The 41,311-nt window shown below is 47.0% G+C and carries 35 protein-coding genes (1 of these 35 cut by a window edge); 22 read left to right on the forward strand and 13 right to left on the reverse strand.

The genetic code is table 11. The annotated features are described in order from the left end of the window. Together HYX48_01755 and HYX48_01760 are read left to right on the forward strand one after the other, a co-directional pair. Positions 1 to 1,702 carry the 3' portion of an SEL1-like repeat protein gene (locus HYX48_01755; protein MBI2742624.1) on the forward strand. The gene continues 1,082 nt to the left of window position 1, outside the view, so the window shows 1,702 of its 2,784 coding nt (coding positions 1,083–2,784); its start codon lies beyond the left edge, outside the window; it ends in the stop codon at positions 1,700 to 1,702. A 114-nt stretch (positions 1,703 to 1,816) separates the two neighbouring features. Next, positions 1,817 to 3,862 (forward strand): FkbM family methyltransferase, encoded by a 2,046-nt coding sequence (locus HYX48_01760; GenBank protein MBI2742625.1) that lies wholly within the window; start codon positions 1,817 to 1,819, stop codon positions 3,860 to 3,862. A gap of 7 nt (positions 3,863 to 3,869) precedes the next feature. Here the strand turns inward: HYX48_01760 and HYX48_01765 are convergent, their stop codons facing one another. After that, entirely contained in the window at positions 3,870 to 5,069 is a 1,200-nt protein-coding gene (locus HYX48_01765; GenBank protein MBI2742626.1) for a hypothetical protein, read from the reverse strand. Positions 5,070 to 5,574: 505 nt separating this feature from the next. Then, entirely contained in the window at positions 5,575 to 5,931 is a 357-nt protein-coding gene (locus HYX48_01770) for a hypothetical protein (GenBank protein ID MBI2742627.1), read from the reverse strand. Here HYX48_01770 and HYX48_01775 point away from each other — a divergent pair. Next, entirely contained in the window at positions 5,930 to 6,808 is an 879-nt protein-coding gene (locus HYX48_01775; protein ID MBI2742628.1) for a hypothetical protein, read from the forward strand. The two genes, HYX48_01770 and HYX48_01775, sit on opposite strands and share 2 nt — an antisense overlap. Positions 6,809 to 6,824: 16 nt before the next feature. Here the strand turns inward: HYX48_01775 and HYX48_01780 are convergent, their stop codons facing one another. The 3 genes from HYX48_01780 to HYX48_01790 all read right to left on the reverse strand — a co-directional run bounded on the left by HYX48_01780 (position 6,825) and on the right by HYX48_01790 (position 8,466). Continuing rightward, positions 6,825 to 7,430 (reverse strand): hypothetical protein, encoded by a 606-nt coding sequence (locus HYX48_01780; GenBank protein ID MBI2742629.1) that lies wholly within the window; start codon positions 7,428 to 7,430, stop codon positions 6,825 to 6,827. A 174-nt stretch (positions 7,431 to 7,604) separates the two neighbouring features. Next, complete coding sequence (locus tag HYX48_01785) at positions 7,605 to 8,012, reverse strand: hypothetical protein (protein MBI2742630.1); 408 nt, start codon at positions 8,010 to 8,012, stop codon at positions 7,605 to 7,607. A 37-nt stretch (positions 8,013 to 8,049) separates the two neighbouring features. Then, positions 8,050 to 8,466, reverse strand: a complete 417-nt coding sequence (locus HYX48_01790; GenBank protein MBI2742631.1) for a hypothetical protein — start codon at positions 8,464 to 8,466, stop codon at positions 8,050 to 8,052. A 120-nt stretch (positions 8,467 to 8,586) separates the two neighbouring features. Between HYX48_01790 and HYX48_01795 the strand changes: the two genes are divergently transcribed. From HYX48_01795 to HYX48_01810, 4 genes are all read left to right on the forward strand, one after another. Next, on the forward strand, positions 8,587 to 10,533 hold the full coding sequence (locus HYX48_01795; GenBank protein MBI2742632.1) for a DUF3857 and transglutaminase domain-containing protein: 1,947 nt from the start codon (positions 8,587 to 8,589) through the stop codon (positions 10,531 to 10,533). 5 nt (positions 10,534 to 10,538) lie between these two features. Next, a complete protein-coding gene (locus tag HYX48_01800) occupies positions 10,539 to 11,915 on the forward strand; it encodes a DUF4258 domain-containing protein (protein ID MBI2742633.1) in 1,377 nt (458 codons plus the stop codon). A gap of 5 nt (positions 11,916 to 11,920) precedes the next feature. Beyond that, a complete protein-coding gene (locus HYX48_01805) occupies positions 11,921 to 12,181 on the forward strand; it encodes a hypothetical protein (protein MBI2742634.1) in 261 nt (86 codons plus the stop codon). 76 nt (positions 12,182 to 12,257) lie between these two features. After that, positions 12,258 to 12,464, forward strand: a complete 207-nt coding sequence (locus tag HYX48_01810) for a hypothetical protein (GenBank protein ID MBI2742635.1) — start codon at positions 12,258 to 12,260, stop codon at positions 12,462 to 12,464. A 37-nt stretch (positions 12,465 to 12,501) separates the two neighbouring features. On the opposite strand, the gene HYX48_01815 is transcribed toward HYX48_01810, so the two are convergent. After that, positions 12,502 to 12,969 (reverse strand): hypothetical protein, encoded by a 468-nt coding sequence (locus HYX48_01815; GenBank protein ID MBI2742636.1) that lies wholly within the window; start codon positions 12,967 to 12,969, stop codon positions 12,502 to 12,504. 219 nt (positions 12,970 to 13,188) lie between these two features. Between HYX48_01815 and HYX48_01820 the strand changes: the two genes are divergently transcribed. Genes HYX48_01820 through HYX48_01830 form a run of 3 tightly spaced genes read left to right on the forward strand, consistent with a single transcriptional unit; the run spans position 13,189 to position 15,159 of the window. After that, complete coding sequence (locus HYX48_01820) at positions 13,189 to 13,722, forward strand: hypothetical protein (GenBank protein MBI2742637.1); 534 nt, start codon at positions 13,189 to 13,191, stop codon at positions 13,720 to 13,722. Between the two features lie 24 nt (positions 13,723 to 13,746). Next, on the forward strand, positions 13,747 to 13,959 hold the full coding sequence (yidD, locus tag HYX48_01825; GenBank protein ID MBI2742638.1) for a membrane protein insertion efficiency factor YidD: 213 nt from the start codon (positions 13,747 to 13,749) through the stop codon (positions 13,957 to 13,959). Between the two features lie 21 nt (positions 13,960 to 13,980). Then, positions 13,981 to 15,159, forward strand: coding sequence for a hypothetical protein (locus tag HYX48_01830; protein MBI2742639.1), 1,179 nt, complete (start codon positions 13,981 to 13,983; stop codon positions 15,157 to 15,159). Here HYX48_01830 and HYX48_01835 read toward each other — a convergent pair. Continuing rightward, positions 15,156 to 16,457, reverse strand: a complete 1,302-nt coding sequence (locus HYX48_01835) for a LysM peptidoglycan-binding domain-containing protein (GenBank protein MBI2742640.1) — start codon at positions 16,455 to 16,457, stop codon at positions 15,156 to 15,158. The two genes, HYX48_01830 and HYX48_01835, sit on opposite strands and share 4 nt — an antisense overlap. A 55-nt stretch (positions 16,458 to 16,512) precedes the next feature. Here HYX48_01835 and HYX48_01840 point away from each other — a divergent pair, with 55 nt between their 5' ends. From HYX48_01840 to HYX48_01850, 3 genes are all read left to right on the forward strand, one after another. Continuing rightward, a complete protein-coding gene (locus HYX48_01840; protein ID MBI2742641.1) occupies positions 16,513 to 18,567 on the forward strand; it encodes a phenylalanine--tRNA ligase subunit beta in 2,055 nt (684 codons plus the stop codon). A gap of 208 nt (positions 18,568 to 18,775) precedes the next feature. Then, on the forward strand, positions 18,776 to 19,771 hold the full coding sequence (locus HYX48_01845) for a toxin-antitoxin system YwqK family antitoxin (protein MBI2742642.1): 996 nt from the start codon (positions 18,776 to 18,778) through the stop codon (positions 19,769 to 19,771). Then, positions 19,768 to 20,259, forward strand: coding sequence for a methylated-DNA--[protein]-cysteine S-methyltransferase (locus tag HYX48_01850; GenBank protein ID MBI2742643.1), 492 nt, complete (start codon positions 19,768 to 19,770; stop codon positions 20,257 to 20,259). The genes HYX48_01845 and HYX48_01850 overlap by 4 nt, the downstream gene beginning before the upstream one ends. A 144-nt stretch (positions 20,260 to 20,403) precedes the next feature. Here the strand turns inward: HYX48_01850 and HYX48_01855 are convergent, their stop codons facing one another. Continuing rightward, complete coding sequence (locus HYX48_01855; GenBank protein ID MBI2742644.1) at positions 20,404 to 20,619, reverse strand: hypothetical protein; 216 nt, start codon at positions 20,617 to 20,619, stop codon at positions 20,404 to 20,406. Between the two features lie 80 nt (positions 20,620 to 20,699). Between HYX48_01855 and HYX48_01860 the strand changes: the two genes are divergently transcribed. Then, on the forward strand, positions 20,700 to 20,879 hold the full coding sequence (locus HYX48_01860) for a hypothetical protein (GenBank protein ID MBI2742645.1): 180 nt from the start codon (positions 20,700 to 20,702) through the stop codon (positions 20,877 to 20,879). Here HYX48_01860 and HYX48_01865 read toward each other — a convergent pair. Together HYX48_01865 and HYX48_01870 are read right to left on the reverse strand one after the other, a co-directional pair. Then, positions 20,852 to 23,479 carry a DEAD/DEAH box helicase gene (locus HYX48_01865; protein MBI2742646.1) on the reverse strand — a complete coding sequence of 876 codons (2,628 nt, stop codon included), beginning with the start codon at positions 23,477 to 23,479 and terminating at the stop codon, positions 20,852 to 20,854. The two genes, HYX48_01860 and HYX48_01865, sit on opposite strands and share 28 nt — an antisense overlap. 6 nt (positions 23,480 to 23,485) lie before the next feature. After that, positions 23,486 to 24,463, reverse strand: a complete 978-nt coding sequence (locus tag HYX48_01870) for a rhodanese-related sulfurtransferase (GenBank protein MBI2742647.1) — start codon at positions 24,461 to 24,463, stop codon at positions 23,486 to 23,488. A gap of 223 nt (positions 24,464 to 24,686) precedes the next feature. Here HYX48_01870 and HYX48_01875 point away from each other — a divergent pair, with 223 nt between their 5' ends. The 5 genes from HYX48_01875 (at position 24,687) to HYX48_01895 (ending at position 30,699) form a co-directional block, all read left to right on the forward strand. Continuing rightward, the gene (locus HYX48_01875; GenBank protein ID MBI2742648.1) at positions 24,687 to 25,625 is read left to right on the forward strand and encodes a hypothetical protein; all 939 of its coding nucleotides are present in this window, start codon (positions 24,687 to 24,689) and stop codon (positions 25,623 to 25,625) included. Positions 25,626 to 25,695: 70 nt separating this feature from the next. Further along, the gene (locus tag HYX48_01880; protein ID MBI2742649.1) at positions 25,696 to 26,100 is read left to right on the forward strand and encodes a hypothetical protein; all 405 of its coding nucleotides are present in this window, start codon (positions 25,696 to 25,698) and stop codon (positions 26,098 to 26,100) included. 131 nt (positions 26,101 to 26,231) lie between these two features. Then, positions 26,232 to 26,852 (forward strand): 30S ribosomal protein S4, encoded by a 621-nt coding sequence (gene rpsD, locus HYX48_01885; protein MBI2742650.1) that lies wholly within the window; start codon positions 26,232 to 26,234, stop codon positions 26,850 to 26,852. Positions 26,853 to 27,020: 168 nt separating this feature from the next. Continuing rightward, complete coding sequence (locus HYX48_01890; protein MBI2742651.1) at positions 27,021 to 28,421, forward strand: polysaccharide biosynthesis C-terminal domain-containing protein; 1,401 nt, start codon at positions 27,021 to 27,023, stop codon at positions 28,419 to 28,421. An 82-nt stretch (positions 28,422 to 28,503) separates the two neighbouring features. Then, positions 28,504 to 30,699, forward strand: a complete 2,196-nt coding sequence (locus tag HYX48_01895) for an inverse autotransporter beta domain-containing protein (GenBank protein ID MBI2742652.1) — start codon at positions 28,504 to 28,506, stop codon at positions 30,697 to 30,699. Positions 30,700 to 31,024: 325 nt separating this feature from the next. Here the strand turns inward: HYX48_01895 and HYX48_01900 are convergent, their stop codons facing one another. Together HYX48_01900 and HYX48_01905 are read right to left on the reverse strand one after the other, a co-directional pair. After that, entirely contained in the window at positions 31,025 to 31,417 is a 393-nt protein-coding gene (locus HYX48_01900; protein ID MBI2742653.1) for a hypothetical protein, read from the reverse strand. Positions 31,418 to 31,599: 182 nt separating this feature from the next. After that, the gene (locus HYX48_01905) at positions 31,600 to 35,118 is read right to left on the reverse strand and encodes a peptide ABC transporter substrate-binding protein (GenBank protein MBI2742654.1); all 3,519 of its coding nucleotides are present in this window, start codon (positions 35,116 to 35,118) and stop codon (positions 31,600 to 31,602) included. A gap of 120 nt (positions 35,119 to 35,238) precedes the next feature. On the opposite strand from HYX48_01905, the gene HYX48_01910 reads away from it, so the two are divergent. Further along, complete coding sequence (locus HYX48_01910; protein MBI2742655.1) at positions 35,239 to 36,849, forward strand: peptide ABC transporter substrate-binding protein; 1,611 nt, start codon at positions 35,239 to 35,241, stop codon at positions 36,847 to 36,849. 8 nt (positions 36,850 to 36,857) lie between these two features. Here HYX48_01910 and murJ read toward each other — a convergent pair whose 3' ends face one another. Continuing rightward, complete coding sequence (gene murJ / locus HYX48_01915) at positions 36,858 to 38,468, reverse strand: murein biosynthesis integral membrane protein MurJ (protein MBI2742656.1); 1,611 nt, start codon at positions 38,466 to 38,468, stop codon at positions 36,858 to 36,860. A gap of 58 nt (positions 38,469 to 38,526) precedes the next feature. On the opposite strand from murJ, the gene HYX48_01920 reads away from it, so the two are divergent. Then, positions 38,527 to 39,390: a deoxyribonuclease IV gene (locus tag HYX48_01920; protein MBI2742657.1), complete on the forward strand. Its 864-nt coding sequence runs from the start codon at positions 38,527 to 38,529 to the stop codon at positions 39,388 to 39,390. A 159-nt stretch (positions 39,391 to 39,549) separates the two neighbouring features. Then, entirely contained in the window at positions 39,550 to 40,938 is a 1,389-nt protein-coding gene (gene asnS / locus HYX48_01925; protein ID MBI2742658.1) for an asparagine--tRNA ligase, read from the forward strand. Positions 40,939 to 41,311: the final 373 nt, after the last annotated feature.

The following is a 41,311-nucleotide window of genomic DNA, read 5'->3' on the forward strand; positions in this document are numbered from 1 at the left end:
AAAAAAGGATTATACAATTGCACGCGACCGCTTTGTAAATGCAGCTACACAAGACCAGCAAGGCATGGCTATCTACGCTTTGGCACTTATCTGGGAGCATGGTCTGGGTGTACAGAGAAATTATAAGGTTGCATATAGATTATATAGAGATGCTGCGGCATCCACAGCCATCATCTCTTCCGATGCCCTATTCAAGATAGGAAGAATGCATGAGCAGGGGCTTGGTGTAGAGCAGAGCGATGCCGAAGCTCGTAAATGGTTTCAAAGAGCCGCTAACGAAGGAGACTGTTACGCGCGAGATGCCTTAGCGAGGCTTGCTCCAGAAAATCATTTAGAAACCTCAGATAGTGAAGACGATCTCTCCGCACCCGTTTCTCTAAAGGGTTTGGTGGATGAGGAAGAGCCCTATGCTGAAGCAGTTGATAGTTCCAATCCTCAAGCTCTACTTGTTGCGCAACAGAAAGTTCTGACTGACAAGCTCCTCGGCCTGGAATTCTCCCTTGAAGAAGGTAGCAGAGTAATTGCGGCTCATAAAAAAGATCATGCTGCACTCAAGGCCCAAATCGAGCAATCCAAAGACAAAGATTTAACTTCTTTGCATGGCAGGGAAAGAGAGCTTGAATCCCTTATCCAGCGCGAGACTTTAAATCAGCAAGCAGCAGAAGAGAGAGCGAAGATTTTTGCAGATGACAACCTATCTAGCTTCTACTGCTGCATTCAAACCATTTTTAACGGAACATTTATCGCCTCTCAGTCCCTGATGAGTGGAATGCTCGGAAAAGCCCAAGCCACAAAAGCCACCAAGGGAGTCGATTCCGCCACAAGCGCAATTGGCTTTATCAAAGATGAAATCGTTGACTCCATACCCGTTGTAGGCGGACTTCTCAGACGGATTTTCACCCTCCTTAGCAGTCCGTTGAAGGCTTACGGAGATTTTGAACGAGGAAAGGCAGTAATGTACATGGCCAGCATTGTAAACGGCCCTGCGACCTTTGAACTATGTGCAGAGGTCTTAGCAAGACAGCTCGCCTTAGCTATGCATGAAGAGATTCGAAAGATAGCAACCGACCAACCCGTCGGATTTTTCCGCAAACAGCTTCAGAAAGCTAAAGATCTGAAAGAGCAGCTTCTTGCACAGAATACCCCCGCACAAATTCGTGAATTTGCGGAAAAGCAGTGCGAAGTTCTCCTCATCGCCATCATGACCAATAAAGTCAAACCCAGCCGCGACCCCATTCAAGTGATCACTCAGCTCATACACATCGCGCTTGGACCCACTTTTGAACCAACAGTTACCATACTTCTGCAGCGCCCAGAGGAGATCCCCACAGCTGTAACTAGAGTAAAATCCAAACCATCTACCGACGTCACAAAACTTCTACAAGAGCACGAAGTAAGACTCAAACAACAAGAAGAGAGCCGAAAAAAACAGGAAGAAGAGCTACAAAAACTAAAAGAAAGCCAACCAAAGTCCTCAACCGACCTCGTTCTTCCAGGCGCTGGAGACCAGTGTCTCGAACTAGCCTTGCCCGAATCCCAAACCCCCGGCGCTGGGCTCTCCTCCGGCCTCGTCAAGCTCGTCCACCAAACTGACCAGAGAGTCATCCAACTAGGAGAACTCGTAGCACTTCTCGCCGAACGCTTCGGAATCCTTGAAGACAAAGTTGAAAGAAAAGCGGACAAACAGAATAGTAAACGATAAAAAAACTACCATACGAAGTCCTTGAGAATGCTATTGAGAAAAACTCTGGACTTAACATTCGGCATTTTCGATAGATAAAAAGCCCTCGAAAGTCACCGAAAACAGAAGGACTTTATGAATTCAAAAACTAGAAAATTTCTCCACGCTTTTAGATCTATTAAGCGCCCCTTCGCAGATTTCGTAAATTATTCAAGGAATCATAAAATTCTTGTACAAGCAGAAAATAGAATAGATGGAATTTTATACACACTCGTAGGCTGGGGGCTTATATCACTTGCTACCATAGCTTTTCAAAATACAGAAGAATCGATGCCGAGTAGAGTAAATTTTCTTATCCAATTTTTGTCAGGAGGGTTGTTTTTATTTTTCCTCGGTATATTTAAAGGATTTTCGTTTTTTAAAGTCAGAGAACTAGCTGAAACGCAAAAAATGCGTGGAGAAGTCCCATACTTATCCGCAAAGGAAAGAGTAGGCTTAATTGTAGTAAGAAGCGTTATCGCGGTTTTAGGCTATGAGTTTTACTCTTTGGCGCGCGTGTTTACCACCACTGTTGATAATTCTGCAGTTTTTGGCGCAGATGCGCTTGCTTATGCCTGCCTAATTTTTTTAGTTCTAGGTGTTAAATTGAACCGAAAACAGTGGATTGGCGTCTGGATAACCACAATTGGCATTGTGGCAACTTATATAATTTCTTCCTTTGCTGTTGGGCCGGTTGCAGCTTTACCTGGTCTTCTTGAAGGATTGGGTTCATCTTTGGCACTCGCAACAATAATTCTAGTGAACAGCGTTTTAATCCAACATGATCCCCCTTTAAGAGTAGCATTTTATCAGTGTGTGATAGGCGCCATTATTTTTGCCTTTATTAGTCTTATTTTTTCACCTAATGATTTTTCCATCTTAAAACAATTGTTTTTTGATGAATCAGGCCTACGAATAGTTTCCTATCTAGCAATGTCGGGAATTTGCTATGCTATTGCACTCTTATTTTTCTTTCGTGCATTTCTTTTTACCGAGCCACTGGTTATTGCCTCATTAAGCTATTCGTTAGCTGTTTTTCTGTTCGCGTCAGATTTCTTAATTAATAAACAATACCCTAAAATGATCGATGTCCTTTTGAGCGCAATCGTTTCATGTGGTTGCTACATCTTGATCAAATGTGAATATTCTCACGATAAAATAAGAACAAAAATCAGCTCCTATGGAGCGCAATACATTCCGAATCTTTTAGAAAAGATGTTCACCGTGAGCGAGCTATTTAAAAGCAAAAGCATTGAATGGACAGAATACATGTCTAGAATGCATGAATACAACAAACTTTTATTTGGATTTTCGAAAAGAATAGAAAAAACAGAAATTAACAATATTGCGATCTCTTCAGATGCCGTGATATTTGCGTTTCAAAATCCGCCTCTTAAAATGATCACCGACGGCGCTTGTCGTTCCGCTCCTTTTGAAATACTTAATTTCGGAAAATATGAAATCGAGGAAGCTCTGATTTTTGATATTATTGCAGATGGTGATTGCATATTCGATATAGGCTCACATATTGGTTGGTTTTCACTTAATTTCGCCTACAAATTCCCAAACTCGACCGTTTATGCATTTGAACCAATCTCAGAAACCTTCGAAATCCTCGAGAAAAATATTAAAATAAACGACTTGAAAAACATAAAATATTTCAATTTCGGATTTTCTAGCAGCGAAAGAGAATCTGAGTTTTTTTATTTTAAAGGAGGCTCCGTCCTTTCTTCCGAAAAGAATTTAATAGATCACAAGAAGACTGAGACAAAAAAAGTACTGTTGAAAACCATAGATAAATTCACCGAAGATCACAAAATTCAAAGACTTGATTTTATAAAATGCGATGTAGAAGGGAATGAGTTTTCAGTATTAAAAGGAGCTCAGGCTGCCATAGCGTTATTCCTTCCTATAATTTATATCGAGATATATGAACCTTGGTGCAAAAAGTTCGACTACTCAGGTAATGACATTATTCGATACCTAGGTGAATACGGATATGAATGTTTTTTTGTTGAGAACGCCAGATTGGTTAAGACCAACATCGTTCTTGAGAATTCAGACAACTACAATTATTTTTTCCTGCATAGATTAAAACACGCAAACATAGTTTTGAAATTTGCAGCAACTGAAGGGCAATAAGGAATTGTTATTTCGCTAAATGCACGACCTGAGTCTGAAAAGTTTCCAAAAACCTCGCCAGCAACTTTTTTTGGTGCTTTTTAGAAAGTTCTAAGAGGCCTTTTTTGTCGCCCATTTCAATGGCTTGTAAAATGCCTAACGCCAAAAGAGATCTAGTCAAAGAAAATTCCTCGATATCAACCAAATCGGACATACCTGTAAAGTTCACAGGAAAACCACAGTTAAGAACAGTGACCCCATCTTTTGTGAAATCATCATGGCAGGAAACGATCCCACGAGCTTCTTTTCTCAATTTAACTACATCAAATTCTCTGTCTGAAGAGGATAGGCTTGCTAAAGTTGTGCCTTTTTTTAAGCTTTTTAAAGCTTTAAAGTCCAAAATTTGAGTTCCGGTACATCCAATAATCAGATCATATTTATTGAGTTGCTGAAAGCATTTTTCATAGGGTATATCTGATTTTTCGTTATCTATATCAACAAGAGTAACGTAGACTTGACCTTCTAACCGACTTGCAAGAGCACTTCCTATTGCGCCATTCCCTACGATAAGAGCATTTTCGAAACGTTTTTTGGTTTGCGCGAGACGTGTAATAAGTGCGTCAACCGCCGTCTTTGCAACTATTCCTGATTCGACATTCAGTTTTACAAAAGATCGGGCTACATTTATTACACACAAATTTAGATTCAAGTTTTTTATTTTCTCAAAACCAGAGGTAGTTTGTTCCACCCCCACCATTTTAAAGCAATTCTGATCAACTTCTTGGTTTAATCTTGAAATCAAAACGCCGCCATCATCGAGTACAACTGTCAATCTGTTTTTTTCAATTCTATTATTTGAATGCAAGTAATCAACAAAGCCAGAGATGTTGTTGGCATAAAAATCATCAAAATTGGACGATTTTTGAAAGTCTAAACTTGACGGGCAAACATATACTCCTAATTCTCTTAACTTTTCGTATGTTTCAAAATCTGTGGAGTAGCATTTCCCTATAAGGAAAATGTTTTGTGGTAAGACACCTCTATCAAAAAAAGATTGGAGCATTGTTAAAGTGCTAGGAAGTATATGCTGCGCTCCAACAATAGAAATATTTTCCAAATCTCCGAATGGATACATCTGAAAAACCAGCTCTACTAGGTCTAGTCGTTCGATGTTCCCTATAAACGGAGGAGCACTTTCTGCAGCAGCGATTCGTGAGTAAGTATTCATACAAGCCTAAATTCTTCCCAATAGGCTATATCAAACGGATCTCAATTATCAAGAAAAAACCAGGTTCTGACATATTTTATATAAAAGTTAATTTTAATATATCATTAAAAAAATTCAATTTAATATAAAAATACAAATAATAAGCAAATATGCACATCACCAGTTTAATACCATAATACAAACAGCCTTGGACTGTTTGTTAACAAAAAATTTAACAAAAAAGCACAAGACTTTCGTTGGAAATTACGTCAACCTCAGTATGCTTGTTGCAGGGATTGCAGTGGTAACTTTTTGCTTAGCTTATCTTTGTGTCTTGCCATTCACAGCTTGAAGCGAGAGGAACTTAAGAAACAGGTATGTTTTACGACACCATTAGGTTTTTTCACATTTGGCATTTTTACTTGGGCTGTCTTGCACGCGGCATTTTTAGAAAGATACTCAACATTTATACGCTTTCGCAGAAAGCGTATAAATTGAAAGAAAGCACGCTAGCCAACTTTACTTGTTATTGCTTGCCTGGGCAGTCTGGATTTTTGCATCTGATGAAATATGACTTATTGCACCATGGGCAGCGATTCAGGATCTCGACTTTTTCAGGGATATAGCAACCTTCTGCGTCGGAGTTAAGAGTTGGTAGCAAGACGAAGTCACGGTTGTTTAAATTTAGAAGAACTCCTGCACGTGTTGCTAAAATTCTGTCGGGATTCAGATAAATTTTCCCATCCTCAATACGCTGTATGCAATCGTTTTCATTTGCAGCAATCTCCATTATTACTTCATCATTCAATACGGGAGTTGAAATATCTGCGAAGCAGATGTTAACCACCAAGATCGCCATTAGAGACAGGATTCGTTTAAACATGAAAAACCTCCGTTACATTGTGAAAAAAATTGGAAAAGATCATTTAAAGCCGATATGGATTTTCTTGACAATCCTTTTGATTTTTTCTGCTTGCTCGACTTCTCAGACACCTACTAATGCGGAGTTAGCCCCGGAAGAACGAGTCTGGATGGAAAAGTTTTTCAAAGATGTGATGTTAGACAATACGGCGGTATACACCTTGTGGGGATCGAAACCCATGACGGATTTCGATATCCACTATCATTCTGAGGTAGAAGTTCGTGCATTCTTCGATGGGCTTTCAGAAGAGGAGAAAAAGAATACGGTAGTCGTCAAGGATTACGATCTGCCTGAAAATTGGGAAAAATGGGAGCAGATTCGCTCGAAATACCGCATAAGGAATTACCTCTTTTTTAAGACTGTTGACCTAGAAGACCCTAAGTTTGCCCGTATTTCTTTTGTAAACATTAAAGAGATGGCATTTCTCTTAGTAAACCACTACACCACCTTCAAGCGAGAAACTGGTATGGATTTTGATCCTCTTAAAGTAGTGTTTGAAATAGAGAGAGGTTCGGAATTTTGGAACAAGGCGTTAAACAACTCGGTGCTTGTCGGATTATTATATGGCTTTGGACTTGAGAACTCCTGCAGCTTTAAATGGAAGCATGGCAAACATCCTGCAATTTATGACGATTTTTGCAACTCGCTTAAATTTAGATTTAGCGATCACAACATGCACAATGCTAGCATCGCGCATTTTTCACTGCCTATTTTCGCATCTTTTTCTGAAGGAAAGGACGAAGTAATAGAGAAGTATAAAAACGAGCGTGAAATGATTAGACAATCCTACAGGGGAAAAGATTTTCTAAATCTTACCCTTGAAAAGCTCCAACAATGACAGAAGCATAGAATGATTATTTACTTCTGTTTTTTTCGCTTTGATACGAAGAGCCCTTCTTAATTTTTATCGCTTCTAAGCGCTCTTTCCACTGATCTAGTTCTTCCTTTTCCAAGGGTACAGGAAGCGTTTGTGCATAACTTATCGAATAGTAACCAAGATCTGAAATGAGGGATCTAACTATTCCAGAAGACTGAGGGGTATTATTCGGTGTGACATAGCTGAAAATCAGCTCACTGGGAGTGTTTTTCAGAGTAGTAAACACAACTTTTCCTGGCAGAATCTTTTTAATATGAGTTTTTTCAATTTTATCAATGCGATGTTTAGGCCAACTTGGATGAATACCTTTCACAACAATGATTCGAATACTTTCTGTTGAATCCGCGCTTTTTCTCGACGGAGGACAGGCAATAATCATTTGAGTTGCACTGTCTAAAACTTGAATATCCACAGTTCTCCAATCTTTAAAGTCGGGACCAAACTCAAAGACATCTTTCAAGGTATCTGCCATGAGAGGAGACTCTTCGAATTTCAATGAGTCCTTTTGGTTTGCACCAGAAGCGTAAGCTCCTACGCATAGCAGCACACAAATAGTCAGTAAGGAAAAGTTAAGAATTTTCATGTAACGATCTCTCATTTATTTTAAATCGATCGCGAGAGAGATACGAAATAAAACATTTAAGAGGAATATTAAATAATCATTATTAATTAAATTATATTTTTAATTAACAAGAAAATACCTAGCAACCGTTGCTTACAAAACGAATAAAAGCATCGTTGCGCGGGTACGGAGGAGTTAGGGATCGGGGGCGTAGCGGAGGGTGGGGAGGTGGGTGTTGATGGCTTGGAGTTCGGCGCGGGCGCGGGCGGCGGAGGTGGGGTCGTTGAGGTTGAGGTAGCAGAGTTGTTCGCCGAGGACGATGGTGCCGCGACGGATGTAGTTGCTGTAGGTGTAGACGGAAGGATCGTTGAGGGCTTTGGCGGTGAGGTAGTCTTGTAGGGAGTTCTGGTAGTCTTTGTATACAAGAAAGATGACTGCGCGGTAGGCGTAGGCCTCGCAGAGTTTTCTGGTATCGCTGGGGTCGATTTTGGAGATCTTCTCTGTTTGTGTGGCGATCGACTCTGCGAGTGTTGGCACCTCTACTTCTGCTTTGAGGCTGAGTGGTGCGAGGAGGCAGGTGAGGAGAAGTAGGAGTGATCTCATTGGGGACTCAAGGGTTTATTTGTTGGGGATAGTTTGCCTAGGGGTAACGCGGAAGTGTGATTTGGAGGAGGGAGTCGAGGTGGGCGTCGATGATTTGGAGCTCTTTGCTGGCGCGGGCGGCCTCTTTTTTGGCGTTGAGGTTGAGGTAGCAGATGCGTTCGCCGAGGACGATTGTATAGAGCCTGAAGTAGTTATCGAAGGTGTTAATGGTGGGGTTGTGGAGGGCTTTGGCGGTGAGGTAGTCCTCTAGGCTGTTCTGATAGTCTTTGTAGGCGAGAAAGATGATGGCGCGGTAGGCGTAGGCCTCGCAGAGTTTTCTGGTATCGCTGGGGTCGATTTTGGAGATCTTCTCTGTTTGTGTGGCGATCGACTCTGCGAGTGTTGGCACCTCTACTTCTGCTGTGAGGCTGAGTGGTGCGAGGAGGCAGGTGAAGAGAAGTAGGAGCGATCTCATTGGGGAGTTTTGGGTTGATTTAGTGGGGATAGCTTAATCTGGGCTGCAGTTCAAAGTCAAATAACTGGTTTAAAAAAAGTAGTTCTCGGTATGGTTTTTGCGACTTAACTGAGAGGGTCTATGCTTACACGCATTCTATTTCTGATCTGCTGTCCGATGGCGCTTCTGATGGGGGCGGGCGATTTTTCTGTTGAGCCGGCGGGTGGTTGGGTGAAGGAGACGGAGTGCAATCTGGGGCCAGCTGCTGTGAAGGCCTCTCAGGAGAATTTGCAATACTTTCTGATCGATGAGCAGAGGAACTTTGAAGAGAAGTCGACCTACTTTCGCTACGTGGTGAAGGCTGTAAGCCAGGCGGGCATTTCTGAGATCTCGCAGATAAAGATCGGTTTTGAGCCGTCATATCAGAGGGTTGCGCTGCATGAGATCCGGGTTCTTCGAAATGGGAGCTGGTCGGATCGTCTGCACACTTCTAGGCATCAGCTAATTCAGAAGGAGGAGGAGCTTGATCAGGGGATCTACAGCGGCTCGATGACGCTGGTCTACTTCTTGGACGACATCCGCGTGGATGATGTGATCGAGTACTCCTACTCGGTCATTGGGGAGAATCCGCTTTTAAACTCTCACTACACGGAGATGCTCTATCTTCAGCATGGCACGGTGGTGGAGAAGCTCTCCTACCGATTTGTAAGCCATCGAGATCACGCCTTTCAGGCTCATGCGATGCATACGAAGATCGCGCCTAAGATCCGCGATCTCTCCCCTTCTCAGCGCGAGTGGGTTTGGGAGGTGTCGCAGGCGGCTGCCTATGCGAAAGAAGCGGACCAGCCCGACTGGCACTCTGCGCGGGGTTTTGTTCAGATGAGCGACTACGGCTCTTGGGAGGAGGTAGCAGCGGAGGAGGCTCCTCTGTATGACCTACCGGAAGAACTTAGCGCCTATCCGGATGCGATGCTGCAGAAGGCGGGCGAGTGGATGGAGCGGACAAAAGACCCTCTTGAGCGTGCGCTGCTGGCGGTGAGATTTGTTCAGGACGAGGTGCGCTATCTTGGTTTTGAAGAGGGAGTCCACGGCCGGAAGCCGCACGATCCACGCGAGGTGTTTAAGAAGCGCTTTGGAGACTGCAAAGATAAGACGCTGCTTCTTCGAGCGCTGCTGAACATCATGGATATTCGCTCTACGCCAACGCTTGTGCACTCAAATAAGGGCAAGCGGCTTGAAAAGATGATTCCAAGTCCGGATCTTTTTAACCATGTGGTTCTGCGGATTGAGATCGACGGATCAAACTACTGGGTGGATTCTACGATTAATCTGCAGGGTGGCTCTCTGGAGAATAACTACTTTCCCGACTATAGCTACGGCCTTCTGCTGTGCAGGATGGCTCCTGGTCTGATCGAACTCCCCTCTTATCACGCCAAGAGGCCAACCGAGCTTCATACGACAATTTCTGTGGAGTCTACCGATGAAGTGACGATGAAAACGGTTGTGACTTTCTACGACGATGAGGCAGACTATGTGAGGCGCTATGTGGGCAGTGTAGGTCTTGAAGAGATCTCTCAAGATCATCTGAACGATGCTCAAGCCAAGTATGGAGATGCAGAACTTGTCTACCCCACCACCTCTGTGGATGATCGAGAGAAGAACATCTACAAGATCACACAGACCTTCTCGGTGCCAACGCAGGATTTTACGCAGGGTAAAATTTTTGAGCTCTACTCGAGCACAGTAGAAGATTTTCATGATGATCAGGTGAATCCCTCAAGAAGATCTCCCTACAGCTTGGCCTATCCGCTCTGGGTAAAAGAGCACATTCATGTGGACAACTCGTTCATGAAGTGGATTCCTAGATCTTCAAGCAAGATCTTCCAGAACGAGTCGATCTCGTTTCTCTACTCTCATAAAATTGAAAACCATACCGCTGATTTCCACTACGAACTCAAACACACGAAGGATCACATCCCCAAATCCGCGTTAAAGGAGTATTGGAATATCTCGAAAAACATCGAGAAGCTCACATCTTATGAACTTCCGATCATCCAGTGGGAGATCAAATCGGCTAATGAGAAGTAGTTAATATGCGTTACTATAAAGTACTGTTTCACTCTCTCCTGCTCTTAACGCTTCCCTCAATCGCTCTCTATCCTCAATCTAATGTCGCTTCGGCATCCGTTCCTATGCATGAGGTGTCGACAGAAGCTGCGTTGAACAACCAGTTTCTGTCATATGACGCTGCCCTAAGGCTGCTTGAGGCCATCGAAGCTGGGGAAGTAGAAAAAGAATCCGATGAACAAGAGTTAGAGAGAATTAATTACTTTCTTGTAAATCTAGCAAAACAGGGCCATATCCCCAGCGAACCAGAAAAGAAAATTATTCTAGAACAGGATATTCAAGAGCTTCTGCACGGAGAAGATGATTCTTACGAATACTCATTCTTCATTGATCGAGGTGGCGATTACGTAATCGCCCCAGCAATTTTGTCTGGTCATGGAGAGATCATTCTATGCAAAAGCTGGATGAAAAAGCAGTGGGCTAGAACCAAAAAATTCCTTAAAAAACACAAAAAAGCAATCATCATTGGCGCTGCAGTCGTTGTTGCTGCAACTGTTGTGGTTTGTGCAGTTGCTGCTGCCTCAGCAGCCGGCGCGGCGGCAGCTGGTGCAGCTGCCGGATCTGGTTCAGATAAAAAGAGAAAGGACGAGTCAGAGGAAAAAGAGCCCGATACTAGTGCACCAACTCCCAGGGATCCTTCTTCACCGTCTCTCTCTATCAACGAAGCGTCTATTTTGAAGGCTACTCTTGATGAACATATCTCTTCCTTCAAAGAGACTATCCCTTCTACAACACAATCAGATTCTACATTCAGCGAAAATGTAAGAGATCTTGGAGCGTTTTTTGCCCATGAAGCTCTAGAAGGCGTTTCCGAACTAGCTTCGGTTGTTCCTCAGCTTTTAGAGGAGATAAAAGAAATAGGTCAGAAAATTTTGCCTGAAAGCCTTCTTCAATCTCATCTTGAACCTGAGATTCAACCACAAGAAAACTATGAGAGATCGATTACAACCGGACATGAAAAAATCGATCAAGTTTTTTCGACCGATCAAGCAGGTCAGTACACTCCTGAAGCAAAAGAGTCTCGAAAAGACTTTGACATAGGAGTAATTCCCCCAAATGTTGGGTTTTCTGGGAAAAAAGGTTGGGAATTAAAAAACCCAAAATTTCAGCCCTCAAAAAATACCGTTACCACTATCAATGGGCGTACATATAGAGGGCATGCGCTAGATCAAATGCAGAATAGAGGCATTCCTCCATCAGCTGTTGAACACACCATTGAAAAGGGTGAAATTTTGAACAAAAAAAATCTTGGCACTACAGAATATTATGATCCTGTAAATAAGATAAAAGTAGTTTTGAATGATCAACAAGAAGTTGTGACAGCGATAACCATAGATGGATAATTCAAATGGATAAAACAGCCATCGGTAAAATCAACATACTATTGTTAGAAAAATGGGATCCTATCGGTATAAGCAATACCCCTGGCGCAGAAGATGAGTATCACCAATATGCAAATGATGTTTATGAGATTATAAAACACTCTGAAACCTACATCCCATTGTTTGATTATCTGTGGAAAATTGAGACTGAACATATGGGTTTACGAGGCAACAAACAGAAGACAGAAGCTTTCGCGCGGTTGCTATATGATGAAATCAAAAATTAGCATTTTGTGCTTTTTCTTCATCTGATCTAGAAAAGCCCAAGAAAAATCCTTTGAAAACTGATATTCACGCTCCTGGATTGGAGGGATCGCCAGCCTTCCACATAGAGAACATCTTGTGGCAGAGATATATTATAATAACATGTATTGGGTTCAAATCTCTCAAGAAACTGAGGTACTAGAAATACAATTCTACTCCCATCCAACTGCAAAATGCTGGGAGTTCTCTCTAGATGAGGCTTTAGAGATTCTTAAGCAGGCAAAAAGAAAGCTGATAGGCCTGTAACCTGCCCTTATCTTTTTGAGACAGACCTGTGCAGCGCTTAGGTGAGGAAGTAGACGCCAGGTGTGATTGTAAGAGGAAGTGCATCGAATGCATAGATGAGGCCTCCTACGCCAACTCCCATAATTCCAGCAGCAACCAGACTGATTGTAAAGATGCTATCCTCACTCCAGTTGTCAATAAGGTGGCAGCTGTTGAGAGCATTAAGTAGAAGCGTGGTTGCGTAGTAGGTTAAAAGAGCTGTTGCAATGGCAATGAGAGCGATCAGGGAGGTTTTCAAAGCTGTAACCGATTTAATGATCGCAACAGGGCCATCAAAAGCGACCGCTGTTCCCTGCAGGTGAATCTGGTTAGGATATTGCGCCATGAGTTTTGGCAGCTCTAACCATCCGTCGAGAAGACTTCTATCGATATTCGCGCGGACGAGTGCGACGATACTTCCAATGTCATAAGCTCCAGCAAAGAGCGGACGACCGATATCTACTGTAGCAGCAACTGTTAAACCCATGGAAAGACTCTCCTATCTAATTATGTTTTCAAATGAGTCAGTATTCTACATTTTATCCATACAAAAATCAATTCGTTAATTAATAAAACCGTATTAATTTTTTCATTAATAAAACAATCGCTTGTAGAGAAGGAAAAAAATTTATACGGCTCCTTTATGGGCTTGCGCGGATTCGCAAGCTCTTTGCATACTCGATGGCCAAACTGTTTTCGGAGGGGTATGGCTGGAAGAGTAGATGCAAAAACGGAGGTCAAGTATGAGGCTGCTTATCGAGTTTTAGAGGATGCGGATGTTGAACTTCTCCCAATGCCTAAAGAGAGGCCTCGCAGAAACTCTGGTTACCAGTCGGGTGAAAGTTCGATAGTGAGCATGGAAGGAGTAGGAGCAGGTAGCCTTCATATTCCCTCTGGGCTAATGCAGCAGTTCGCTGCCACGCAACAGGCTGGAGAAGAGTCTTTAACAGAGATTCTATATTTTGAGGATGGTAGCAGGTATCATGGGCCGACCCAAAATGGCATACCAGATGGTGAAGATGGGGTCATGACATGGCCGAATGGAGAGGTCTATTCCGGAGATTTCAAAGATGGGGTTCCTGATGGAGATGGTATTAGACAGGGCGTTGGCTTCGAAGAGGAAGGCGAATTTCAACATGGAGTCATCTGGAATGGAACGCATAGCAATAAGTTTGTAACTGTGCAGATTATAGGCGGAGAGGTGGCGGAGAATGAGTGCAACTGCTGTCCCATCATGTAAAATGCTTCTCAAAGGATCTATTAATTGAAATTTATTTTAATTCTGCTCGTGCGCGGATATCAGCTGGTAATTGGGCCCTACATTGGGAAGTCTTGTAGGTTCTATCCGAGCTGCTCGGACTATGCGATTGAAGCGCTGAAGAAGCACGGGGGCATAAAAGGGACGTGGCTGACGATCAAGCGTCTCGGCAGGTGCAATCCCTGGCATAGCGGTGGTGTAGACGAAGTACCCGATTAATATCTAATAACAGGTGTTCAAATGACAGCGACAATAGGTGGTTTCCGCATCAGAGATCCAGAAGGCCAATGTCTTGAAATGGATTTCGGGAGTCTTGATGAGGACAGCGGAATTGAGCTGGCCGAATGGCTAAAGAAAAATGATACTTTAACAGAACTCAGCATGACTGAAAATTATCTGGGTGTTGAAGTTGCAAAGGCTCTAGCGGACGCCCTTCTTGTGAACAAGACTCTGCAAAAACTAGATCTCTTTCTGAATATTTTTGAGGCGGAAGGAGCAAGAGCGCTTGCAAGACCTCTCTCAAAAAATTGCAGCCTTACCGATCTTAGTCTCGAAGGAAATTCTCTTGGAGATAAGGGAGCAAAAGCAGTGGCGAGAGGACTGGTAGGGAACTCTACCTTACTTAGGCTCAATCTCTCTGCGAACTCTCACACAGAGCCTTTGGGAGATGCAGGAGCTGAGGCACTGGCAGGAGCGCTGTTAAATAACCGCTTCTTGCGAAGGCTTGATCTCTCCAAAAATGTAATTCAAGCGCAAGGCGGAAGGGCTCTCTCCTTCATGTTAAAAGAGAATACGACGTTGCGACGCTTGGAGCTTCAAGATAACGAGCTAGGTGACAAGGGAGTCAAGCCGATCTGCGAGGTCCTAAAAAAGAGAAATCGCTCTCTCTTGCGCCTAGATATCGGACGGAACAATCTGACTGTTTCAATGGGTCTTTTAATGGCAACACTCTTGGATGAAAACCCAATATTAAGACAGCTCGGCATGAGCGGAAATCAACTGGGATATGAGGGAGTAAGACCTATAGCTCGCTCTTTAAGAGAGAGAAATTGCACCCTCCTGGTCCTTGAACTCTCTTTCACTGAACTCTGCGACAAATGCGCTCACAAGCTTTCAAAAATGTTGAAAGCAAACGGCAGACTTCAGCAACTCGATGTAAGAGAGAATGAAAAACTCACCGAACAGGGAGTCAAAGAGCTGACGCAAGCTCTTAAAAGAAACTACTCCATCATACAGCTCGACACAGATTACATCTCCGCAGATATGTACAATGCGATCGAGGTATTTACGGAGCGAAACAAGAAGCTGCTGGAAGAGAATATAAAAGCAGCAAAAGATGCTGGTGCTGGAGCAGGTGCTGCAGCCGAGGCTAAAGAGGAGAAAAAAGAGAAGCCGAAAGAGAAACCAAAGAAGGCTTAACGCTCTGGGATCTCTAAAACTCTGCCGACGCGAAGCTTCTCGGTTTCCAGGTGGTTAGCGCGTTTGATAGCGTCGACGCTGACGCGATATTTTCGCGCGATCTTCCAGAGGTTGTCCCCATTTGCAACTGTGTGCGTGCGCTTCTTCGAAGCTGCCTGCTTAGGCGCACTTGTAGCTTTTGTTTTTACAACAGCTGCAGGCAGCGCTTGGGCTGAGGCTTGAACGGGCTCCTCGATTGCGGCTGTAAGGACGGGCTCCGCAGGTGTAGGGAGAAAGTGGGGCGCGAACTTGCGAATGGTAGCAAGATGATCGTAGGGCTCTGGCACCGCTTCTGCTGTTGCAAGATAGAGGAGTCCTGCGGCTTTTTTCCAGACAGCATCGGAGCGCGGGCTTGTGATAAGCTCTCTAGAAAAGCGAGCGAGCGGCGGATAGTTTGCTGGGAGGAGATCAAAGAGAGTGAGCACCTGAGCATCGCTCATGCGCTTGCAGGCGAACTCGAGGTCGACTTCAAGAAAGAGCTTTGCTGCAATGATCGAGCGCTGATTTAAATATTCGAGAAGCAGTGTGCGGCGTCTTTCGATAGATAGATCTTGCGCGAGGCGCTGCTGATCTGTAAATGCGCTGAGAATATTCCAATCCCCTTGAGAGACCATCTCAACCAGCATCTCTTTTTCCATCTTAAGCCCGGTGCGAGTGAACAGGAGAAATGTGGTGTGGAAGTGCGGCGTGAGATAGAAGGCTTCAAGCAGGGTTGGGTCGCGAGGGAAGGTGGTGCGCTGGATCTCGAAAAAGAGGCCTTGCGGGGTGAAAGGCCACTTCTCGGTGCGCGCGTAGTGAAGAATAGCCTGGTACTGGAAGTCGGCGAGCCCAGGGTAGATGACGAGAGGGATCTGCTCCCCTCCCTGCGCATTTCGGAAAGGGATAAGGCGCTTCTGCAGCTCGAGGCCGCCTAGGGCGCGCTCGAGGTTAAAGTGGTGGAACGCGACGAGGCAAGCGAGCGAGAGGTCCCGCTTATTATATCCATCTTCTACGAGCTCTTTGTTATCTAAACGTAAAAGAAGATCTTGAAATGAGAGCATCGAGTAGGAGCGGAGGAGCTGCTCGTTGGTTACGGCGCTTGTGCTTCTCTCTTTTGAAGAGGGTCTAAGTTCGATCGGCACTGAGATCTCCCGGTCTTTTAAAACGAGGTAGACAAAAGTGCAGAGAAGTAGAATATTCAGGGCGCCACTAATAATTAGCAGCTGAGTGACTTTGCGGGTGCGCTCGATCAAAGGAGCTTCTAACGAACTTTTAGACATATGGGTCGATTTATGTTATATTCCCCACTTTACCAATTTGATCAATAAATGTGATATGAAACTACCATTATCTTGGCTCAAAGATTTCGTTGAAATCAATCTCTCTCTGGATGAGATCGCAGAAGCGCTCACAATGGGCGGTCTTGAAGTGGATAAGATCGAGGAGAAAAATGGGGATGTGCTTTTCGAGATCTCCCTCACTCCAAACTTAGGCCACTGCATGAGCGTTCTGGGAATCGCCCGCGAACTCTCAGCTTTGAAAGATCTGCCGCTGAAGGAGCCCTCTCTCTCTGTAAAAGAGGATCCCAAACAGAGCTTACAAGAGATGGTGTCGGTCGAAATTAAAGATGCAGAGCAGTGCAACCGCTACGCCTGCCGCCTAGTTACAAACGTGAAGGTGGGCCCTTCTCCTGCGTGGATGGTCAAACGACTTGAAGCTTCGGGGATCCGCAGCATCAATAACGTGGTAGACGTTACAAACTATGTCATGCTGGAGAGAGGCCAACCCCTCCATGCATTTGACTATGACAAGCTCTCCGGAAAAAAAATATTTATCACTTCTAAGTCTAGCAGCTCTGAACTTGTAACACTCGATGAGAAGAGCTACAAAATTCCCGAAGGCGTTCTCCTCATTGCAGACGAAAAGAAGCCGCTCGCTTTTGCAGGTGTGATGGGCGGGATGGACTCTAGCGTATCCGAGTCTACGCAGACCATCCTGCTTGAATCGGCCTACTTCACACCTCAGGCGGTGCGGAAATCGTGTAAGCAGCTGGGCCTGCGCACAGAGTCTTCACAGCGATTTGAAAAAGAGGTCGATTTTGCAGGGGTGCCAGCTGCATTAGACCGAGCAGCCTCTCTTCTTCAAGAGATCGCGCATGGAAATGTGGCGAAGGGGATGATCGATGTGGCCGCTGGAAAGCGGGAGCAAGCCCCTATCACCTGCCGGATGGCGCGCATCACAGAAATGCTGGGAATCCATCTGAGCCTTAGAGAGGTGGTGACCATTTTCAAGAAGCTCCAGATTAAAATTCTCCGCGAAAACCAGGACTCTATCGAGGTTCTCCCTCCAAGTTTTCGCAACGACTTGAAAATAGAGATCGACCTGATCGAAGAGGTCGCCCGCATCTACGGATATAAGAACATCCCCCCAAAAAGACCAAAACACGTCACATCGCCACTAGACTCCTCTCCGCTCTTTATCTTTGAGAGAGAGATGAGAGAGCGGCTTGTGGCTCAAGGCCTTCAAGAGTGCATGAGCTGCGACTTAATTAGCCCCTCTCTTGCGCAGCTCACTGCAGAGATCGCAGATCAGAATGCGCAGATCTCTGTGCTCCATCCAGCATCTGTAGATCAGTCTGTTCTGCGCACCTCGCTGCTTCCAGGCCTCCTCCAGATGACAAAACTCAACCTGGCTCACCAGACCAGAGAGATCTCGGCTTTTGAAATCGGAAGAATCCACTTCAAAGACAAGGGCCACTATAAAGAGCAGACAATGATTGGAATCCTCTGCTCCGGACCCTCTGCACCCCACCACTTCAATCCCAAGCCCCAAGAGTTTGACTTTTACGACCTGAAGGGAAAGATAGAGAGCCTCCTGCTTGGGCTAGGCATTGAAAATGTCATTTTCGAACAGTCTCACCTGCACAACTTCCATCCAGGCAGACAGGCGCGGATCCGCGTTGGCGATCTGACCATCGGAGCGCTCGGCGAGATCCATCCTGTGCGCCTAGCAGCCCTCGACATCGAACCTCGTGTCTACTTTGCTGAACTCAACCTTCACGAACTTTTGCACTTAAAACGAAAGGAGTGGAAGGTTCAGAATCTCTCCCTCTTTCCTGGATCCGAGAGAGATTGGACCATGACGGTGAAGGAGGAGGCGTCGATTGGCCACCTCCTAAAACTCATTAACGAAATAAGCTCTCCTTATTTAGAAAAAGTACAGCTTCTTGGTATCTACCGCGATGCGCGTCTTGGAAAAGAGAAGAAAAATGTTTCTTTTAGATTCTATTATCGAGATAAAGAAAAAACTCTTTCATTTGAGGCTGTTGAAGGCGAACATACAAAAATTTCACAAGAAGTAGCCAAAAAGTTAGAGCTTCTATTAGACTGAAATTACACGGAAAAATAAAAAACACCCTCCTCGAGGTCTCTTATGAACCCATCCGCAAATTCTAAATTTTCGCCTTTCGCGCCTTTTCCGTCATATTTTCGTGCTGCTTCTTGGTCTACTTATTTAAGTATGTCCTGCGAATCAGCGCAAAAATCTGACGAAAAATCCATCAAAATTCAAAAACTTATAATTCGCGGATAGGTTCACTATGAAAATGAAGTTTTACTCTCTCTTCGGAGCTCTAGCACTCGTCACATGCAGCTGTAACAATCAGAAGCAGGACGATCAGGTCATCTCTCAGCGTCACATCCACAAGTATGGCTATGCTGTTTCTGCCGATGAGTGGAACATGAACAACTATCCTGGCCAGGTAATCACCGCACTGCGCAGTGGCGTAACCATCACCTCAAGCTATGAAAATGGCGTCCTCCACGGCCCTTGCACACGCACCTTCCCTAACAGCCAGATCGTCGAATCCTACACTCTTTACAATCAGGGCACACCGGTTAAAGAGGTCAGCTACGACAACAAAGCGATGCCGGTTCGCGAGCGCATCCAGCTCTCTCCAACACGCCACGCTCTCACTCTCTGGTATGACAGCGGGACCCCTCTCAGCGTGGAAGAGTATGCCAATGACGAGCTTCTTGAAGGTCAATATTTCACCATACACAATGAGATTGAAGCGCGCGTCGAAAAAGGCCACGGAAAACGCGTCATCCGCGATCAGCACGGGCTTCTCTTAGCACGTGAAGAGATCAAACAGGGCTTTGTAGCTAAGAAAGAGACCTTCTATGCGAGCGGAACACCTGAAACAGTCTCCTACTACGTTCGTGGAAAGCTGCATGGCGAGAGAAGCACATTCCTCGAAACAGGTGAGCCTCTCACAATTGAAGAGTGGGTTGCTGGAAATCTCCATGGAAAATCGACCTACTTTAAAAATGGGACTCGCATCGCTGAAGTCTCCTACCTCAATGGCCTAAGAAACGGCGTTGAGACTCAGTATCTCGATGGAGAGAAGATCTCTCAGCAGATCTTCTGGGAAAACGACAGAAAGCATGGCATTGCTACCTACTTCGTTGATGGTGAGCCACAGTTCGAGCACTACTATGCTGGAGAGCTGGTCTCTAAAAAACAGTATGATGAGCAGATGCGCATGGATGAGATGATCTCACAGATCTCTCCTGAGCTCCGCGTCAACAGATGAGATCTTCGACTGAGAGAGGCTTCCCCTGCGGCCTCTCTATTCATATTCAAGTCTCTTGCTCAGAGCAGGAGATTGAGAGCGTACGCATCACCCACTCTGCAGCTCGTGGCAGCCTCGTTTGTGAGGTTCTGCATCCTGCAAAAAATTCCCCTCTCATTGCTCAGATCTTTTCATGGGTTGAGAGCTACGCATCTAAGCGCCCTTCAAAAGAAAAACTCCCACTGAAACTGCCGGAAGCCGGCCCCTTTTCACTGCGCACCCTCAAAGAGATTGAAAGAATTCCGTTTGGAAAGCAGAAAAGCTACCGAGAAGTCGCCGAGAAGGTGGGAAGCCCGCGAGCTGCCCGCGCTGTTGGAAATGCCTGCCACGGAAATCCCACTCCCCTCTTCATCCCCTGCCACCGCGTAGTAAAGTCGGATGGATCGCTCGGCGGATTCGCCTTGGACATCAAACTCAAAGAGATGCTCCTCTCCTTCGAAAGGAATTAAAAAAAGATCGGGCACGCACACGGGCACGTTTAAGAAGGGAAAGAGGGGAAAGGGTCGCGAAAAAAAGAAGGAAAGGTCAACAAATCTTTGAGCGTTCCGGATTTTCGTGAACGTGCCCGTGTGCGTGCCCGCGCCCGATCTTTCTTATTTGAGTTCGGAGGAGGAAGAGTCCTCTTCGAGGATTAGCTGCTCTTGAGCGACTGAAGCGTCTTTCGATCCTTCAATGAGAGAGCTCTCCTCCTCATCTTCCAGAAGAGCCATCCTCTCGATTGCGCTTGGATCCTCCTCTTTCTTCTCTTCACATCCGCATAAGAGAATCGAAAGTGCTGCAAGAACGGAGGCGTATCGTTTCATAGTCATACCCTGACTTTAAACATTTACATATTTTTTTTGAAAGAGGTCTATTGCCAAATTCGGAGAGATGGGATATCAGGAGGCTTATGAGCAAAGAAGAAATGTTAAGACGTATCTCCGAGCTGGAATCCCTGAATGATCAGCTCATGTCTGAACTCCGCTACTTGGATCGCCTTTTAAAGAAGGTGGGATTTGAAGAGGGGCTTCAGACACTCAAGTATGCTGCTGAGGAGATGATTCAAGAAGACGGCGAGAGCATGGCATAGAGCTCATCTAATTCAAGCTGAGCGGTTTCAACTTCAGATTCAGACTCTAAAAGACTTGCAGCAAGTGCACTCTTCTGCTTCTTGAGTGCAACCATCTTCTCTTCGATCGTCTCCACTGTCACATACCTCTTGGCAACGACCTGAGACTTCCGGCCCAATCTATGAGCGCGGTCGATCGCCTGCTCCTCTTGGGCATCGTTCCACCAGGGATCGTAGAGAATCACCGTGTCGGCAGCGGTGAGATTGAGCCCTACACCACCCGCCTTTAAACTGATAAAGAAGAGCAGCTGCTCTGGATCCTCTTGGAATCTCCTAACAGGCGTCTCGCGATCGCTTGTAGAGCCGTCGAGGTGGAGATAGGCCCATCCCCTCTCCCTAACTCTCGACTCCATCAGCTGCAGCATCTGGGTAAACTGGCTGTAGATCAGCACCTTTCGCTTCTCTTGAACTGCTTCTTCGAGATCGGCCATCAGCTGCTCAAACTTACCGCACTCTCCCTGGTACTCTGGATCGACGAGAAGAGGATGAGCTGCGATCTGCCGAAGACGCAAAATAGCCTCTAGGATCTCCATTCGATGCGCTTTTGAACCATCTACTGCGATCTTTTGCAGAAGACCGAGCCGCTGCTTGGCTGCCCATCCATTGTATAGAGCCTTCTGCTCTGCGGGCATATCGATCCAGACCTGCTGGTAGATCTTCGGAGGAAGATCTTTTGCCACCTCCTCCTTGCGACGTCGAAGAATATAGGGCTTTAGGCTTCTCTTCACTTTTGCTGGCACGCGCGTCAGGCTCTCTGTGAAGATCTGGCGTGTGCCTAGCAGCTCCGGCATCAGAAAGTAGAAGAGAGACCAGAGCTCCTCCCAGCGGTTTTCAATTGGCGTGCCCGTGATGGCAAGACGAAAGGGAGCCTTTAGTTGAAAAGCCTGCCGCGCCGTCTGACTATCCGGATTTTTAATCTGCTGAGCCTCATCGAGCACGATGCAGGTGCAGGAGAGTCTCTGGAGGAGCTCTCCATCCAGACGCAGGATCGCGTAAGAGGTGAGAATGACCGAGTAACTCTCTAGTTTTTCCAGATCTTTTGCGCGTTCTCCTCCAGAGTGAACATAAACTGTAGTCTCTGGCAGAAACTTTTCTATCTCGCGCTTCCAGTTGAAGAGAAGAGATGTCGGCACCACGATGAGCACACGAAAAGGGGCGGCGAGCGTGGAGAGAAGCGCAATCACCTGAACCGTCTTGCCAAGTCCCATCTCATCCGCTAAGAGCCCAGAAAAACCCTGTGTAAAGAGAGATGAGAGCCACTTGAGCCCCTCCTGCTGGTAGGGATAGAGAATTCCAATGAAGCCGCTGCCAGGAGCTGAAACGCCCTCACTTCTCGCAATTAGAAAATCAGCACTTTTTTCTACTGAAGGGTGATCTAGGAGTGGCTCGAGAAGGCCTACGCGGCTTTTTTTAATGTGAATGCCCTCGGAGGTGATCTCCTCTGTTAAAAGATCGCCACAGAGAGTTTCGATGGGAGCGCGATCGATGAGCCCTACTGTCTGCTCTGAGAGCGCGAGAAAGGAGTCTCTCCGCAAGAGAGGCTTTAACGCCTCTTCCAAATTTATCTTCTCCTCTCCGAAAGAGAGGCGCCCACGGACTACCACCTCTTCGCGTCTCTCTTCGAGAAAAAGCGAAAGATCGGTCTGCTTCACAAGTCTGCGCCCTTGAACATCCAGAACCTTCCAGCCGAGATCGAGAAGAAACGACAAGCTCTCGCTCATCTTATCTAGCGGGCAGTAGTAGTGGGAGTTTGCCATCAGCTTCTGCTTAAAGCCCGTTTCAAGCAGATCCTTTTCCCAGCTCTGTTCAAGAGACCTCTTTCTCCAGGCTTTGGCAGGCTCATGCGCTGCTACCTTCCCTTGAGCTGGATAGTCGAACCAGAGATCGGCAAAGCCTCCGCTTCTATCTTTTAAAACCAGAAATGGAAGCGCTTCAAAAGAGTAGTCAACTGGGGGCTCATTCTTCCAGATCAGCTCGATCTCCTCCCCTTCGACCTCTTCTATGAATTTCTCCTTCTCTTCTCCTCTGAGCAGAGAGGGCTCTGGATAGATGAGTTTTAGCCAGCGGCTCTCAATCTTCTGCTGAAAAAATTGCAGAACACCATCGGATATAAACCAGTCTGAAAAGAGGAGCTCGCATGCCGAAGCCAGCTTCTCCTTTCCTGCCACCAGAACGACCCCCTCAACTTTTAACGCTCCATCTCCTTCAAAAGAGAGAGAGAGGCGCAGGCGCGCTGGCGAGAAGGGATCGACGAAGAGCCTCTTCCCCTTCCAGATAAGCGCCCCTGCGGACGCGAGAAGTTTGAGTGCAGAGCTTATCTGATCTCGAGGAAGTAGAATCTCATTTAATCCCGTTGTAGAGGCTTGTGAACTTGAAGAGAGAATTCCTACGCTCTTGAACTTTGCCGCAGCAAGAAAGAGGATCGCTTCGCGCCCGCGCTCCTTTGCAAGAGCAAGCAGCGTGTCGCGGTAGAGAATCCGTTTAGGCCCGCCATCGCTGATCTTTATCAGGAGAGAATCCGGCTTTGCTTTAAGCTCCAGCGTAAAAGTGAGAGCCGACATCAGAGCCTACTCTTTTGAATTGGAAGTCGCGTAGTGGTGTGCTCTGCGGAATGGCTTCGGATGATCTCCCTTCTCGAAAGGACGAAGGCGCGGAGACTCTGAACACTCCTGAGAGCAGCACCCCTTTAACTTCTCTGAACACTCTGGACAGGAGATGAAGAGCTCGTTGCAATCCATGTTTGCGCAGTTGTAGTAGACATCTGTAAGAGCGTCGCACTTGTGGCAGTGGCTAATCACCTCGGCCTTCTCATTCTCGTTTAAAGGAACTGCTAGGCGATCGTCGAAGACAAAGAGCTTTCCTTTCCAGTGCTTCTGACCCTCTTGCAACCCGTACTTGATGACTCCTCCATCGAGCTGATAGACCTTGGAGAAGCCCTCCTCCTTGAGTAGTGCAGAGTAGAGTTCGCAGCGTATTCCCCCCGTGCAGTACATCATCACCTTCGTCTCTTCGGTAGAGTGGGTCTCTTTTAGCCTTTTTGCGAATTCCGGAAATTGTCTGAAGGTCTCCAGCTTTGGAAGCTCAGCTCCTTCAAAATGCCCCACCTTCCACTCGTAGTCGTTGCGCACATCCAGGATGAGCGTCTTCTCGTCTCGCTCTTCTAACATCTTCTTCCACCTTTCAGCAGAGATGTGCTCTCCCCCATCTTCCGGACGCACATGCTTATCCATTGCGACAAGCTGCTGGCGCACCTTCACCGTCATTCTGGGAAAGGCGTGCTCGTGGTAGTGGTGAATTTTAAATTCAATCCCTGCAAAACGCGGATCCGCTCGCATCCACTGCATGTAGGCCTCCGCAGCTTCAATGGAGGCGCTCATCTGGCCGTTGATCCCCTCTTTGGAGATGTAGATGCGGCCCCTTGCATCATACTCATTTCGAGGAGCTCCCTCCCCTTCTCCACGGAAAAAGGCGTGGTGGCGGAGAACTTCTGCTGCAGGGTCTTCAATAGGTGTAAATTTGTAGTAGGCGAGGACAAAGTAGTTCATGGGTCACCTCATTTTAGAAAGAGAGAGTATCTTAAAGAGAAGAAAAATTAAAACAAATATACCGCATAGATTCCATTTTAAAATCGCTAATATCATTATAAAATCAATTACAATTTAATAATTAAACAATAAAAAATGAGAATAAAAATTAAAAATATGTTTTCTTAAATGCTCAATATAGGATAAACTCTTCAGAGTTTTGTAACAAAAAACGGAGATTATTATGTCAGGGATTAGCCGAGAATTTAGATCTGTGGGTTCGTGCCTCACTTCAGCAAGCACCTACTTGGGCGTATACATCACAAGTGAGCGCAATAAGAGACCAGCTCCTACAGAGCAGCCTCGCCAAAGACCAGCATTAAGAGAACAACAAAGTCAGCAGCAGCAACCAAGACCTTTTAGCCGCGAGAGATTAAATCTTGAAGACCAATCCAGAGCTGCTGGAAGCAGCCACTCCAGATCTTCTTCTGCCTCCGGCTCAGCCGCAGCAGCAGCCGCTGGTTCCTCTTCTAGCATGTACACATCTACTGGTCAAAGACTCTCATCATCTGCAGCATCCTTACCATCCTTTCCTAGAGCAAGCGGAAGTGGTGCAGGCGCTGGAGCTGCAGCTTCTTCGATGATATCACCCGATATGTATGCACAGAGCGACCGTCCATCATATGATGAAGATGGTGACGGTCCATTAATGGAAAGTGGAGAATATTCACCACCTCTACGAGCTCGTGCTCGTGAAGAAGTGCCTGTGGCAATGCGAGTAGATGATAGCGTGGGCTGGGATCGCCGCGTGATCGGCTCTCTCAGCTACGCAGCTGTTGCCATTCTCTCTGTTATTGAGACACTCTTCCGCACGTTCATCACAATGATCCTGTTCGTGCCGGCTGCACTTGCAAGCTTCGAGCGAGGCACTAACCCTACAGCGCTCTACCAAGCGTCGGTTAGAGGAACTTTTCTCACAGCTGAAAACTGCATTACTTGCCTCGTAGGTACAGTGGTGAGCTTCTCCTCTGAGAGATTTCAGTACGACAACATTATTCCTTCTTTTGATGACCGCATGCCTATCTGGGAAGTCGTGCACATGCTAGTACTCGGAAGGGGGCATGGTGGTATGGATGAGCCAGCTTACGGAGTGTCAGATTACCGCCCCGGGCAGTACGAATAAGCTGAAGTAGTTTTTTATAAACCTATCCAGATTCTTTCTGGATAGGTTTTTGTAATTTTAAGAGGATTTAATGGTATCTAAAATCGATCCACCCGATTCTTTTGTCCAGGCATTTAACGACTTCTACACTGCGGAAGTCTCTCTTTCGGCTTTTCTAACGGTGTGCGTAATCGACTATCGAGCGGATTCAGACAATCTAAGTCATAAAGTAGTTGCAGGCTTCTCTTTTCCAATACTTGCCCTCCTCGCACTCATTGAAGGTGTTGTCAGGGCGGTTTTTGCACTCATGCTCTCTCCACTCTCCTGTTGTGATATGGCTCCTGATTTTAGAGAGGACATGGAAATTGGCTCTCTCGTCTCGTTAAAAACTTCTTTTAACTGCATTCTCGCCTCGATCCTCAACATCTGGGTGGAAACCATCGAGGATGACGATCTCTGTCCTTGCGAATTCACCGATTCAGGATTTACCGTCTAAGCGACCGTTAACGTAACAGCCTCTAATTTTTTCTTTCATCCAAGCTGAGCGGTATTTCTCTTGTGTAAAAAATATCGGCTATCTTAGCATGGACGCCACTCTTAGACCTATCTAGCATATTAGGAGAAACAATGGCTCGATATACAGGTCCTCGCAATCGTATTGCAAGGCGTTTTGGCGTAAACATCTTTGGACGTGCGCGCAACCCTCTTCTTCACAAAGCAAGCCCTCCAGGAATGCATGGCGCAAAGCGAAAGAAGAAGTCTGACTTTGGCGTTCAGCTCGACGAGCAGCAGAAGCTCAGAGCAGCCTATGGCCTTCTAAGCCGTAAGCAGCTCCTCCGCTACTACCAAGAGGCTCTCCGCTCACCGATCAACACGACTGAGCTGTTCCTACAGAGCTTGGAGTGCCGCCTAGACACGATCGTCTACCGCTTAAAGCTCGCTCCTACTATTTTCGCTGCTCAGCAGCTCGTCTCTCACGGACACATCCTTGTAAACGGCAAGAAGGTCGACCGCAGAGCATTCAACGTACGCCCTGGCATGGTGATCTCTGTTAAGCCGAAGTCTCAGCAGCTCGCTCTTGTAAAGCAAGCGATGGAGAGCGGTGCAAATAGCGTGCCTGAGTATCTCTCTGTAGATCCAACGAAGTTCTCTGGCGAGCTCCTGGTTGTTCCAGGATCCGATCAGGTTCCGCTTCCTCTTCCGATCAACATTCCTATGGTCTGCGAGTTCTTAGCTTACACAGGCTAACCTCTTTTAAGATCTAACCGATTACGGGCAGCACTAAGTGCTGCCCGTTTCTTTTTTCCCAGAAACACCGCGCTCTTAAAAATTTTTCTTTTCTTATGAAAAAAAAAATGGCAGACTCTCTCCATTGAGATTTTTGCACCTCATTATCTGGAGCTAGGATAATCCTCGATGTCGTCATCTGACCTGATTGAACAGAACCTGCCCTCTTTGACGAAATATCCAACTGCTAGCGTTAGAGAACTATTTAGACTCTCAGTTCCTCTCATCTTTGTTCTTCTGTCCGGCTGCTTAATGAATTTCTGCGACAGGCTCTTTCTCGCACACTCCTCATTTGAAGCATTTGAAGGCTGCGTGAGCGCAGCTTATCTCTGCACTCTTTTCCAGGTTCCCTGCGCGCGCATCAGCAGCATGACGCAGATCTTTGTCGGCTTCCACAAGGGGGCAAAAAACTCTCTTCTGATTGGTGAGTGCGTCTGGCAGATGATCTGGTTCTCGCTCCTTTCAATGGTCATCACCTTTCCATTAAGCCGCTTTGCAGGGCCTTTCTTTCTGGGAGGCACTTCAATTGAGACTCCAGCTCTCACCTACTTCCAGTGTCTGATGTTTGTTAACTTCCTCTTTCCTCTGGGCGCAGCACTCGCCTCTTTTTACATCGCAGAGGGAAAGACCAAAGCTCTATTTTTGGCAACGATCTCCGCCCAGATAATCAATGTCGCTCTCGACTATCTTCTAATCTTTGGAGTAGAGGGCGTTCTTCCGCCACAAGGGATTTTGGGCGCAGCAATTGCCACTGGAATTGCCCAAGGCTCTTTCTGCACCGTTCTCTTCATTATCTTTCTCCAAAAGCGCCATCGCGAAAAGTATGGGACCGATAAGTACTCGTTCAGATGGAAGCCCTTCTGGCACTACGTTCAAGTGGGCATTCCGCGTGCAATCAGCCGAATCATCATCCTCACAGCATGGGCCGCCACTGTGCGCCTTGTGACACTCAAAAGCGGCGATTTTCTGGTGGTGCTTTCGGTGGGAGGGACTCTCTTCCTCCTCTTCGCATTCATCAATGAGGGGATGGCTCAGGCGATCATGACGATCGCTTCTAGGTTGATCGGTGCAAGAGAGTATATCACGATTCAGAAGCTAAGGCGTTCGGCTTTTGCTCTACTCGCCCTTTTCATGTCGGTTCTCACAATTCCGTTTCTTCTCTTCCCACAGCTTCTTCTCTCTTTCTTTTTTACAGATACCCCATCCCCAGAAACTCTAGCTCTTCTCCAGCGCTCCTGCCTCTGGATCTGGGTTCTTCTTCTCTGCAATGGAATCAACGCGATCGGCTTCAGCCTGATCTCTGCTGCTTGCAATACAGTATTTCACATGATGGCAAGCTGCCTGGTCTGGCTGACATCCTACCTTCCCGTTTACCTCGCATTTCAATTGGGAAACTGGTCTCCGGATCTCTTCTGGCTCATCATCGCATTTGATGCGCTTGCAACTGGCCTTGTTTTCCACTGGAAGGCGAGCAAAAACAACATGGAGCACACCTCATTCGAGAAGTGCCACCTCAACCTCCTCCTCTAATCAGAGAAGGTTCTTTAAAAACTTGTTTTCTTATAAATTTTTCATTTAAAGTCAAATTTTTCCTTTTAAAAAGGACCATCGTATGCTTCACCGAGCTGCTCTTTGCTCTCTTTTTTTAGGTAGCTTCTATGCCCACGAGCTCTTTGGAGCAATCGAAGATGCGGCTACCCCTCAGGAAAACCTCTCCACTTCTGACAATGACTCGTACGCCGAGCATGCCAATATGCGAATTACTGGAGCAAGGAGCGGAGGATACCTCTTTGCTCTCACCCCCAAAGATATTGCTACAAATCAACAGTCACACCCTGCCGGAACAATGCTTCCGAAAAAAAGACCCCAGGAGACTACCTCCTCTTGTGGAGATAGCCCCCGGCCAATGCGTGTTACTATGAGGCATATTGAAGCAAATGGCGTGGGGTACAATCAGGGCTACACCACTCTGGAGGGTTTTTTCGCTCCTCTAACCCTTTGGAAAGACACTTGGGTGCCTTTTCTAGATTTGCGCGGGCATCTATTCAACAGCGGCAAGCCCGCCGCTAATGCCGGCATTGGAGTGCGTTATCTGGCTACTTCGCGCATTTGGGGAGTGAACGCTTATTACGATTACCGCAAAACCAATCGCCACCACTACAATCAAGTCTCTCTGGGACTCGAGTCCCTTGGAAAAATTTGGGACTTTCGCATTAACGGATACCTTCCTGTTGGAGATAAAAAAAGCTCTTTTTTCAATGCGAAATTCGATGAGTTTGACGGCCATTATATGATATTAGCGGGCAAACGAGAGTTTGCTATGAAAGGTGCCAATGCGGAGATTGGAGCTCATGTAAATAACTCTAAAAATGCACCTCTCTATATTGCTGCAGGCCCTTACTATTTAGAAGGTCAAGGGAGAGCAGCATGGGGCGGGCAAGCGCGCATCGCTTTAGATGTTTTTGACTATGTGAGACTGGAAGGAAATACCTCTTACGATAACGTTTTCAAATGGATTGGGCAAGGCCAGCTGAGCCTCATCATTCCCTTTGGAGGAAAAAGAGAGATCAAACAGAGAAGAGGAAACTCCTGTAGCATGGAACTCACGTTGAGTAGAAGAGCTCTGCAGCGGGTAGATCGCAATGAAATCATCCCAGTCGATAAACGACATAGGAAGGAAAAAGCCATCAATCCTGCCACAGGTCGACCCTACTTCTTCTGGTTTGTCGATAACACCAGCCACTCGGCTGGCACATTTGAATCGCCTTTCAACACTCTCGTCGCTGCACAAAACGCCTCTTTTTCCAATGATGTAATCTATGTATTTCCAGGTGATGGGACCTCTACTGGAATGAGTGCAGGAATCACACTCAAGAACGCACAGAGACTTTTTGGAGCGGGAATTGACCAGCACCTATCCACTACTGCAGGAGAGATCACGATTCCTGCCCAGGCAAGTGGCACCCCTCAAATCACAAATTTAACGTCTCCTGTAATTGCCTGCGCCAACAATAATGAAATTTCTGGACTCCATGTCCTTGGAACAAACATCTTAGAGGTGATCTCATGCACTGGAGTTACCAATACATCTATTCATAATAACACCCTTGATTTGACCTTGAGTGTTGCGTTACAGGGATCTTCGATCGTAGGTTTAAAGACGACAGGAGGTCAGATTTCAATCGTAGACAATACCTTTAATATCACAAATCCTCATGTTAGTGGGGGTTTTTCTTGCGATGGAATTCGCCTCTTTTCCACAGCTTCCAATGCAACTTACCTTTTTGCAAATAACCAGTTCATTAGTCCCGTCTCACAGCAGTTTACGACTGGAATCGAATTTGGCGACCCTACAAATATCCCGCTTGGAGACTTCAATTCTATCACGATTTCAAACAACGGATTCTTTAATATTGGGTCTGCTGGTGTGGGAAGAGCTATAGCAGGATTTGGCTTCGGAGGCACTGGAGCAATTCTCATCGATCAGAACACGTTTTCGCATACAGATGGAAGTATAGCTACAACTGGTATAGCCCTTCTTCGAATTAGAGCTGGAGGCAATCTCACTGCAACCATCACAAATAATCTGTGGGAAAACTCAGAAAGTCTTACAAGACCCTCTCTTAAAGTAATCAATCAAACTTCCACCTCCTCCTCATGCGTGACTCTAAAAAACAACACAAGTGACGTGACTTCGAATGCTTATGTGCTTGATAATAGTTTTGGAGGAACAATGAGGGCTGACATCAGTGGCAACGTGGGAACAGTTCAAGAAATTACAGTGACATCGCATGGCTCATGCCCTTAAAAAGCTGACATCCTACCTTCCCGTTTATCTCGCATTTAAAGAACTCCTTCCCAACAGAGTGTCTGCATTTGCAGACACTCTCTAAAGAAAGGAGTTCTATAAAGCGCAAAAGGCGACCAGCGGGATTTTTGCAATTACCTCTGGAGTGCGGTGCTCTGCGCCGCCCTGGTTTCTTCTCGAATCAAATTATCTGTGAGATCGTAAAAAATTAAGGCGGTGCAAAGCACCGCACTCCAGGGATTTCGCTTCGCTCAATCAAAGAAAGAATAAGCTCTTCCCCGTAAACTGACTCCTGCCGTTTAGGCAGGAGTCCAGATTGAACAGATTAGTTCATTGAAAAGATTGGCGCTCTCAGAACTCGATATGGTCTGCATAACTCCGGTGCGGTGTGGATAGCTACCGGAACGAGGTCTTCAATACGCTCGCGGATGCAGCTTCCACCATTGCGGTAGATCCATCCGTTTGCGGAAAGCTCGATTCTGATCTGCTTATGATGAATTGTTCCATCGGCTTCTACGTAGGAAAGGAAGTAGTGATACATATCCTTACCAGGACGGAAAACAAAAGTAAAAGGAGCTTCATTGAGCAGCATCCTTTCGCTTCCTACTTCGTCGATCTTTTCATTCCAAGCAGCGTGCTGCTTGATCTCTGCTACTTTTTGCGATACCCATGTCATCTCAGAAAGAGATAAAGAACTTCTATTTAGAGCTCCAGACATTGATAACCTCCTATATAAGGTCATTCTCTACTCACAATTATTCCTCTGGCTTGCCCAGAGGTTCTCAACAAAGCGCACGTTCTGTTTTGTGCGGCGGTTCATCGAGAATCGGGAAGGATTATGTAATAAAAAAATATTAAGGCAAGAAAAATTTTAAAAAATTCTCGAAAGTTGAAAAAAAATCAGATTGTTGGACCAGGCTCTATTGTTGCGGTTGAGAAGTCCACATGTCCAGTAAGTGTGTTCACAGCCACTTTGAGCCGCGGTTTGCGTTTAAACTGCTGCACCTCGTAGTAGATAGGAAGAACCGGCATCTCTTGTAGCAGAATCTCCTCTGCAGCGCGCAGGTGTTCTAGACGTCTCTTTGGATCGACCTCTTTATCTGCGGCATCTAGGCATCTCTGATACTTCTCATCTTCCCACTTGGCAAAGTTGACCTTCTCAGAGGCGTAGCGGAAGGCATTTAAAGTGTAGATCGGGTCATTGATCCACGACTTCCACCCCATACCGCCAATCTGAAAATCGCCCTGAGTCATTCGATTAAAGATCGTATTCCATTCATAACTTTCCACTCTGCACCTGATGCCAAATAGCTGTTTCCACTGCTCAGCAACGAGATCGGCGCTCTTTTCACTGACACCCCCCTTCGTGCGAATGAGGGTAATCACGGGGAACTCTTCCTTCTTTAGGCCAAGCTCATGAAGCGCCTCTTCAAACAGTGCGGTCGCACGCGCTTTATCACCATCGGCAATTCCCTGATCGAGGAGTTGTGTGTGGGCAAGCGGCAAGGGCGTTACGGCTGGTTTGGAGCCTAGGTGTCTTAGCTCTTCAATAATCGATTTACGATCGAGGGCATAGGCAAATGCTCGCCTGATCTTAGTGTGGTTAAAAGGAAAGCGTTTAACGTTGAATACATACCAGAAGATACGAGGTGTAGAACAGCACTCGACCTCCTCTGGACAGCCAGACTCAAATGAGGAGCTCCAGGTTCTTAAGGGCCTACCGAGCCAGTCGATCTCATCATTTTTAAACATCTGAAGAGAGGTGTAGTTGTCATTTTGTGTGACGAGCACCTGTTCGATAGAGACTCGTTTAGCATCCCAATAGAGCTGGTTTTTGATGAGCTCATAGCCGCGCGTTGCGCTCCTTCGCTTTAAGCGGAAGGGGCCGTTACATACGTAACCTGCTCCCTCTTGATCGGCCCAGTTGGGGTGAATTCTATCGATCTGCCGATTCACTGGGGCGTAGATTGTAAAGGCTGTCAGCTCAAGAAAATAGGGGGCTGGGTGTTCGAGCTCCACAACAATCGTGCGTTCATCAACGACTTTTACACCGACTTCACTAAGCGGGACTCTTCCCTCTTTGGCATTTTTTGCATTTTTGATGGGATAGAAGAGATAAACGAAGGGGGTAGAGAAGTCGGGTGTTAAAACTTTTTTCCACGCATATTCAAAATCGTAAGCTGTGACGGGATCGCCATTCGTCCAAAAGGTCTCTCTCAGCTTAAATGTGTAGTGGCGTCCATCCGCTGAAACCTCATAGGTTTTAGCAAGTGCACAGGAGGGCTTTCCATCTCCTCCCATCCTCATGAGGCCTTCAAACATAAGCTCTAGAAGGCGCTCAGAATCCTCGTCACCTCCGATGCGTGGATCTAGAGAAAGGGGGAAGTAGAGGTAGCTTAGGCGAAGGATCTGTTCGCTGCAGATCTTCTCCTGCCATGTGCGCATTGTCTGCTGGAAGGTTTCCAAAAATTTGCGCTGCTGCTCTATATCTGTGCAGTCGTAGATGAAACCGCTGCAGTAGGATCCTTGAATATCGACATGCGTTGAGCTGAGTGATTTGGGAAAGAGTTCGAGCGCGCTTAAACTGCGCTGGATCTGCTCTCTATATGAGGGCTCTCTTGCGCGGATGAGAAGAAAAAGATTCTCCTCCTTCTGCTGGACTTTAAGGACATAGCTCTCTCGTTTTGGAAGCTCCTCTCCAATTGATTCAAGCAGCAATCTAAAAAGAGCATGCAGCTGCTCGAGAGGAAGGGTCGCTTGCACTTCAATCGGGGTGAGTGCATAGAAAAAGTCTTCTAGAAGGTCGGGGTGGCGTAGCGAGGTCTCTGGAAAAGCCTGCTTAAGCTGCGAGAACTGCTCGACCTGCTGAAGGATCATGCCGCCATTGTAGTCGCGCACCTCTCCAACGGTCTGGTTCAAAATGTGCATCACCTTGAGCCTAGCGAGATAGAAGTTCACGGAGGAGTCGGCACGAAGAATCGAGGGCTCTTTGGGTATACGGAGACGGAAGGTGCTCGCCTCCTTCGGATATTTTTTTCTTAAATAGCCGACGATCTGCACTCGATCAACGGTAACTTCAACTCCAATTTTTGCATCATCAAAAAGACGTTCGAGAGACTCTATATCCTTACCAAGGAGGCGAACCAGAACGACAGTAAAGATGAGATCGCTTCCAGACTGCTGTTCGAGGTTGATCATGACTTGAGGAAGATCGGAAAAATACTTGAGCTCCTGACTTAAGATCAGGATGTTCTTCATGATCTCCTCTTCATTTCGCATCATGAAGACAGCTGGAATTACCTTCTCGACGCTGCCCTTAAGCTCATGAGGAAGCTGCCTCTTCAGAAGGCCCCTCTCTTGCAGCGTAATGGGCTCTCCATCTCTCTTCTCAATCTCTAGATAGAGGGTTCTGATCATATCGTGAGGCGAGTGGCAGTCGTAAAAAGAGCCCTTCACAGATTGCGCATCGGGAATGATCTTCTGAACAGCGAGCAGAATGTGCTTCTCCTCAAAAAACTCATACTTGTCGAGCAGGTAGATCCCGATCATCAGACCGACCACTGATTTCGTTCCAAAAAGGAACTGCAACCGCGTCTGGCTTAGGCGCAGCTGGAGATGCCTCTCCTGAGGAAAGAGAGCTGCTGTTCTGGTGATTATCTTTCGCATCACATTGTGCGCAGAGAGAATTTTGGCAAGATGTCTAGAGGATCTGCTCTCCAAGAACTCCTTCGTAGAAAGAGCGAGCATCTTTCTAAGCTCGACAAAGAGGGCGCGATCGAAGAGGTGGGGAAACTTCTTCTGCAGCCGCGTTAGATCTTCAAAGATCAACGTCGTTTTGAAATCTTCTGAAAGAGTCTTCACCTCCAAGAAGTCACGTGCAAAGTGGGCAGCTGTAAGCGCAAGTTTGAGCTCTTTGGCCAGAAGTGAAGCGTTATTCGCCAAGTGGTTGAGCTGCATCGAATCTTCGATCAGAACACGCACCTGTAGCACCAGAAAGTTCTCATTCGGAAGGCGCGTAAAATGAAAGTAGAGGTGCTGAGCCGAGAGAATACTGATCTCTTTATGCGGGACGAGCCGATTCTGCAAGTATTGGAGCAGAAGAGTTTCTGTTTTATAGAGCTTTGCGGCTTGGCAGAAGACGACAAGAGAGAAGATCCCGGGAGGAGCTTCGGGGGTCTCCCACTTAACTAGAGGTATCGACTCCTGGATCCACGCAAGCAGCTCCTTCTCATCCTCGAAACAGGCCCCTTTTGGCATGAGCTCATCGATGAGCTCTTCAAAAACACGAACATACGAGGCGATAGCAGGAGAGTTCTGATGGCTACCGAATTGAGGTTGAATCCTCCAGCGAAAGCAGTGAGGAGTCTTCTCTTCTGACAAAGCTGCAAGTGGCGGTGTCGTATTCATCTGTCTAGTCATGTCTGTCGCGCTAAAGAGAGTAGACAACCATTAAAAAGACAAAAAAGATTTATTTAAATAGTTATTTCACCTATTTTATAACCTCGCGTCCTGAAAAGTTTATGTTTTGAGTAGATTTCAATGAAAGCTCTTCTAACCATTCTTCTTTTTACTCCTCTTCTACTGCTTGCAGCTTGTGGCAGTAAAGAGAAACATCCTCCTGTCTCCAAAATGGAGCAGGCCAAGCTTCTTCCCATCAGCTTCGGCACCGAGATCCGCTCTCTAGATCCAAGAATCGGTATCGACGATAAGTCGCAGCTGGTTATTAAGATGCTCTTCGAGGGGCTCATGACCTTTGATCTTCAGGGGAAGCTTGTTCCTTCTCTCGCCAAGAGCTACAAGATCTCGGGCAACATGAAGACCTATACCTTCACCCTTCGAGACTGCAACTGGTCGAATGGAGAACCGATTACGGCCTACGATTTTGAGTACTCTTGGAAGAGGGCGATTACCGACACTAGCAAAAGTCTGTCGATACAGAACTTCTATCCAATTAAAAATGTGCGCGGCTTCTTAAAAAAAGAGAAGAGCGCTGAAGAACTTGGAATAAGAGCAGTTGATGCAAAAACATTTGTGGTTGAGCTCGAGCATCCTACCGCCTACTTTTTAGAGGCGGTTGCAACATCCTCTTTCTTCCCTATCAACGCCTCTCTAGACCAGAAGAATCCTGACTGGATCAATGAAGTCGGACCTTCCTTTATCAGCAGCGGCCCATTCACTCTTGAAAAGCATAAGCAGAACGATGAGCTTGTTCTCATCAAAAATCCCGCCTACTGGGATCAAAAAAATGTGAACCTACCTGGGATCAGGATCGCTATCGTTAAGGACCCAACCACCGAGCTCAGCATGTTTGAAAAGGGGCAGCTAGCATGGGTGGGCAAACCTCTCTCCAGACTTCCACTGGATGCGATCCCTTCGCTAAAAACACGTAAAGAGCTCACCTCTGTTCCCTCGATGGGAGTCTACTGGTACTTCATCAACACCGAAGCTTTCCCCTTCACCAACAAGAAGATTAGAAAGGCCTTCGCCTACGCGATTAATAGAAAAGAGATCACAGACCACATTCTTCAGACTGGCGAAGAGCCCGCATTGGGAGTGCTGCCTAAAAATCTGGGGATCCACCCTTCTGAACACTTCTCCGATAACAATCTGGAAGAGGCGCGCACTCTTCTAGCTGAAGGCTTAAAGGAGCTTGGAATCACAAAAGAAGAGCTCGGGCCGATCGTCCTGAGCTACAACTCGAGCGAATACCACCAGCAGACAGCCCTCGTCGTTCAAGAACAGTGGCAGAAAGCGCTTGGAATTGAGATTAAACTTCAGCAAGAAGAGTGGAAGGTCCACTACCAGAATCTAGTTAGCGGCAACTATCAGTTAGGGGGAATGGGCTGGAACTCTTGGCTGCGCGACCCTATCTACATCATGCAAACCTTCCGCATACGCGGCGATGGAATCAACATGTCTCGCTGGGAGAGTCCCACCTATCAGCGCCTGCTGGATGAGGCCGAGGTTGAGCCCGATGCACAGAAGCGTCTTCACATCTTCTTCCAAGCTGAAAAGCTTCTAATGGATGAGATGCCGGTGATTCCAATCTACTTCACTTCGATCTGCTACTCCAAAAAATCCCAACTTAAGAACGTCTACGTCTCCGAGCTCAATCAGCTCGACTTCAAGTGGGCCTCCCTCGAAGAATAAAGAGCCCGCTAGGCCGAAGGCCTTCTTCTTTTGGGAATGAGAGAGAGAAGTTCTGTGGCTTGGAAGAGTCGAGCTGCGATGAAGAGCGAGACGAGAAAGAGAGAAGCGAGGCAGGTAAAGTGTAGAGCTTGGTCGGGTATATGGCGCGAGAAGAGGGCTTCTCTTCCCAAAAATATGTCTAGCGTTGGGTCTGCAAAAAATAGACGACCGATCACGAGCGTTAAAGCTGTAGCAGAGAGCGTCGAAAGACCTATTCTTGCCGTACTGCCGGCAAACACACTATCCAAAACCACACCTGTCCTCGGCTGGAGTTTTTTCTGTAGATAGAGGAAGTTACACAGCGCAGAGACGCTCGTTGCAACCGCAATACTTGCAGCTCCCCAACCAAATACAAATACCAGAAGAGCATTCAACGTCACATTCACGACAACGGAGATAAGAGCCGCGCGAGTCGGGGTCTTAAAATCCTTCTGCGCATAAAAAGCCGGAGCGAAGAGAAGAATAAAAACGGCGGGAAGAAGTCCCACAGCATATCCCCAAAGACAGAGAAGGGTCTCGAGAGTTGCCATCTGAGAGAAATCCCCATGTCCATACAGCAGATTGATCGTTGCAGCGCCGCCCACAAGTAGAGCCGCCATGGAAGGAAGAATAAAACTTAAACTGCGCGTGAGGGCTGAGTGCAGAAGAGTGCGAAACCTCTCCCACTCTCCAGCTTGACCTGCACGTGAGAGCGGAGGCAGAAGCGCAGACGAGAGAGCGATGCCAAAAAGAGCAAGCGGAAGCTGCTGAATGCGAATCGCATACCAGAGATAGGCTGGGCCCTCAAGAGAAGCAGCTCTTGCAAAAAGAGTATCCAGAGCGCTATTTATCTGAACCGCGCCAATGCCGACAGCGCCCAGAAGAAAGGGGGCAACAACTTTACGGACCTCAGGAGAAAAGAGAACTGGTCGAAAGAACTCCTTGATAGGCAGGGCTCTTTTAAAAAACCCAAATGTCTTGGGCGCCGTCATAAGCCACTGCATGAAAAATGCAACGACAATTGCAATGGAAAGAGGGCCCATTGCGCTCTCCGGAGAGCTCCCCTTTAACCACCAGACGGCCGCGATCCAGACCGCGTTAAAAGCAGCGGGGGCAAATCCCGAAAGAAAGAACTGTTTCTCACACTGCATGAGCGCAGCACCAAGCCCAAACAGGCAGATAAATAAAATGCCCGGTAGCATCAGCATCGTGAGTCTAAGAATTTCTGCCGTATCCTCTCCCACCCCTATTTGAAGCCACCCGAAGAGACCAGCTTCTATGCCGAGAATGACAAGAGCAAGGGTAAGACCAAGCGTGGAAAAAAGATCGCGGAAGAAGCGCGCTCCACTCTCTTCTGAAGAGGCTCTCAGCGTCTCAAAATGAGGAATAAATCCGTTCGACATCTGTCCTTCACCGAAGAGGCGTCTGATGAGGTTAGAGAATCGAAAGGCAACCATAAAAGCTGCGACAGCTGGATGGCTACCAAAGCACCAGGCCATCGAAAGATCGCGCACAAGACCCGTAAGACGGCTCAAGAGCGTTCCGCTCAGAAAGCGGACTGCCGATTTAAAGACTGGTGAGGAGTGATGGTCGTCTTTCATTGGACTTGTAATGTTGCCTCTTTTCTCCTACAATTTCGCTTTTTTGGGAACACTATTTATGAAAAAAACCCCAGCGGACGAGCTTTTAATCGGCGCCCACACCTCCATTGCAGGTGGAGTTCATAAGGCGCTTCTGGAAGGTCAAGAGATTGGAGCCACGACAGTTCAAATTTTTACTAGCAACCAGAGGCAGTGGGCGGGAAGGCCTATCCCCGAAGAAGAAGTAAAACTCTGGTTTAAAACTCTTGATGAGACCGGCCTTAAAAAGATCATGAGCCACGACAGCTACCTCATCAATCTGGGTTCGCCAAGTAAAGAGAGCCTTCATAAGAGCCGCAAAGCTTTTGAACAGGAGATTGAGCGCTGCCATCTGCTGAAGATCACCTACCTCAATTTTCATCCTGGTGCGGCGCTTGAAGGTACAGTCGAAGAGTGTTTGGATACGATCAGCGAGAGTCTTCTTGAAATGGAGAAGCTCCTCGCAAAAGGCTCCACACGCGTTCTTTTGGAAGCCACTGCAGGTCAGGGCTCCTCTGTTGGCCACAGATTTGAACAGCTGGCCTACATTATCGAACGCGTGCATAAGAAAGTGCCGGTCGGCGTCTGCATCGACACCTGCCACATCTTCTCCGCAGGCTACGACATCCGCACTAAAAAAGGGTGGGATGAGACTCTTAAAGAGTTCGACCGCACCGTCGGCCTTAAGCACCTCTATGCGTTTCATGTAAACGACTCGATGAAACCTCTGGCATCACGCAGAGACCGACATGAACAGCTTGGCAAGGGCGAGATCGGCATGGAGTGCTTTAAGACGATGATGACCCACCCAGACATGCGAGACCTGCCAAAATATTTAGAAACCCCACTCGGTCCATCCGCTTGGAAAGATGAAATTCAACTGCTAAGAGATTTTGCAAGATGAACCCATACGCAAATTCTAAATTTTTGCCTTTTGCGCCTTTTTCGCCATATTTTCGTGCTGCTTCTTGGTCTACCTGTTTAAGTATGTCCTGCGAAGCAGCACAAAAATCTGACGAAAAATCCATCAAAACTCTAAAACTTATTATTTGCGGATAGGTTCATGAAGCACACTAAAATCAGAATGATCGACAAGGCCGACCTAGGTAAGACCCTTACGGTATGCGGCTGGATTAGAACCGTTCGAGAACAGAAAAGCTTTGCCTTTCTCGAGCTCAATGATGGCTCTACCCTCTCCTCTTTGCAGATCATCATAGAGAGCAGCCTGCCCGGTTATAGCGAGCTGCTACCAAGCCTCACAACAGGCGCATCTGTTGCCGTAACGGGCACACTTGTTGAGAGTCCTGGGGGCAAGCAGAAGTGGGAGATCAAAGCTAGTAAAGTTGAACTCTTTGGAACCTGCAGCGCCGAGGAGTATCCCCTTCAGAAGAAGCGGCACTCATTTGAGTTTCTACGAACCATTGCACACCTGCGTCCTCGCACAAACACGCAGGGAGCGGTCCTTCGCGTACGAAACGCTCTTGCAACTGCAACCCACAACTTCTTTCAAGAGAAGGGCTTCCTCTACGTTCATACGCCAATTATCACAGCCTCCGATTGCGAAGGAGGAGGCAAGCAGTTCGCCGTTACAAGCCTCGACCTGCATAAGCCTGCGCGCCTAGCAGACGGCTCTCTCGATTTTTCAAAAGACTTCTTCGAAAGACCCGCCTTCCTAACCGTATCGGGACAGCTGAACGGCGAGACGATCGCGTGCGCGCTATCCGATGTCTACACCTTCGGTCCAACCTTCCGCGCAGAGCCCTCACATACAACGAGGCACCTCGCAGAGTTCTGGATGATCGAGCCAGAGATGGCATTTGCAGATCTGAACGACAACATGGAGTGCGCTGAAAGCTACCTCAAGTATGTGACAAACTATGCGCTCAAACACTGCAAGGAGGACCTCGAGTTCTTTGACCAGTTCATTGAAAAGGGGCTCATTGAGAGGCTCACACATGTGGCCACTTCGCCATTTGTGAGATTGACCTACACAGAAGCGATTGAGATCTTGAAAAGCTCTGGCCGCAGCTTCACCTTCGGCGTTGAGTGGGGAATGGACCTTCAATCCGAGCACGAGCGCTATTTGGCAGAAGAGCACTTCAAAAAGCCGGTTATTTTGACCAACTACCCAGCTAAGATTAAAGCCTTCTACATGCGTGCAAACGAGGATGGCAAGACAGTCGCTGCTATGGACGTTCTCGTCCCAAAAATCGGAGAGCTCATCGGAGGTGCGCAGAGAGAAGAGCGCCTCGATGTTCTTAAGCAGAAGATCATCGACTTCGGCCTGAAGCCAGAGGACTACTGGTGGTATCTACAGCTCCGTCAGTATGGAACCGTGCCGCACGCGGGCTTCGGCGTAGGATTCGAACGCCTCGTTCTCTTCATTACCGGCATGGAGAACATCCGCGACGTCATCCCCTTCCCCCGCTTCCTCGGCAACGCCGAATTCTAACCAATAGAACAGCGTCTTTAATGTACTTGTTGGTTGAATAGACATGTCGGGTAGGCCAGGAGAAAGCTTCGCTTTCTCTCGGGGCCTCCCCGCGACCCTCTTGCGCTGCATCTCGCTTTGCCAAATCGCGTCCTCGGAGAAGGGGTGTACATAGTACTACCCCGTTGGCGCGCTCGCCGCGCTCTCCTGCGGGTGCAATTTTGCTGTGCGATATGCATCGGTCGGCTGCTCGAGGCGCTCATCCCACTTCCTTCGTCGTGGGTCCCTTTCGCGTCCAGTCGCAGTTGTAGATAAAGAGACTGAAGACCTTTCTCTTCAAACTCTTTGCCTAGCCCTGCGACTGGACGCGAAAGGGGCCCCGCAACTCGAGACG

Source organism: Chlamydiales bacterium (genome assembly GCA_016185065.1).
GTDB lineage: Bacteria > Chlamydiota > Chlamydiia > Chlamydiales > Rhabdochlamydiaceae.

Bases quoted from the DNA above. Each gene is read 5' to 3' on its own strand.
- HYX48_01760 (MBI2742625.1), top strand. From the start codon at position 1,817: ATGAATTCAAAAACTAGAAAATTTCTCCACGCTTTTAGATCTATTAAG.
- HYX48_01765 (MBI2742626.1), bottom strand. From the start codon at position 5,069: ATGAATACTTACTCACGAATCGCTGCTGCAGAAAGTGCTCCTCCGTTT.
- HYX48_01775 (MBI2742628.1), top strand. From the start codon at position 5,930: ATGAAAAACCTCCGTTACATTGTGAAAAAAATTGGAAAAGATCATTTA.
- HYX48_01770 (MBI2742627.1), bottom strand. From the start codon at position 5,931: ATGTTTAAACGAATCCTGTCTCTAATGGCGATCTTGGTGGTTAACATC.
- HYX48_01780 (MBI2742629.1), bottom strand. From the start codon at position 7,430: ATGAAAATTCTTAACTTTTCCTTACTGACTATTTGTGTGCTGCTATGC.
- HYX48_01785 (MBI2742630.1), bottom strand. From the start codon at position 8,012: ATGAGATCACTCCTACTTCTCCTCACCTGCCTCCTCGCACCACTCAGC.
- HYX48_01790 (MBI2742631.1), bottom strand. From the start codon at position 8,466: ATGAGATCGCTCCTACTTCTCTTCACCTGCCTCCTCGCACCACTCAGC.
- HYX48_01795 (MBI2742632.1), top strand. From the start codon at position 8,587: ATGCTTACACGCATTCTATTTCTGATCTGCTGTCCGATGGCGCTTCTG.
- HYX48_01800 (MBI2742633.1), top strand. From the start codon at position 10,539: ATGCGTTACTATAAAGTACTGTTTCACTCTCTCCTGCTCTTAACGCTT.
- HYX48_01805 (MBI2742634.1), top strand. From the start codon at position 11,921: ATGGATAAAACAGCCATCGGTAAAATCAACATACTATTGTTAGAAAAA.
- HYX48_01815 (MBI2742636.1), bottom strand. From the start codon at position 12,969: ATGGGTTTAACAGTTGCTGCTACAGTAGATATCGGTCGTCCGCTCTTT.
- HYX48_01820 (MBI2742637.1), top strand. From the start codon at position 13,189: ATGGCTGGAAGAGTAGATGCAAAAACGGAGGTCAAGTATGAGGCTGCT.
- HYX48_01830 (MBI2742639.1), top strand. From the start codon at position 13,981: ATGACAGCGACAATAGGTGGTTTCCGCATCAGAGATCCAGAAGGCCAA.
- HYX48_01835 (MBI2742640.1), bottom strand. From the start codon at position 16,457: ATGTCTAAAAGTTCGTTAGAAGCTCCTTTGATCGAGCGCACCCGCAAA.
- HYX48_01840 (MBI2742641.1), top strand. From the start codon at position 16,513: ATGAAACTACCATTATCTTGGCTCAAAGATTTCGTTGAAATCAATCTC.
- HYX48_01845 (MBI2742642.1), top strand. From the start codon at position 18,776: ATGAAAATGAAGTTTTACTCTCTCTTCGGAGCTCTAGCACTCGTCACA.
- HYX48_01850 (MBI2742643.1), top strand. From the start codon at position 19,768: ATGAGATCTTCGACTGAGAGAGGCTTCCCCTGCGGCCTCTCTATTCAT.
- HYX48_01855 (MBI2742644.1), bottom strand. From the start codon at position 20,619: ATGACTATGAAACGATACGCCTCCGTTCTTGCAGCACTTTCGATTCTC.
- HYX48_01860 (MBI2742645.1), top strand. From the start codon at position 20,700: ATGAGCAAAGAAGAAATGTTAAGACGTATCTCCGAGCTGGAATCCCTG.
- HYX48_01865 (MBI2742646.1), bottom strand. From the start codon at position 23,479: ATGTCGGCTCTCACTTTTACGCTGGAGCTTAAAGCAAAGCCGGATTCT.
- HYX48_01870 (MBI2742647.1), bottom strand. From the start codon at position 24,463: ATGAACTACTTTGTCCTCGCCTACTACAAATTTACACCTATTGAAGAC.
- HYX48_01875 (MBI2742648.1), top strand. From the start codon at position 24,687: ATGTCAGGGATTAGCCGAGAATTTAGATCTGTGGGTTCGTGCCTCACT.
- HYX48_01880 (MBI2742649.1), top strand. From the start codon at position 25,696: ATGGTATCTAAAATCGATCCACCCGATTCTTTTGTCCAGGCATTTAAC.
- rpsD (MBI2742650.1), top strand. From the start codon at position 26,232: ATGGCTCGATATACAGGTCCTCGCAATCGTATTGCAAGGCGTTTTGGC.
- HYX48_01890 (MBI2742651.1), top strand. From the start codon at position 27,021: ATGTCGTCATCTGACCTGATTGAACAGAACCTGCCCTCTTTGACGAAA.
- HYX48_01895 (MBI2742652.1), top strand. From the start codon at position 28,504: ATGCTTCACCGAGCTGCTCTTTGCTCTCTTTTTTTAGGTAGCTTCTAT.
- HYX48_01900 (MBI2742653.1), bottom strand. From the start codon at position 31,417: ATGTCTGGAGCTCTAAATAGAAGTTCTTTATCTCTTTCTGAGATGACA.
- HYX48_01905 (MBI2742654.1), bottom strand. From the start codon at position 35,118: ATGACTAGACAGATGAATACGACACCGCCACTTGCAGCTTTGTCAGAA.
- HYX48_01910 (MBI2742655.1), top strand. From the start codon at position 35,239: ATGAAAGCTCTTCTAACCATTCTTCTTTTTACTCCTCTTCTACTGCTT.
- murJ (MBI2742656.1), bottom strand. From the start codon at position 38,468: ATGAAAGACGACCATCACTCCTCACCAGTCTTTAAATCGGCAGTCCGC.
- HYX48_01920 (MBI2742657.1), top strand. From the start codon at position 38,527: ATGAAAAAAACCCCAGCGGACGAGCTTTTAATCGGCGCCCACACCTCC.
- asnS (MBI2742658.1), top strand. From the start codon at position 39,550: ATGAAGCACACTAAAATCAGAATGATCGACAAGGCCGACCTAGGTAAG.